Genomic DNA, 57,671 nt, shown 5'->3' with positions numbered 1-57,671 from the left:
ACGCCACTACGTTCGATCGCTCTGCCAACGGCTTCTTCATTTAAATAAGAGGCAGCGGTATCTATCAACCGATAGCCTGCCATAATAGCGTCATAAACACTTTGTTCACATTCATTTGCATCTTGGATCTGATAAACACCAAAACCGAGTATAGGCATCTCAATCCCATTGTTCAAAGTTACTTTTTGCATATAAAATCCTCCAGTATTTTTAATTATTATGTGTAAATCAACTACAATCCATATTCATAACAGACACCCACTTCACATCCTTATTATGCACCAGATGACAAAGCGATCGTTATCCCGTTCGTGCCAAATGTTTGCCTAATCCTCTCACTACCACCTATTTAACAGATAAATATGGACTATAATCGAACTATAAAGAATGAGGAAACGGAGAGGATCAAATGTCTGAAATAGTCACTAAGCAGCAAAATGAACGTGCCAAAATGATTAAATGTTATGCAGAAATCGATGGTGTTCACGCTACTGCCATTCCGTCATTAGTTTTCATACGCGACTCTAAAAGCGTCTAAAAGCATAAAAAGGTTCAAAATATAACGAAACCAGTTAAGGGAAGGGAAATACTTTTACGGAATGTAAGCAAAACTTAATTTAATTCGGGGTTCAACTAACGGGAAACGATAGTTGAATTTAGAACAGGAAGCATACCGCTGCGGCAAATGCTCCCTGTTTCATTGAAGTAACGGGCAGGATAGCCTAATATTTTGGTTGTCGTTATAATGTTTAATAGGGACATTTAATGGCTCCAATTCATCAGGAGTTGCCAATGACCAGTGTCGAAATATTCGAAAAGGGGCAAGTTGTGTGAAAAAGACTGGAAAAATTTACAACACTGCAGTTGAGGCAACTTTAGAGGTAATTGGTGGGAAATGGAAACCTGTTATTCTCTTTCATTTGACATTCGGTAAGAAACGTAATAATGAATTTAAGAGCTTAATTCCCGCAATTACTCAAAAGATGTTAACGCAGCACCTTCGGGAGCTTGAAGAAGAAGGCGTCATCTTACGTATTTCCTATAATCAGGTACCACCTAGAGTTGAGTATGAGTTGACAGACTACGGCTGGAGTCTAAAGGAACTCCTACATCTGATGTGCCGTTGGGGGGATTCGCATATAGAGAGAAAGTACGAGGGAAAGGCTACTGTTTTGGCTAATCCAATGCTTACAGACGTAAATAACAGTTAAGAAACCGACCCAATACAAGGTCGGCTTTCTTATTTTATAACGGTAGTTTACGGGATGACTTTACGCTTGCGGAAGTCGTTGAAGATGTTCATAAACATTGCTTCGGTATCGACGAATTCGTGAAAGCCTAAACGACGAGCCTTAGTTCCGTCTGCAAAAAAATCGTAATCCCATGCAAACACGAAATCGCCGAATAGCCAAGAGGATACGTCTTTATAGGAATTCCGAGCAAGCCCATGCTTCTCAACCATTTTGTTCCAAAGCTGCTCCTTGTCCTCCATGACAACGTCCAGAGACATCTGCAATGGAGGCGCTGTTTCCATACCAAAGTATTGAGCGATCTTCGGCCATAACTCATTCCAACGGAACAGATCGCCGTTCGTAATGTTGAATGCCTGATTCGCACAGCGCTCGTCGGTCGCCGCCCATACTGTTGCCTTTGCGAGAAGCCCAGCGTCTGTCATCTCCAAGAGGCTGTTGTAAGCTCCCGACTTACCTGGAAACCGCAAAGGTATTCCAAGTTCCTTCGAAATTGAAGCGTAAATCGCTATGACCATTGCGAGGTTCATCGGATTTCCAAGCGAGAAGCCACAGACTACAGAAGGACGGAGTGCAGACCAAGTCCAAGCCTTACCTATTTGCCGTTGTTCTAAGAAATCTTGTTGATCAATATTGAACTCAGGAGGCATGTGGTTAGCGTCTGTCTCACGAGCAGGAGTTTTGAACGGGCCGAGATGTGCGCCGTATACCTTATATCCCTGCATCAGACTGACATGTTTCAAGCCCGACGCGATTGGTTCGATCACTTCTACGATGTTCACTAACATGGCGAGGTTCGGTGGAACAAGTTCAGCCCAAGTTTGACGGTCTTGGTAAGCAGCATAAAAAATGTGTGTTACCCCAGTTAAATCACTTAACTTCCCGTGAAGATCGTCTATATTGAGTAGATCCGCAGCCACATATCGAACATGGTTGCTAGATTCTCCACCGCGACGCGATACGCCGATCACGTCCCAATCAGGAAGAGAGATGAGGTGATCAATGAGGTTGCGACCGATAACACCATTCGCACCTACGACCAAGGCGACTTTGCGTGTTGTTGTAGATTCATTATTCATAGTGTTTCAGCTCCTTCAGTACTATTCTTTGTACAACATTATTTTGTATCAACTAACCATACATAGGAAGTACACACTTTAAAGTAACATAAGCACTTTAAAGTAATCGAGGTATATTCAGACAAAAAGAAGCCAGTCAACTCTCTCTTTTCTTTCTTAATCATTATGGTAGATGGGTATACTCGGCGCTAGCTTTCAAAGGTAGTTTAAGTTAACGGGAGACGATAGTTCAAATAATATATAAGACTGCCGGCATGATTCGGCATTCTATTCAGCTAACGGGCGGGTTAGTTAGTTTCAATATGTTGTAGTATGCTGGTGTATGGCTACATCTATTGATTTTTTTATATTGATTTTTTTAGCTTAGGAGGTTATCAAGAATGCCTTATCCGATGGTCCATTTTGTGATAGCTTTAGAACTTTGCTCGCGTACTCCATCTTCTAGTTTCTTAATTGGGAGTATTGCTCCAGATGCTGTCCATGTAAGAGGGAATGTGACAAGAAGTGAAAAGGGTATTACACATTTTGTTTGTGAAGAAAGATTTCCTAGTATTGAAGTACTTAAGGAAAGATGCCAGTATTACTTAAACCTAAATGATGAGACTAACTGGAAATACTGGGGTATTTTGCTCATATCTATGCGGACATAAGATGGACGGAAACAGTTTATTCGAATTTTGAACGTGAGTACCGAGGAAAAAAAGATGAAATAAGAAAAGTTTATAATATTGAGTCAAATCAGGTGGAATTTAATTTAATTAGGAGAAAAGAATGGGCTGGAAGCCGTTCTAAACAAGCTCTATGTAGGAAATGCCTATAGTATTGAACCATTGTTAACTCAAATTGAAGTAAGCCAATACCGAGATATAAAACTACAGTGGCTACGCAATAAGGACAATGAACCCCAGATTACCCCAATTTATTTAAAAGAAGATTTGATTAAGAGTTTTGTTACAAAGACATCACATGAGCTTAACGACTTATATAAAGAATGGGGAATCGAGTCTCTCTAAGCAAGATATATGTGTTAATATTGATTATTTATGTAAGACCAATAAATTAATACGGGCTAATCCAGGTGATTTTGTATAAGTTTAACCCACCGAATTTTTCCTTCTAAGCAACGATTTTGATTTGAATTACAGATATGAGATTATAGGGGGTATAAAAAACGCCGGTGACCTTAAGCAGGTGACCGGCGTTTTCATATTAGCGTTTCGGCATTTTGTTCTCATCCATGTACAGCAGGTTCCAGCGGTGACCATCCAGGTCGGCAAATCCTGCGCCGTACATCCAGCCGTCAATTTCACTCGGCTTGCCAAAGATGTTTCCTCCGGCAAACTCTACTTTTTGAATAAAGGCATCTACTTCTTCTCTGCTTTCAGCGCCAATGGAAAATATTACTTCTGCGGTATGGGAAGTATCTGCGGTCTTTGAACCTGTAAATTTCTCAAACGCCGCATCCGGGAACAGCAGAATCTTTGTTTGGCCTATGGCAAGCTTGGATCTCTCGTTACCAACGCTCACCGCATGGAATCCAATCTCATTGAAAAAGGCAGTTGACCTCTCAACATCTTTGACCGGCAGGTTAATCCAGATCTCCTGTGACATGGCTGTAGCCTCCTGGAATATATTTTCAACTACTCCTACTATACTCTACTTCTGGAAACAGAAGCGAATCTTATAAAAGAAACCGCAAGGTATGACATTCCTGTCATGCATTCTACGGTTTCCTTAGTAAACTTATTTACTTGTCTGCTCCAGCATCGTCTCCGTCAAGGTATCGATCTAGCCAAGAATGGATTTTCGCATCAAAGTAGAAGTGCGTTTTGTAATCCAGTCTATGGAGAAGCACCCTCAGCACGAAACATATAATTACTGAAATTAAATTTTTGGGACTAAAGTAGAATTAAAATTGAACTAACGGGAAACGATAGTTCAATGATAAAGTGGTGGTCTGGAAATTTTCGAAGTTCAGTTACAGTTAATAGGGCTTTTTCATTGTCTACAAAATGGGGCTTGACCAATACAAAGCATACCATTGGAATCAGCCCAGTTGATAGATGCTCTCAGCAGATTTTTACTCATACTCTACCCCAAAGATTCTTTACATACACAGACTCCAAATTCTACCTTAGGAACGAATCTATTAAATAAATACCTTCGCATCTGGAAAACCAACGTAACGATTCCCCACTACAGCAACTCAAAATAAATTTCTCAGTTTCACGGTGTCCGTTTGTATAATCTGATCAAACCCCGATATATCTAAAAATGCCTCCCTTGCTCTCTATCTAAATTTCCTGTCTCTCCATCCTCTGTAATCTTAATTCAGATAAATCTGTCGTAGCTTGGTTGATTGCCGATCTAACGGTATCCCCCTATTAGGTTGAAATCCTATATAAATCGGTTGAAAATGTTGATTTTACCAATGGACAAGGATTTGTACAATAGAGTTGTAGCGCTTACATTTCCAAGGAGGTTACAGCGAAATGAAGAGACTTCAGGTGATTGGCAAGCAAATCAGGACCCCGAGATCCAAAAGGAGGCCGTGTTGATGAAATTTAAGGGAATATTGGCGGCATTTTTGTTTTTAACCACAGCGTCTGTGTTGTTTGGGACGCATACGGCAGAGGCCCATGAACTATCCAATGACAAGCTGACGATTCAGACAGGGGAGCATGGAGAAATTTCATCCATACGTATCAAGGGAGATGCTTTCCCGACAGAGTATGTCATGAACGCAACGGTAACACCTGAACAGAACACCGCAGATCATCAGTGGCTAGGGGAGTTGATGTTCACGTACCGATTGGATGGAGGCAGCTGGACGAAGGCATGGACGAACAAGTCGGCAGACGCACGTAAGATCACAACCAGTGGTAACCGTGTCACTGTCACGTACGAGAATTCTACTAATGCAGAAGGCATACGCAATTTTAAAGTCATCGAAACGTATTCGGCAGAGTCGAATGGTTCGGTGTTGTGGAATATACAGGTGCAGAATACAAGTGGAAAAAAACTGGAGATTGGCGATTTCGGTTTGCCTCTTCCTTTTAATGAGCAGTGGACCAACGGTGATGCGATCTACGAAACTAGAGTGGTGACGCATTCCTTTGTCGGCAATGACAGCTCCTATATTACAGCTGGGCGTCCCAGCGGCATTGGTTCTTCCCTGCTGCTGATTCCTGATTCCTCAACGGGTGCGGGCTTTGAGTATCAGGATCACTGGCGGGATGAGGAGCATCCGGGCAGCAAATGGGCCTGGAATCCGGCCAACGAAGGTAAATGGCTGGAAGGACTCAATGTATTTTATATTCATTCCAATGTCATCAAGTCCACCAATCGGGGGTATTTGCCCAATACAAGCCTGATCCTGAATCCCGGTCAAAGCAAAAACTATGGCTTCAAGTTTCTGGCGGTGAAGGACGAGCATGATGTAAAAGATACGTTGTACCAAGAAAACTTGGTGGATACAACAGTCGTACCCGGCATGATCGTGCCTACGAATCAAAAGGCGAAGGTGGACCTGCGCTCCAAGCAGGCGATCAGCAAAGTAACCTATCCAGACGGAACCGTTATTCCGCAGACAGATAGCAAGCCCGGAGGACATCACATTTATGAACTGAAATTTACTAAGCTGGGTCCAAACTTCATAACGGTAGAATACGGCAACGGTAATAAAACAGTGTTACAATTCTATGCCATCGAGCCGATTGATCTCGCGCTGCAACGGCATGCTACATTTATGGTCGACAAAACCCAATGGAATGTACCGGGTGATCTGCGCGACAAGGTATTTGACGATTGGATGATGCATACCAAATCCAAACGCAACATTTTTAACGGCTACTGGGGCTGGGGAGACGATTGGGGTCTGACCCACGGACAGTTCCTGGCTGAGAAAAACATACTGTCTCCAGTCGCCAAAGAGGTGCGGGCAGTAGACGATTATTTGGAGACGGCGATCTGGACGAATCTGATGAACGGACATCATGAGGATTATTTAATTCATGATTTCTTGATGCCAGAGCCTAACGATACACCGACCTATCGAGGGTATGCTTATCCGCACGTATACAACACGTATTTCAGCATGTACAAGATTGCCAAGGAATACCCGGATCTTGTCACTTACAAGCATCCAAAGGAAACCTATTTGCTGCGGGCGTATAACATTTTCAAAGCATTGTATGAAGGGCCAGTCGCGTACAACTGGGAAACAGGTTTGATGGGCGAACTGACCACACCGGATATTATTCAGGCACTTCATGATGAAGGCTATGATGATGAAGCGAATGATCTCAAGGAAAAAATGGATCGCAAATATAACAATTTTAAAAATACAAAGTATCCTTACGGTTCTGAATATAGCTATGACAATACAGGGGAAGAGGCTGTATATACGTTAGCCAAACAGAATATAGATACAGAGGGCGAGCAAAGCAAAGCCCTGGAAATGATGAGTAAAATTAATGCCAAAACCCGTGCGGCACGCGGTCACATGCCCGTATGGTACTACTACACCGATCCGGTGACGATTACCGGGGAAAACTGGTTTAACTTCCAGTACACGACTTCGCTTGCTGGATATGCGATGGATGACTGGATTCGCCATCATGAGGACAATCACCGTGAGGAACAACAACGGTTGTCCTATGCAGCTAAAATTGCCAATGTCGGAGCGATTAACTCCGGGCAAATCAGCTCGGACCCTGAAAACATCGGGGCGGTCGCATGGACGTATCAAGCGGAAAAAGGCAATAACGGCACGAACGGCACTGGCGGCGGTAAAAATGTTCCGCTTTTTAACGGCTGGCGCGGCATGAGCGGCGAGGCTGATCTCGGATTGTTTGGTGCGCTCAAAACGTTAAGTGCTGATATCGCAATTGATCCTATTTTCGGATTGACGGGCTACGGTGCAGAGGTGAGCAAAAGCGGCAACGTGTATACGATCAAGCCGCTGGACGGCCTGTTCAAGCGCATCAATCTGATCACGGAAAAGCTGTATATTGAGCTGGAAAAGGACCAATATACAGAAGCCAAGCTGGCAACATCCAAGGATTACGTATGGCTTCAACTGAAAAATCAAACGCCGGGCCAAGCCCATTCCACGTACGTTACATTTGACGGTTTGAAGAAAGGAACGTATTTGGTTAAAGTAGGCGGTCAATCACAAGGGAAGTTTAATGCGTATGCGCCTTCCAACAAGCTTAAATTGGAAATTGGTACAGCATCCTCCTACACGGTAGAGCTGACATCGACCACACCTGATCCGAACAAAGCACCTGTCGTGGATGCTGGCAAAGATTCGAAGGTAAAGCTGCCGGATCAGATCATTCTGAAAGGCACAGCTACGGATGATGGGCTTCCGCAAGGAAAGGTGACAAACGAGTGGAGTCTGGTTGAAGGACCACAGGACGCGAAGGTCACATTCAGTAACAAAACATCGCTGCGCACGAAGGTGGATGTTTCCGAGCCGGGAACGTATGTGTTCAAGCTGACAGCCAGTGATTCTCAGTTGTCAGCGGAGGCTAAAGTAACGGTGGTAGCTGAACCGGCGGCTCCGTTACTTGAACAGCTTGCAGTTTACAAGTTTGATGAAACAAGCGGTTCTGTAGTTGCGGATTCATCAGACAGCGGAAATGATGCTGCCGTGAAGGGGACGGCTGCATGGGCTGCGGGTAAAACAGGCAATGCTGTCAGTCTGAACGGCAAGGACAGCTATGTGCAGCTTCCGGCGGGTATTGTCAGTCGGGCACAGCAATTGACCGTATCCGGTTGGGTTAAAGCGAACACCCTGAGCGATTATGTGCGGATTTTTGACTTTGGCTCCGGGACGAATGAATATATGTTCTTGACGCCTAAAGCAGGAAATACCATGCTGTTTGCCATTACCAACCAAGGCAACGGGCAGGGACAGGAGCAGACGATTGAAGGCCCTGTACTGCCGACAGGCGTATGGAAACATGTTGCGGTCACGCTTTCGGGTTCCACAGGTATTTTGTACGTGGATGGAAAAGAAGTGGGACGCAATACCAACCTAACATTGAATCCTACCAGTCTGGGTCAGACCAAAAATAATTTTATCGGCAAATCTCAGTACCCTGATCCGTACTTCAATGGTCTAGTGGATGAATTCCGTATCTACAGCCGTGCTTTGAATGCAACCGAGGTGGCAGGTCTGGCCTCTGGTACAGCACAAAGCCTAACGGGAGCCGAGAAAATCACGGCTTTAAAAGAAGTAAACGTGACGACTCGTGCGGGTGAAAAACCGGAACTGCCAAGCGTCGTGGAAGCTACGTATGGAGAAGGCTCCACCAAATGGGTGGCTGTGGAATGGGAGGATATAGACCCTGCACAATATGCTGCTCCAGGTTCGTTTGAGTTGAAGGGCAAAGTAGTGGGGACAGAGTTAGAGGCAATTGCGAAGGTAGCCGTGATTGAGGCAGGGGCTGCGGCTCCATCGGTAACACCGGTTAGCCAGGAAACTTCAGTCACCCCGCCAACTACGACACCCTCGGTAACATCTGCCTTACCGCCTCGGACCGTCAGCTCCGTTAAATCAGCGGGGGTATCCTGAATGGGAGGCAACAACGCATAGTTATGAGTAACCTTTCCCATCGTCACTTTCCTCCTGTAAAGGGGAGAGTGGCGGTGGGTATCCTTGCATTTGAGGTGCAAAACCGCGAACAAAAAGGTGAATGGGGGAAAAAGTATGAGCAAGATTACATTTCTGGGTGCAGGCAGTACGGTATTTGCTAAAAATGTGCTTGGCGATTGTATGTTGACACCTGCTTTGCAGGGCTTTGAGTTGGCGTTGTTCGATATTGACCCCGTAAGGCTGAAAGATTCGGAAAATATTTTATCCAATTTGAAAAAAACAACAGGGAGCACCTGTGTGATTCGCTCCTACACTGACCGTAAGGAAGCGCTGCGCGGAGCGACCTATGTGGTAAACGCCATCCAGGTAGGCGGCTATGATCCGTGTACGATTACGGATTTTGAAATTCCCAAAAAATACGGCCTGCGCCAAACGATTGCCGATACGGTCGGTATTGGCGGTATTTTCCGCAATTTACGTACAATTCCGGTGATGCTCGATTTTGCGGCAGATGTGCGCGAGGTGTGCCCGGATGCATGGTTTCTCAACTACACGAATCCGATGGCTGTGCTGACGAATGTGATGAATGTTCATGGAGGTGTCCGTACGGTAGGGCTGTGTCATAGCGTGCAGGCGTGTATACCGGAGCTGTTTAAAAGCCTCGGGCTGGAGCAGAAAGGTGTAAAGGCAAAAATCGCAGGCATCAATCATATGGCGTGGCTGCTCGAAGTGAGCAAGGATGGTGTAGATTTGTATCCCGAGATTAAAAAACGAGCCGCCGCTAAGCAACAGGAAAAGCATCATGATATGGTGCGCTTTGAAATGATGCTAAAATTCGGCTATTACATTACGGAATCGTCCGAGCATAATGCGGAATATCATCCGTATTTTATCAAACGGGCATACCCTGAGCTGATCGAGCGCTTCAATATTCCTTTGGATGAATACCCGCGCCGCTGTGTGAGCCAGATTGCACGATGGGAAACGATGCGTGAAGAGCTTTTGGGTAATCAGGATCTGCGTCATGAACGGTCAAACGAATATGCCTCTTATATATTTGAGGCGATCGAAACGAATCAGCCTTTTGCCATTGGCGGCAATGTGATGAACACAGGCTTAATTACCAATCTGCCGAAGGAAGCCTGTGTGGAGGTACCTTGTCTGGTGAATCGTAACGGGGTTACGCCAACCTTTGTCGGGGATTTGCCACCCCAATGCGCTGCGCTGAACCGGACGAATATTAATACCCAGCTGTTAACGATTGAAGCTGCAATCACCGGGAAAAAGGAGCACATTTATCACGCTGCTATGTTGGACCCGCACACGTCCGCAGAGCTGTCCATGGATGATATTGTTTCCCTGTGTGATGACCTGATTGCAGCCCACGGGACATGGCTCCCAGCCTATGTGTAAGGACGGCAGATGAATGGGAGGCCGGGGTCGTCAAAAGTTCGCCGGGATTCCTACAATCCGTGGGAAATTCATTGTACTGACGCTGGTACTTACCGTCATTCCGATGGTGGTACTGACCTTTACCTTTTACCGGATCGCGGCCCATTCCCTTGGTGAGAAGTCGGAAGCACTGGCTATGCAGTCCCGGCAAATGAGTGAAAATTACGTCAATGCGACGCTCTCCGATTTGAATGATCTGACCAATTCCATTCTCAGCAATCCTGATGTGCAGTCTACGCTGGAGACCAAGCCGGAAGATGATTATGAATATTTACGGAACGATGAAACACTCAGTATGGTTGTCCGTACGCAAACCCAGACCAAGCCGTATATCACGTCCTCTCTCATATATGCCGCCAATGGCGGGCTCAAGCATTCTCTCTATCAGGGGAATGTTTCGGTCCGTTTTGGCGGCCTTCCTACATTAGAGGAAGCACGTGTGTACTATCGCCGCCTGCTGGCCGAGCGGCCCATGATGTGGATGGCTCATTCGCCGTTTGAATCCGGACGCGGGATGGCGGAGGATCGCATCTATGTGGGGAAGCTGCTTCGAAAAACGACTGGAGATTATGCGCCCCTCGGATTTTTGCTGCTGGAAATCGACAAGGCCAGTCTGTTTCGGGGGCTTGCTTTTCATGAAACAGACGGTAATACCCAGATGTGGGTGCTGGATCAGGAGGGCGAGCCTGTATACCGATTGCCGGAGCAGGGTGTTGCGGACCAGGCGCTATTGCGGCAGATTGCCAAATCGGCTGTGGATAGGCCTGTGCTTACGAAGGACTGGAGAACATGGAACGGCCGCCAGACGATGATCTCTTACGGCCCGTTAAATGAAGGACAATGGACGTTGCTGCAAAAAGTTGATCAGTCCGTGCTGTTCGAGGATGCGCGGAAAATTGGCGCCTGGACCATCTGGACTTTTTTTATTGCATTGATGCTGGGCTGGATGTTGTCTTATCGGCTAAGTGACACGATTCGTCGCCCCCTGCTTCAATTGAGCCGATTGATGGCGGTCGATGGGAGTGTGAGCGCTACAGGCTCAGCCCAAGCTTTCGAAGCTCCTACTTCCGTTGTTTTTAATCCTAAGGATGAGGTAGGGCAGATCGGGGAGCGTTTTCTTCATATGATGCAAAAAAATCATGAACTGTACGGTCAGGTCTACGAAGCATTGCTGTCGCGTAAGCAGGCTGAGTTTCGCGCGCTTCAGGCGCAGATTAATCCGCATTTTTTGTACAACACGCTAGAATCACTGAAGGGAATGGCATTGGCGAATGGGCAACGGGATATGGCAGAGGTAATCGGTGCCTTTGGTAAATGTTTTCGCATTTCGCTAAGTTATGGCCGAGAGCAAATCAGTTTGGGACAGGAAGTCGAGCATGTAAGCGCCTATGTGAAGGTGCAGCAGTTTAGGTTTAGGAATTCGTTCGAGTGGATTTGCGAGGTCGAGGAGGATATTTGCGGATTTTATGTACCCAAACTGATCCTCCAGCCACTCGTTGAAAATGCTATTTACCACGGCTTAAAAGGGCGCACCGACCGTGGCTATATCATGTTATCCGGTACAAGGGAAGGGGATATGTTGCGTTTGACGGTCAGTGATGATGGGGGCGGTATTGGAGCCGAGCGTCTGAACGATATCCGGAAGTCGCTGGATGCGGAACGAGGGAGTGCTATTGGCTTTGGGCTGCGGAATGTGCATGAACGTCTTCGGCATTATGGTCCGCAATATGGACTGTCCGTGACAAGCGAGCCGGATCAGTACACCTCGGTTACCTTACTGGCACCCATTCGAACCGAATAAGAAAGGGGAGGATGTCATGTACCGGCTGCTGATTGTGGACGACGAATATCATATTCGGGAAGGACTGAAGCTGATGGTGGCGGAAAGTGGCCTGTCAGTGGAAGTCAGTGATGTGGCGGAGGACGGCACAACGGCATTACGTTTGTATACGGAGCAGCGACCGGACATGATTTTACTGGATATTAATTTACCGGATATGAGTGGACTGGACGTAGCAAAAACCATTCGGGAAAAGGATCAGCGGACCCCGTTATTATTTCTAACAGGGTACGAATCTATGACGTATATTCGTCAGGCAGTTTCGCTTCAAGCGGTCGATTATTTGCTCAAGCCGGTGACCAGCGGAGATTTTGAAGCGGCATTGAGCCGGGCTGAGGATCGCATTGCACAATGGCGAAGAAGCGAGGAGGAAGCCATTCACCGCCATCGTTCATTGGAGCCATTGTACAGGGAGCATCTACTGCTGGATTTGCTCCAGCAGCGGCGTCCTGCAGCCGAGGTCATTCGAGAGATGGACGGGCTGGGATTTTTCGGCGAGACGAGTGGGCCGCCTTATACCGTGCTGTGCTGCGAGCTGGAGGAGTCGTCGCAGCAGGAGGCAACCGCCACTAGCAAGCCACACGGTTCCATGCATAAAAGCAGCCATATATTCGCCGGACTGACGGGGGAGGCTGCGGCAGCAGCCGGGGCGAAGGCGCATGGTGCGGCGGTTTCCCGCGATCGGCGTGTTGTGCTGCTGGCGACGGCATCTTGCAGGGCGGCGGAGCGGACGGCACAGCAGATTCGGCAGGCCGTGCAGGAACGATTGAGCCAGGGCGTGTCCATCGGGATTAGCCGTCCCGTTCAACGGATGGAGCAACTTCCCGAAGCGTATGAGGAAGCTGTGCAAGCGGCCGAGCATCGGGGGTGGGTGGGCTATAGCCAGATCATCCCCTATGAGAGCATTCAGACGGCCGAGCCGAACAGCAGTCAATTACTGGAGAAGGAACTACTGATGATTACGGAAATTCGAGCCGGCAATGATGCTGCCGTACATGCGATTTTACAGGAATGGTCAGGACAATTGGCGGGCTTGCCTGTCAAGCAGGTGAAAATGATCGTCACTCAGCTCGTCCTGTTCGTCATGCGGATCGTCCAGAGTGATGCATCTGTAGGACAAACGTCCATGCAGGAGCAGGACCCGTTGTTGGAGCTGTCCCGATTACGGCATGGGCCCGAGATGATTGATTATGTATCGCGCTATTTTGTTCGGGTGGGTCGTCATGTCCGAGAATCACGCGAGAAGGGCATTCCACGCAAATTCCAACGGGCCAAGGAATGGATTCGCGAGCATCTTCAGGAGGATGGCGGGCTGAACCGTCTGGCAGAGTACATGAATATGAGCCCCAAGTATTTGAGTGCCCGTTTCAAGCAAGTTACAGGTGAAAGCTTCGCAGACTACCAGACGCGTGTTCGCTTTGAGCGAGCCCGAGAACTGCTGCTGGACCCGAATCGCAAGGTGGCGGAGGTAGCGGAGGTTGTGGGATTCACAGATACCAACTATTTTAGCATTGCCTTTAAAAAGCATACCGGACTGACCCCGACGGAGTTTCGTAAAACATTTTTGTAAACGCGCTGTTAAAAAAATCATACCAAAACAAAGAGAGTCTGGAGTCGTTGGGTGGTCGGCTCTGGGCTCTCGGCGCATAATAGGCTTGTAAGGAGAAACCAGTTCAGGAAGGGGCCGGTTGATTTGCTGAAACGAAGGTTACGGACATGGATGGCTCTCGTGATGACGGCGATGTTGACAGGGCTGACGGCTTGCAGTGGTAACGCTGGCGAACCGGCTAATCCCAATGCGGTCGAACTCAAGTTCATGTACTGGGGAAGCAATGACGAGAAGCAGGCGATGGAAAAAATGATTCAAAGCTTTAATGCATCCCATCTGAACATTCGGGTGAAGGGCGAGCATGTCCCTGGTGACTACACGACGAAAATTAACACGTTAATGGCTGCCAATCAGCTTCCTGATATCGCCTACCTGGGCGATTCGCTCACGATGAAATGGGCAAGTGAAGGCAGACTCCTGGATTTATCCTCCTATTATGACGAATATCCCGAATTAAAAAACAAGCTCAAATCCTCCTATCTCTACAGCGAACCTGGCAAGTCTATCGGAAATTACACCGCATTGGAAGTGATGCAGTTATTTTACAACAAGGAGTTGTTTACAGAAGCAGGGGTACCCGTCCCTCCGGCTGATCCTCAAAAAGCGTGGACATGGGATGAATTTCTGGAAATTGCCAAAAAGCTGACCAAGGATCAGAACGGCAAGCATCCGGGAGACAGTGGATTTGATCCGAAAAATATTGTGCAATACGGCTTTGCCTTCGGCAATGACCGCAGCTCCTGGGGGCCGCTTTTAGCGAGCAACGGTGGAGGTTTGACTGACAAAACGGGCAAGAAGTACACCCTGAACAGTCCTGAGTCGGTGGAGGTCTTTCAGAAGTTGCAGGATCTGGTTTTCAAGGAGCATGTTTCTCCTGATTTGATCCAGCAGCAGGACATGCCGTCCAATACGATTCGGCTTCAGACAAGAAAGGTCGCCATGGTGGTAGACGGGACATGGTCCTTGCTCGATTTTTCGAACAACAAGCAGCTGCAATGGAGTATCGGCGTCCTACCGAAGCTAAAAGAGCCCAAAACGATGATCGTTGCGGGAGCCACGGTCATTTTCCGGAGCACCAAGCACCCGAAGGAAGCGCTCGAATTTTATTTGTACCATAACAATCCCGAAAAGGTGGATTTGTTCAAGTCCGGTCTTTGGATGCCTATCGAGGAAAAATATTATACCGATGAGCAGGCCATCCAGTCATGGACGAATAATGCCGCACATCCACCGGAATTTCAAAAGGCAGGCATTGAGTATGCCAGAGATTATGCGATCAAGCCGTCCACTTCGACCCTTCGCAACTGGCCTGATATCGGTTCCAAGCTGACCCCAGGGCTGGATCTGATCTGGACGAACAAGAAGACGCCGCAGCAGGCGCTGGATGAACTGGAGCCCATCATTCAGCCATTGCTTCAAGGGGTATACCCGGATGAATAATGCAGCGGGACAGCTGCGAAAGGAGAACGGCCCATGAAGCGACCAAAATCAGGAATGATGCGTATGGAGCGAAACTGGGGTCTGCTATTCGCGCTTCCTGCCATCCTCGGATTAATGATATTTACAATTGGACCAATCGCGGCCTCGTTCGTATTCAGCTTAACCGATTGGACGATTGGTGGACAGATGACCTTTATCGGATTGGACAATTACCGAACTATTTTGACCGAGGATGCTACCTTTTCCCAATCCATGTTCGTGACCACATATTATGCACTGGGCAGCGTACCTCTAGGCTTGGCGGCAGCTTTTATCATTGCGCTGTTATTAAATCAAAAGGTGAAGGGTTTGTCGGTGTTCCGCACGATTTATTATTTACCTACCATTGTACCGAGTATTGCCAACACGATGCTGTGGCTATGGATGTTCAACCCGGATTTTGGTCTGTTAAATTCGCTGTTGGAGAGCGTTGGACTGCCGGGGAGCAAATGGATTTATGACGAGAACACTGCAATACCCTCGCTGATCATGATGAGCACCTGGGGGATCGGGAACACAGTCATTATCTTTTTGGCGGGACTTCAGTCGGTTCCCACCCATCTGTATGAAGCAGCTGAGGTAGACGGCGGCAATAGGTGGCACAAATTTTTTCACATTACCATTCCTTCGATGACACCGACCATTTTCTTCAATCTGGTCATGTCTTTAATCAGCACCTTTCAGGCCTTCAATCAGGCGTATGTTATGACCAACGGGGGACCTAACAATTCAACCCTGTTCTATGTGTTCTACTTGTGGCGTACGGCCTTTACGGAGACTAAAATCGGCTACGCCTCAGCGCTGGCCTGGATCTTATTTTTCGTCATCATGGTGCTAACGGTTCTGATTTTCTCCACATCCAAAAAGTGGGTTCACTATGAAGGAGGGGAACGTTCATGAATCAGGTCACTTCTTCTGTCAATCCTTCAGAAACACCGCAACATCCGCTTCCACAGCCTGAACGCTCCCGAAGTCCTGCTACCGCCACCCGTTCCAAACCATTCCCAATCAGCCGTGTTGTACTGTATGTCGTTTTAATTATAGGCAGTGTTTTAATGCTGTTGCCATTTGCATGGCTCATTCGCAGTTCTCTGATGGGGACATCGCAAATTTTTGTGTTCCCGCCAGAGTGGATACCCTCTCCTTTTCAATGGAGAAATTACCCCGAAGCGCTGACTTCAGTACCGTTCGGCAGGTATTTTATGAATACGTTCATGATTGAGGTATGTGTGCTGGCAGGAGTGATGTTGACCTCGATTGTATCGGCGTTTACCTTTGCCCGCCTGCGCTGGCCTGGACGTAATCTGATTTTTTCCCTGCTGATCGGGTCGATGATGCTGCCTTACGCGGTGACGCTAATTCCCACTTTCGTGATGTGGCGTGAGCTGGGCGGTCTGAATACATTTCTGCCGCTGATTGTTCCTGCATGGTTCGGTGGAGGGGCGTTTAACATCTTTTTGATGCGACAATTCATGCTGACGATTCCACGCGATTTGGACGAAGCGGCTTATATGGACGGAGGTACGCCTCTGACTGTACTATGGCGCGTCATTATTCCTTTATCTTCGCCTGCATTGATCGTGATCGGAATATTTACATTTATTGATGTGTGGAATGATTTTTTGGGCCCGATTATTTACTTAAGTGACGAAAAGCATTTTACGCTAGCGCTGGGGCTAGCGACTTTTCGGGGATTGAACAATACCAACTGGCCTTACCTGATGGCGGCTTCCAGCACGATTTTGGCTCCCATCGTCCTGATATTTTTTATCGGTCAACGCTATTTTATCGAAGGCATCACATTGACGGGTATAAAAGGCTAAAAGGAAGCTGGGACGCGCTGATGTGCTTGAAAAAGAGACGGAGAATTGGGTGCAGGACTTACGGGAAAGCGGCAGCGAGAAGAGCATACATGTGTTCAAAAGCAAGTGGGAGAGTGTGTTCTAAGGCATATGCCCTGAAAAGAGATGTGGAATAAGGAGGCGTACGAGTGAAAGAGGAAGAGAGTAAAAAGACAAAACCGTTACAGGGTGTTCCTGGCAGACTGGCCCGGTTACGCTCGGAATTCCCGGCTCTAGGGATAGATGCACTGCTTATTACACATGGGCCTAATCGAAGATATATGACCGGATTTACAGGCTCCGCTGGAATTGCGCTTGTTACGCTGAAAGAGGCTTTTTTAGTGACGGATTTCCGCTATATGATGCAGGCAACAGATCAGGCAGTGGAATATTCAGTGATTCGGCATGAGGCGCAAATCTTCCAAACCGTGGCCGATCTCACAAGTAAATTGGGTGTCCACAGACTGGGTTTGGAGAGCAGGCATGTTTCACTTCAACAGTCGGGACAGCTACAAGCCGCGCTGGGCTCGTTGGAGTACGTACAAACGGAGGATGTCATTGAACGGCTGCGCGATGTGAAAGACGAAGAAGAGATTCGCACCATTAGCGAAGCTGCGCGTATTACCGATGCCGCCTTCACGGAGGTACTGAATTATATTCAGCCTGGGGTTACAGAGCGGCGGATTGCGGCAGAGCTGGAATACCAGCTCCGGCTCGCAGGCGCGGAATCGGGTGGTTTTGCGTTCATTGTCGCTTCAGGTGAGCGTTCGGCGTTGCCGCACGGGCTGGCCAGTGACAAGGAAATTGGTCAGAACGAGTTCGTCACAATGGATTTTGGCGCAAATGTGCGTGGTTATCTATCCGATATCACGCGTACCGTATTCGTAGGCCAGCCCTCAGAACGACATGAGATATTGTATGCCATTGTGCTGGAAGCAAATATGAAGACGATTGCAGGACTTCGCCCCGGCTTAAGCGGTCGGGAGGGAGACAGTCTGGGGCGGGATGTGATTGCCTCTTACGGCTATGGGGAGCAGTTTGGTCACGGGCTGGGCCACGGCTTTGGTCTCGAGATTCATGAGCAGGTACGGCTGTCCCGCGAAAGTAAGTCGGTGCTCGTACCGGGTCACGTCATTACCGTGGAACCGGGAATTTATATCCCAGGCTTCGGCGGGGTTCGGATTGAGGACGATGTGCTGATCACAGATGACGGTGTCAAGGTACTGACCTCCTCGCCCAAGGAGCTACTTTTATTATAAAACGTAGTGGCTCTATAGGTAACTATCCATAGTTTACAAGTCATCCCAAAACCGAGATGGAGGGATCGAATGAACACGCAAAAAAGAAATGCGAAAATATGGCTGACCGCGCTGGCGGCTTCTCTCATAGTGGCTTTGACACCCACTATTCCGGGTCAACAGGCTTATGCCGAGGCGGAGTCGGATGTAAAAGTCATCGACATCTTTAGTCGGACGGTGAACGATTATGGTATAGATCTGGTTGATTGGCAAGGATATCTGGCGAACCCGTATGTGAAGCTAAAAGTGAAGCCGCCAGCGGATGCTGCTTTTCCGTTAACGGTTACGTTAAATGCGCAGGGCACGTCCCGGCTGATGATGGATCTGCCAAGTACGTTGTCAGCGCAAGGTGCAAGCAAAACGCTGACTTTTGCCAATGCACAGGAGGAAAAAGATTTTCGGCTAGCCATCCATCCTGACCGGATTGGAGGAAACGGTGAAATAGAGAACTATACGCTGTCTATGTCCGTTGCTGGAAATGATGGTCACACGACTACTCAGTCCATTCCGATTCGGGTGCTGGATCAGGATGATAATAAAGAGCCCAAAGTCCCCATTCATTTTGACTACCGCTTCGATACGATTATGCCTTATTTCAAAGATGCTGCTACCAGAAAAGCGGCAGAGCTGGCGGTGAAGGACTGGTTCTATTTCTTTGATCTAAGTCCCTTCGATGAGGTTCCGGCCAGTGCGGAGGTAAACCATCTGCCGGGAGACGACTGGCAAAATGAAATACAGGTGACGAATGACAAGCCATATAAAGGCATGTGGGTGTTTTTGAGAGGATTGAACGGGCCTTATTCTACGGGCTTTCCAGCCAATAACGGCAATTATCATACACGTAACGGTGTGACCGTGCCGGGGAACCTGAACCGTTCCTATAGTCTGATTCTGGATTTCTATGATGATGCCATTCCATTCACATCGGTGGACGATGAAGAATGGTATCAATCCGATCTGTCCGAGGTGACGGATGTGCATGGACTGATCATGCATGAATTCGGTCATGCGATTGTGTTCAGCGACACATTCCCGGGTGTCAAAGCGTTGAAGGAAGCGGCGGGCAATGACTCGGATATTATGGCTTACCAGCACAGACCGGCTGCATTGGACGACAGCTATCATCTCTCCGGAGAGCTTGCAGAAGTCGACCGATTGAGCGGTCAAAATGGAGGCTGGCGCCATCTGTTTCCGACCCGGCGCTGGATGAACACGAAGCTTTCGCTGCTGGTAGCAGAAAAAGCAGGCTGGCCGCTACGTAAGGACCTGACTCCTTTCCTCGCGCCAGAAATATTAACCAAGGGACTGCCAGCACCCGTCAAAGGCAAAGCGTACACGGCCAAGCTGGAGGCCAAGGGAGGCGTTCCGTTTTACGATTGGACGGTGACAGGTGGTCAACTGCCCGCAGGGTTCACACTGGACCGTTTTACAGGAACGATTAGCGGAACAGCAGGCAGCGGAGCAGGCAACAAGACGTATACGTTCACCGTACAGCTGCGGGATTATGATGAGCTGAGCAAGCCTGTGACACAAAGCTTTACGATTAAGCTGTAAAGAATACCTCACAAACAGATTAAAACGGTCGGAGGGAGGGAAAGCGAATGAAACATGATGCCGCGGATCTGGTCATTGTAGGCGGCGGAATCATCGGTACAGCCATCGCTTATTATGCAGCTAAGTCCGGTATGAAGGTCGTGCTGGCTGAGCGAGGGGAGATTGCTGGAGGCACTTCGTCCCGTTGTGATGGCAATATATTGGCAATCGATAAAGAGCCCGGGTTTGACAGTCGAATGTCGTTGGTATCGCAGGAGCTGGTGGCAGAGCTGGCTAGGGAACTGGAGGATGAGTTTGAATATCGTGCGCCTGGCAGTATTCTGGTCTGTGAAAACGATCAGGAGATGCAAGCGGCTGAGCAGTGGGTAACCCGTCAGCAGCAGGAAGGACTTCCGTTTCGCATGCTGGATCAGCGGGATTTGCGAGAGGAATGGCCACATTTAGCGAAAGATTTGCCGGGCGGACTGGAGTGTGCGACAGATTCCACCGTAAATCCGGTGTTGATGACGTATGCACTAGCCGGGGCCGCGCGTCTTATGGGAGCGAGGCTAATGCCCCGCACACCGATACAATCTGTCCTTCAGGACGAAGGGGGAAACGTCCGCGGGGTAGAGACGCCCAATGGCGCTATCCATGCAGGTGCAGTGGTATTGGCGGCAGGTGTGTGGACACACAGCATCGGTCATTCACTCGGTTTGGACCTTCCGATCATGCCGCGCAAAGGACATATACTGGTGTCTGCCCGAATGCCTTCCATTGGGAACCGCAAGGTAATGGAGTTCGGCTATCTGATGAGCAAGTTTGGCGGTCAGCGGAGTGTGGATGAGCTTTATGAAAAATACGGTGTAGCGCTAGTATTCGAGCCAACTGCATCCCAAAATATTCTGATCGGCAGCAGCCGTCAGTTTGTCGGTATGGACACACATGTAGATCAGCAAGTGATTCGCTTAATCGCCCGCAGAGCCATTCGTTTTTTTCCTGCTTTAGCCCATGTACCACTGATGCGGGCGTATACCGGCTTGCGTCCATGGACACCTGATCATTTGCCAATTGTATCAGCGGTGGACGAAGTACCGGGGCTGTATATCGCTTCTGGTCATGAGGGGGATGGCATTAGTCTTGCGGCGGTTACGGGTAAGCTGGTGACCGAAATGGTACGCGGTGAATCCACTTGTATTCCGGTGGAGCCGCTGCGATATGACCGATTTGGCGAGACTTTTACCAGTCACGAGGTTCACGGGGAGGTAACCGGATGAGTACACCGGGCAGAATTACTACCATTGATACCCATACGGGAGGCAATCCGACGCGGACGATCATTCACGGCGCGCCTAAGCTGGTAGGTCATACGATGCTGGAAAAAATGACTTATATGGCAGCACATCATGATGATTTTCGCCGTTTGCTGATGTTCGAGCCGCGAGGGCATGAGGTGATGTCTGGCTGCATTTTAACAGAACCTTGTCATCCAGGTGCAGATATGGGGGTGGTCTTTATAGAGACTGGCGGCTATTTACCGATGTGCGGTCACGATACGATTGGAGTATGTACAGCGCTGATGGAAGGCGGGCTGATTGCCGCGGATAAAAAATCGGTATTGCTGGACACTCCGGCAGGCCCGGTTCAAGTGCGGCTAGAGGTGGATGTGGGCAAGGTGCGACAAGTAACGTTCACAAATATCCCTTCTTTTGTGTACCGCCGTGAGGTGGAGGTTCAGGTAGAGGGCATCGGTCAAGTCACGCTGGATATTGCGTATGGAGGCAACTTTTACGGCATTGTAGAGGCGGCTTCCATCGGTCTTGCACTGGAGCAGAGCAATGGGGCAAAAATTGTACAAACAGCGGTGCAGATTCGCGAGGCGGTTAATGCTGTTGTTGAGGTAGTACATCCTGAAAATCCGGTTATTCAAGGATTGACGCATATTGAATTTTACGGGGAGCCTGTGGCTCCACAGGCCGATTGCCGCAACGTCGTCGTCATCCCACCGGGAGGGATCGATCGTTCCCCTTGTGGTACAGGAACCTCGGCCAAGGTAGCGGTGCTGCACGCCAAGGGAAAACTGGGCTTAAATGAGCCGTTTGTACATGAAAGCATCACAGGCTCCATGTTCCGGGCTGAAATCGTGGGTGAAACGCAGATAGGTCCTTATTCGGCAGTCATTCCACAAATTACAGGCTCGGCTTGGGTGACGGGACATCATCAATTTGTGTTGGACCCCGAGGACCCGCTTAAAGAAGGTTTTTTGCTGATGTGAGCATTTTGCATTATTCCCGAATGCTGAATTTGAAAATAAAGATGGGAAAGGGTGGGTAAGCATATGGCACGTTTTGAAGGTGTATATGTGGCCTTGGTTACACCGTTCACGGCAGAGCTGGAGATAGACCATAAGCGTCTGACCGAGCTATGTGAGCATCTGATTGCAAACGGCATTAGCGGACTGGTTCCTACGGGATCGCTGGGAGAATATGCGGCTTTGTCCCCGGAGGAACGGTCGCAGGTTGTGCATACCGTAATTGACGCTGCGGCAGGGCGTGTCCCGGTTGTTGTCGGCTCGGCGGCTCCGTCCACCAAACAGGCGGTGCAATGGATTCAGCATGCGAAGGATGCCGGGGCAGCGGGTGTCATGGCACTGCCGCCCATTAATTACAATCCCCTGCCTCACGAGGTAACGGCCCATTATGAAGCATTATCGGAGGTGGGCCTGCCGATCATTGCGTATAACAACCCCCATGATTACAAGGTTGACTTGACTCCAGATATTCTTGCGGACTTGTCGCGTATTGAAAATATCGTAGCAGTCAAGGAATTTTCCGGTGATGTACGGCGTATTCACGCTATTTTGGCCCAGACAGAGCTGGAGGTTATGGTCGGAGTAGATAATCTGGCGATGGAGGGGGCGTTATTCGGCGCGACAGGCTGGATTTCGGGGGTGCCTAATGCGCTGCCCAAGGAAGGGGTAGAGCTGTTCCGTCTTGCGCAGGCGGGAAATATGGCAGAAGCGTCCGCGTTGTATCGCAGGCTGCTGCCGCTGTTCCACTATGATGCCAGCCCGCAATTGGTACAGTCCATCAAATATATGATGGAGCTGGCTGGATTTCCGGTCGGCCCGACACGTCCGCCCAGACTTGCGCTGCCGCAGGCGGATTATGACCGCATTCGCGAAGCATTTGAGGTGGCGGTTCGTCCAAGCGAAGTATCATCCTGAATGGAGGTGAAGACGATGGAGAGCCGAAATTGGATCGGCGGTGAGTGGCTGAGCCCTTCCGGCGAGGAAATGGTGGTTCACGATCCTTCGGCCTTGAAGGAGGAGGTGGGAGTCGTCCATTTTTCAGAGACGGGCGATATTACACAGGCCGGGGATGCGGCACGGTTGGCTCAGGTGGGTTGGGCCGCTATAAGTCCCGCAGCGCGGGGAGCTTATCTGTTCAAAGCAGCCGGGTTACTAGAGGCAGCATTACCTGAATTGGCTGAGCTGGCCAGCCGTGAGATGGGCAAGCCGATTACCGAGATGCGCGGAGAGGTCATGCGAGGTGTCCATCTGCTCCGGTACTATGCGGCAGAGGGCGTACGTTCCATCGGTACAGTCATTCCTTCGAATGAGCCGGGAGTGCTCCAATACACGAAGCGTATTCCGCTGGGGGTAACAGCTGTCATTACGCCGTGGAATTTTCCGGTAGCTATTCCGCTATGGAAAATCGCCCCTGCACTCTTGTGCGGAAACACGGTCATCTGGAAGCCAGCCGAACATGCTTCATTAACTGCAGTACGGGTCGCCGAGCTATTCGAGGCGGTGCAGCTTCCGCCCGGTGTACTGAACTTAGTCATTGGGCAAGGTAACCGCATTGGCGATGCCTTACTGGAGCATCCGGTACTGGATGCGGTCAGCTTCACGGGTTCTACTGCTACAGGTTTGGGCATTGCCGAGCGATGCGCGCGCCGTAACATGAAGTACCAGACCGAGATGGGCGGTAAAAATGCCGCCATTGTGCTGAAGGACGCGGATGTAGCACAGGCGGTGGCGATGATTGTCAGCGGAGCTTTCCGTTCAGCCGGGCAAAAATGCACGGCCACCAGTCGGGTGATTGTAGAACAGTCTGTCTATGAGACGTTCACGGAAGCCTTACGCCAAGCGGTGGAAAAAATTCAGATCGCTCCGGCGCTCGACCCTGGTGCGTATCTTGGACCTGTGGCATCCAAGGGCCAGTACGAGAAGGTTATGTCCTATGTATCGCTGGCCCGCCGGGAAGCGGACATTTTAGCCGAAGGCGGAGCCGCCGCCGGGACGGACAACGGATATTATGTGCGCCCGCTGGTGGTGACTGGACTTGATTCGTCCCATCCATTGATTCAAGAGGAGATTTTTGGACCTGTGATGGGTGTCGTGCAGGCAGACGACTTTGAGGATGCGATTCGACTGTGCAATGATTCTATTTATGGGTTAAGCGCTTCGCTGTTCACCCGCGATTTGCGGCTCGCTCATCGGTTTCTGGATGAAGCGAACGCCGGAATGGTACGGGTTAATCAGGAGACGGCTGGTGTTGAATACCAGGCTCCGTTCGGCGGTCTGAAGCAATCCAGTTCACATACCCGGGAACAGGGCCAGGCGGCGCTGGATTTTTATTCAGCGATTAAAACCTGCGCGATCAGCTATGAGTAAGCGGGCGACGGGACGAAGTGAGACGGTTGAGAGCGCGTCAGGCCATTTGCTCGTATGTCGCTGTGAAGAAGTGAGTATCGCACAGATGGAGCAGGCCTGCCGCATGGGCGTGGACACCGTGCGCCAGCTTAAAATGGCTACGCGGGTGACGATGGGGGCATGTCAGGGCAGGGTATGCCGACAATTGGTGGAGTCATGGTTTTACAATCAGGTTCCTGCTGCCCGCCGGGAGGCGGAGCTGTTATCGCAAAGGCCTCCCGTGCGTCCCATAACGTTCGGGCAGCTGGCAGAGGGAGGTCCTTTATGAGCCGCATGCGTATTGTAAATCATCCTATTTTGGGACCAAAGCCGGAACGGCGACAGGTATCTTTTATTTTTGACGGTCGTCCCATGCAGGGATTGGCTGGAGAACCATTGGCAGCAGCGCTGCTGGCCAGCGGTGTCCGTTTGCTGAGAAGGCATGAGGAATCCGGTACGGCCAGAGGTGTATACTGCGCCATTGGGCATTGCAACGAATGCCGCCTGACGGTTCATCCGTTCGGTACTGTCCGTTCCTGCCTGACCAAGCTGGAGGAAGGTATGGTGGTGGAAACTGGACGGCAGCTTTCGAATGAAATCACAGGGAGAATTGTGACATGAATGAAATGGAGCATCTCATCGTCATTGGGGCGGGTCCCGCTGGATTGTCCGCAGCGGTATCGGCTGCTGAGCAAGGATTGCCAGTCACGGTACTGGATGAGTTTACAGAGCCGGGTGGACGCATGCCCGGGCAGTATCATGAGGAAGGCAGTCAAGGCTGGTGGGTTGGAAAACACGTTTCGGATGAGCTGATTACCCGTTGCAGGGAGCTTGGGGTGGACATTCGCTGCGGTGTATCCGTGCATGGTATGGAATATACGACGACGTGGGAAATTTCCACTTCCTGTGGCTTGTTCACTGCGGATTACGTATTGCTGGCGACTGGAGCTGCCGAAGTTCCCGTTCCGCTGGATGGCTGGACGCTGCCGGGCGTCATGTCTATCGGGGCCGCGCAGGTGATGACCAACGTTCATTACGTCAAGCCGGGAGAACGCGGCATCATCGTAGGCATGAATGTATTGTCGATGGCGATTGCCCGGGAGCTGTCTGTCGCCGGAGTGAAGGTGGCGGCGATTACACTGCCGTGCGCTAATCCGCTGGCTGGTGCGGCGGCAGATCCGACAGCCTCCGCGAAGCTGCTGCTTCAGCTGTCGGGGCTGGCCCCTGCCGCCTGGATGCGTGCAGGCGGCAGGCTGGCAGCTGCGATGCGGATGGAGAAACTCATCGCGTGCTGCTATCCCCACAGAGGCTTCCGTCTGTGGGATATCCCGATCCGTTTGCGGACGGCGGTGCTGTCCGTCAACGGACAGGACCGGGTCGAATCCGTGACCCTGGTACACGTTAAACCGGACGGCTCGCCTATTCCCGGCAGCGAGCGCGTCGAACCCGCCGACTTCGTGGCGCTGAGCGGCGGCTTGTACCCGCTCGCCGAGCTGGCGGCGGTAGCCGGATGCAAATTCGTGTACAGCCCTGAGCTAGGCGGGCATGTTCCACTGCATGGTGAGCGAATGGAAACCTCGCTCAAAGGGCTGTACGTTGCCGGCAATATTACCGGCATCGAAAGCGGGCTGGTCGCGATGGCCCAAGGTCGATTAGCCGCCGCTTCCATGCTCCATGCCGCTGGACTCGGCGGAGCAGGCGGGGAACAGCGGGTACAGGAGGCGATCCGTGAGGTCCATTTTGCACGGAAGCATGCGCTGATTCAGTTTCATCCCGGCATTACAAAGGCGAGAACGCAGCTGTACCAGCAGTGGGGGCAAACCTCTGGCAGTGGCGCGTAACGGCTCGTTGTGTCTGATATGCGTTTTTATCCTAAATTCGCCTTAAAGGAGGAACGGAAAGTGACTCTTAAAGCAAAAGCCCATATGAAAGCAAGGCCGTTCGCACTGAACGAGGTGGTATTGGCTGAAGGTCCCTTCAAACAGGCGATGGAGCTGAACCGATCTTATCTGTTGGAGCTTCAACCAGACCGCCTGCTGGCGCGTTTTCGGGAATATGCCGGACTTACGCCCAAAGCGCCTCAATATGAAGGCTGGGAAGCGATGACTATTTCCGGTCATACACTGGGACATTATTTGTCCGCTTGCTCCATGATGTATGCTTCAACAGGCGATGAGCGTTTTAAAGAAATCGCACATTACATTACGGATGAACTGGACGTTTGTCAGGCGGCGCATGGTGACGGATATGTATCCGGTATTCCAGGGGGAAAGGAACTTTTTGAAGAGGTCTCTGCTGGAAATATTCGCTCGAAGGGCTTTGACCTGAACGGTGCATGGGCCCCCTTGTATACACTACACAAGTTATTCGCTGGCCTGCGGGATGCGTACCATTTGACAGGCTGTAATAAGGCATTAGATGTGGAGCGTAAGCTGGCAGACTGGCTCGAAGGAATTATGAAGCCGATGAGCGATGAGCAGATGCAGCAGATGATGTTTTGCGAATATGGAGGCATGAATGAGGTATTGGCCGATTTGTATGCGGATACCGGGGAAGAGCGCTACTTGTGGCTGGCTGAGTGCTTCTGGCACAAGCTGGTGCTGGACCCGCTTAGCTCCCAGGAAGACTGTTTGCAGGGCATTCATGCCAATACACAAATTCCGAAGCTGATCGGGCTTGCCAAGGAATATGAGCTGACCAATGATACGAAACGCCGGGCAACGGTGGAGTTTTTTTGGGAGCGGGTGGTGGATCATCATTCGTATGTCATTGGCGGGAATAGCTTTGGAGAATATTTTGGAGCGCCAGATGGCTTGAATGATCGCATCGGGCCTCATACGACGGAGACGTGCAATACCTATAACATGCTTAAGCTGACCAATCATCTGTTTCAATGGAATGCTTCCGCCAAGGAAGCGGACTTTTATGAGCGAGGTCTATTCAATCATATTTTGGCTTCGCAGGACCCGGTTCACGGGGGCGTAACGTATTTTCTGTCGCTGGCGATGGGCGGGCACAAGCATTTTGAAAGCCAATTTGATGATTTTACGTGCTGTGTCGGCACAGGGATGGAAAACCATGCGAGCTACGGCAGCGGTATTTATTTTCACGATTACGATAAGCTGTATGTCAATCAGTTTATTGCCTCCACGCTGGAATGGAAGGACAGAGGCGTTACGCTAAAACAAAACACTTCTTATCCAGATACGGATCATACGACGCTGGAGATTCAATGCGATCAACCAGCTCCATTTACGCTACTCATCCGCTATCCATATTGGGCTGAACAAGGAATTACCATTCGTGTAAATGGCAAGGAACAATCGGTTGTATCGGAACCGGGCAGCTTCATCTCTATCGCCAGAACGTGGATTGACGGTGACGTTGTAGAGGTGACGATTCCCATGTCGCTGAGGCTGGAGCAGATGCCAGATAATCCGGATCGGGCGGCTGTCATGTATGGACCGCTGGTGCTGGCAGGCGATCTGGGACCCTTAGAAGATCCTAAAGCCAAGGAGTTTCTGTACACCCCCGTATTCATCCCCCAAACAGAAAAGCTGGATGCCTGGATACAGCCCGTGGAGGGCAAGACCAATACGTTTCGTACCTTGAATGCAGGGCATCCCCGGGATGTGGAATTGTCTCCTCTGTATAAAATGTATGACCGTACGTATTCCGTATACTGGGACATTTTTACCAAGGAAGCGTGGCAGGAGGCGGAACAGGAATACACAGCGGCACGCGAAAAGCTGGCGATTCTGGAGCAGTGCACGATTGATTTTGCCCAACCCGGAGAAATGCAGCCGGAGCGAGATCATAACTTCCAGGGAGATGCTTCGACTCGCACCGGATATGTGAATAACCGACCTTACCGGAATGCGGGAATTGATGGCTGGTTTTCTTTTGATTTAAATACAGATCCATCTGCTCCGATGCTGTTGGTCATTACCTACACAGCTACGCTGGAAATGCCCAACTGCGGTTTTGATATTTTGATTAACGGTCATCTGCTTGAGCATTTTAGTGAAGGTTTTGATGAGGCTGATAAGTTTTACAACGTTAATGCCGCTATTCCGGCTGCATATCTGGAGGGGAAGGATCAAGCGACAGTGACCTTCAAGGCCAAGCCGGGACAGCGTATTCGCAGATTGTTTGGGCTGAGGATGGTCAACAAGGACGTGTATGAGCAACTCTATCAAGCTGGAAGTTCAGGTATACATGAATGATCTTTGAAATGTTTCGTGAGAGAAAAGTAACGTTTGATTTTTAGTCCGGTATGATTTATGATGTAAGAAATATTGGATGATGCTGGAATAATCCATATGGTGGTATGAGCTGATACATTCATAGTTTTGTTGCGCGTGAAGCACACGGGCTGTTTCTTCCTTCATAGGGGAGAGGCAGCCCTTTTTTGTTGATATTTTGCGAAATATAAACTTTTTTAAAGAGTCAGTTCTATGATTTAGGGGGAGGGCTTGCTCAATAGAGTCTATTTGTTTGGAATGCTTTGTATTAGAAGTTTTTCTTATAGATTTTGTAATAGGGAAACCCTATAATATATAAGTTGTATCCAGTATTTTCCGAAAGTGGGGATGCGATAAGTTTATGAGATTAGAGATGATATACATAGTTTAAAGTTTAAGCTGACAAAGGGGATAGAGAGATGAGTATGAAAAAATGGATGTTGAGTTTGACCGCAGTCACGTTGCTATGGGGGGCGACAAGTACGATTCCAACGACGGAGGCAGCAAGCAGCACCAAACCGATTGAAGTCTTGTTAAACGCGAAAAAAATACAGTTTCCAGATGCTAAACCTTTTCAGGATAGCAACGATTATGTGATGGTTCCCATTCGTTTTGTATCCGAAGCGCTAGGGGCTAAGGTAGGCTGGGAGAAAACAGGCGGTCAATTGGCTGTGTCGATTAAAAATGATGCACATGCCGTTAACATGACAGTGGGTCAAAATACCGCTACCGTGGATGGACAGACCAAAACGTATGAGACAAAGATTATTTTGAAGCAAAACCGTACTTTTGTGCCGCTGCGGTTGGTAAGTGAAGGCCTGGGACAGACGGTGGAGTGGGATAAGGTCAGCCGCTGGGTCTGGATTGGGAAGAAGGAAATTGCTGCGCTGGAGGATACGGGGCATCAGGCGGTGAGTATTGAGCCGTATAAGAAGGCGATTAGTACAACACCTGGGCTTTTAAAAAATGTTATTGGTCAGCCATACAATAAAGTGGTAATTTTTAAACAATATGATTTGCCTGTTAAGATGCTGCGTGATATTTATTCAATTGAGCCTTATACAACCTCTAAGGGTGTATCCTACCTACAGATGAGAGTGAAAACGAATTCTACTGCAGGAGGGATTTTTTACCTGACAAGGAATAAAGACGCACGTCTTCGTCCTGCACTAGAACAAATGACGCAAGACAACGGGGATGGTACGAAAATGGTTTATTATCCGATCTATTCATCTGCTGATGAGCTTTACTTAGGCACTAAAAACTATAAATCTTTTAAGTTGCAAGATATTGAGTACATTGGTTTTGACCTCGCATCAAGGGACTATATCCCGATGATGGTTAATCCGTGGAAAGGAAATTAACCATATGAGCAACACCAAACGCATTTTGGCCGTATTGCTGGTGGGGGTACTGCTATTGTTGCAGCTCCCACCTTTTTATTTCTCCACTGACAAGGCGGCAGCCGATACGGAAATCACACCTTTGTCTTATTATGCGGATAAAAATGATCGCTATTTTGTCGGCATGATGTATTTCGACATGTGGAAGAACACAGCGGGGGAATGGGTAACCCAAAAGAAGCAGCCTGGAAAAGGAATGCAGGGTGAAGCAACCTTCACTTACAAGTTTCAGTTTCCGGGCCGTAAAATCAAGAACGTTACCGCTCGCTTATATACGATAGCCGATTATATGAATCATGGTGATTATTTTATTAAATCACGGTCAGACAATTATGAGGAATATGCGAGGCATATGAGTAAGGGCACAAAAGATTTAGATATCCGTCCCTTCCAAAAACAAGGAATTGGTTCAGATACTACTATCATCCCAATCACCATAAACATGAAACTTGATCCAGTAGATCAGGCTCGAAACATCAAAGAAGAGAGTTGCCCTACCTGCGCAAAGGAAGTAGAAGCCTGGCGCATCTACCAGCCCATCCTGTTCAAGATCGAACTGGAGAGTGGTCTGATCGTCAAGCATTTTACCACTGATGGGAAATCACTTAACAACGTATTTTCGCCAATAGAAGATGAACTGAAAGCTGATCAACTGTATGATTTTACCCCGCCAACCAACCTGAAATATGAGTATGTGGGTTATAAGAAAAGCACGACAGGTAAACCGCCAAGCGGAGATATTTTGCCGGGAATTGTACCCGGATTTACCTATGACGGTTCTTTTGAACAGTTTACCGCTTATTTGTATTACAAAGAAGCTCAGGGCTGTCCTAAGCCTGGAGAAAGCCAAGAGGGAGCACCCTCATATTGCCAAGATGATGAACAGCCAACGAAAGGTGTTGTCTGCTCCCGCCCCGTTCCAGGTCTGCGCTTGGAAACTGCCGAATTGGACCCGACAGTATCTGCCGTTATTAAAGCCGATCAGCGAGGCGCGTCACGTTTTGATGTAGCCAAGGGTATTCCAACTTCTGAAAGCCTGTACGGAAACGTGCTGGCCCGGAATTACCTGTTTCAAAACACCTACCAACAGCTCAAAGGCGAGTGCACCTACAACGTCAAGCTGAAGCGCACGTATGATCTGGAATGGGAAGATATCAACGATACCCGGCACATGAAGGTTGTGGAGTATTACAAATACGAAATTGTGAAACCGTACTCCTACTGGGTGATCGACAACCTTGAGGTGTACGGTATCAAGAACGCGCAGCTACGCAACTATGCACTGCCGGGAGGTAGTATTACGATTCCACCACGGAATTACACGCCGCCGTCTGTAGAATCAGCGACCAACGGAAAATACTATCCGGCTCCTTCTCCGGGCATCGTCGATGGGGGTTCACTTTATATTTATGGCGGCAAGAGTATGCCGAAGGTGCCCAATGAACAAAGATCACTGGAGCCTGTGGCCCAGAAGGCTACACCAGACGTGGAAGTGGAAAACGATACTGTGAAATTCAACGGTCAAACGATCATGGACCACCAGCGTGTCAAGGAAAAGGGGCCGACTCCTGGCAAAATCCCTGAACCCGTAAAAATCGGGTCGGATATCCTTTACAGCCCGGGCCATATGATTGAAAAGCACAAGATCAATAAACCCAATACGCCCAGCAGCGGTGACATCACTTACGCTATTCTCAAGGGAAATATCAATGGAGGTGCGGATAAAACGTTCCCGATACAGGGAATCAATACAGTGACTGTCCACACTCCCGTAGTGAATCTGTCTAGTGTGTCGGACGATGCTGCTCATAATCAGAAAACCCAACCTACGAAGGGACGATCCGCGCTTATTTTGGAGCGCCCTTTCCGGGTGACGATCTCGACAGCAGGTCCGCATTTGGACATTCCTGGCTATAGTGATCGGGAGTATGCCAAATATGTACGATCCAAGCAGGTGCGATTTCCGTTCGATGTGTACGACAAAGGAAAGACACTATTTTATCCACGAGGTACCTGGATCGACATTCCGGTGCTGCAGCTCGACACAGACTTTTATTTGCCCGTATGGGTGGATGAAGGCAACTATACAGTAGAGTTCCGTACCATTGCCGAAAATGCACCGGACGGGTTCACCGAACAGCACCATGCCAACACGGATATCGCCCACCATGTTGCCAATGATGTGGTAAATATAGAGGTCATCGGACGGATGTACGATTTTCATATCACGGATATTGCCGATTACCATTGGGAGCGGGTATTTCGGCAGCGAAAAGGAAGTCCAACGCATAGCGGCCTGTCCTATTGGACGGGGCTTGGCAATATTGATGGGTTGCCTAGAGGGAACCCGGAGCCATTCACCTTGCCCGTTCGCCCCGGCAGTCACCCATATGAAGGTTATGCAAATGTGGCGGTCAAGACAGGTTATCATTTCAAGTTTGACCTCAAGACCAAAGGCAATATGTTTAGCGCCAAGGACGGTATTCGCATCACGCCATCGTTCTATTGGGTGAGCAAAGATGGGCTACAGCGGGAAGAGGTAGATCTGTATACACATTCCGGCAGTCGAAAATTTATCCGTTTGGGATCGGCGGAGGATCGGGAAAAGCGCTATGTTATTTTGAATGAACGGCTACGCAATGTGCCGATGGAGGAAATGCAGGACGCGGCAGCCTACCAATACAAGCATGAGCTGAGTGAAGCACAGCAAAGCCATTTGACACTGGAACGTTATGTTTCCCTGTATGCCCACCGTATTGCACGCAGCAAGACCTGGGTTGGACGCTACGACTGGCTGGTGCTGCCTGCGGCTGTGCGTACTTTAATCGGTCCAAAGACAGAACTGCCGGATGGGGTTAACGTAGATCGCGCTAATGCGTCGATTCAGCGCTGGTATGGTGAATATAGCCTGCCTGCTGATGTGTACGCAGTCACCAAAGGCACGGATTTGCGCGAGGTCAGTCGCCGTCAGGAGCTAAACGAGCATACAGATATATTCAAGAAAACGGGCTTTATCGTCGTCGGCTTTAATATAGAGTCACTGCGTCAGGGGGACGCTGAGCATCCGCATTTACAGTATATAAATAGCCCGCTACTGAACCAGTGGCAACTGGAGGGTTACCGCCGAGAGATAAAAGACCCGTACGGGCATACCTTTCATTTACAGGACGGGGATGTCGTGTTTTATCATACAGATCAGTCCAGCCGAGACGATTTGAGTTCATTTGTCCCTCACTAATTGGGATATATACAGATTAAGGAGAGCCTAAACCTTTCCTTAACGATATTGTACAAACTTACAAGCTACTGTAATAGTATTCATATATTTATATATTTTTCTATTTTTTAAGCTTGCTGGTGCGGGTGCAGTGGGAGCCAATAATTGAGACCACTCTGATACTTGTAGAACCAGTAGAACCAGTAGAACCAGTAGAACCAGTAAAGTAAACCCAGGAAGGAAAGGCTTAGTGTAAAGTAGACAAAGCGAGCAAGCCTGGATAATCATTCAGGCTTGCTCGCTTCTTGCATTGATGTTATTGGGCTGGCACGGGAATCTTCATTTCGAGTTCCTTAATGTATGTTTTATTGCCGTTTTTAAATTTCCCGTCAGCTCCCTTGCCTTGACCGACAATACTCCAATTTGAGGGATCGACTGTAAATGTATACGGTTTGATCGTCACATATTGGGGTTTGCTGCCTACAGTACTGTACAGCTCATCCATATGATACTTCGTTTTAGGCTTGCTATTTGAGAAGCCGACTCTCCGTTGCTGAAGCGTTTTCCCCTGATCATCTACAATGTCATAATACATCATGGATGGAGCGTATTTTCCTGTCTGCTTGGCAGACGCAGGCACTTGACCTTCGCTATCCAGCACCAGCCGGGTTGTACGGGAGGTAATATCGAGCTGTTTGACTGTGTAACTGAATTTCCCACTCTTTTGGGTTTTATTCGGCTTGATACTCACCATATTACCGTCCTTTTTAACAGGGACTTTAAACTCAAAAGGCTTGCTGATTCCGGTAACCCCTACCTGGATCGTCATTTCAAACTCGTCTGGAAGTGCACCCAACTGATTGTATTCAGCTTCTACGGCATTCTTTTGAGATACCTTGTCTCCAAACATGGAATGGATGCTTTTCAATTTGTTCCCGTCTACCAGAACCTCGGGGGTCTTGATATAGCCCTTCTTCTGATCTTTCTCAGGAACCATGCGCTTTTTGAATTTTTCATTGGTTTCTTTGGGGTTTATTGGCATATATGGGCTCATGACTCCCTCAGGCAAATTTTTGCCTTCCCGTTCGATGGAGAAGGACAAGCGTGTGCCATCATAGAACACATCGCCAAGCTTCAGTGTAACCCCGTCCTGCGTTAGGCTCAGATTGGAGGAAGCGGCTTGTGCAGATTTTGCATCAGTAGCTGCTGCTGCAATGGGGGAGATGAATTTTGGCATCGCTGCCCCTAATCCCAATATCGCGAAAGCCGACGTTGTAAGTAATACCCGTTTTAGAAATGTGGATTTTGAGTTTGTCTGTTGCACTTTAGAATATCTCCTCTCCGGAAGCCGTGATATCCAATCTATACATTGAATATCACGGCGACTTTGCCTTGTCTGATTCGTCTATATAACACTCATGGTGTTGTACAGGAGAGCCCTACTGCGTAAGCTCTCCCGTGACTGAATTCTTTTCATGTGGAGCATCACTGTACATGAATCACTGAAGGTCTGTCTGTTCCCGCTGATCAGCACTTCGGCATGATTCTCAGGAACCTTTGTTGACTTTTTTGACAGGGACTTTGAATTCAAAAGGTTTGCTGATTCCGGTAACGCCTACCTGGACGGTCATTTCAAAGCTGTCTGGAAGTGAATCCAGCTTACTGTATATAGCTTCTATCGTATTTTTTTGGATATTTTATCCCCAAACATGCCAAAACTTTTCAGTTTGTTCCCTTCTATCAGAACCCCAGGTATTTTGATATAGCCCTTTTTCTGGAACCATGCGCTTTTTGAGACTTTTATTAGTTATTTTGGCGTCCATTGGAATATACGGACTTAAGACCTCCTTAGGCAAATTTTTGCCTTCCCGTTCGATGGAGAAGGACAGGCTTTTGCCATCATAGGACACATCGCCGAGTTTCAGTGTAACCCCGTTTTGCGTCAGACTCATCTTGGAAGAAGCGGCTTGTACGGGTTTCGTATTACTAGCGGCTACTGCAATGGAGGACATAAATTTTGGTAATGCTGCTCCCGTTCCCAATATTGCGAAAGCCGATGCTGTAAGTAATACTTGTTTTAGAAATGTAAATTTTAAGTTTGTCTGTTGCATTGGATAATATGCTCCTTCCACGGAAGTTTGTGTTATGCGAAATTTCTGTATTTTTGAATCATTTCTAATTAGTTATTCAGGGGAATCTTCATTTCGAGTTCCTTGATGTACGTTTTATCTCCTCTTTTATGCTTGCCGTCAGATCCCATGCCTTCACCGACAATACTCCAATCAGCCGGCTTGACGGTCAAGGTGAAAGGCTTAATCGTCACGTATTTTGTATTTGGCTTAAGTGCATTATACAGCTCATCCACATGGTATTTTGTTCTAGGCTTACTGTAGAAATAACCGAATTGGCGTTGCTCAATAACGTTGCCCTGATCATCCACAATATCGTAATACATCATCGTTGGCGCATACTCTCCCGTTTGCTCCGGGGAAGCAGGCACTTCACCTGTACTGTCCAGCACTAGACGAGTCGTTGTTGAGGTGGAGTTCAGTTCCTTCACGGTATAACTGAAGCTGCCACTGGTCTTTGTCTCATTCGGCTGAACGGCAATCATGGTGTTGTCCACTTTTACCGGAACCTTAAATTCATACGACCCGTCAACACCTGTAACTGAAGTTCTGACCGTCAAATCAAACTCATCTGGCAGGGAGTCCAACTGCATGTATTCCCCTATAACTGAATTATTTTTGCGTGGATCATCCCCAAACATGAATCGCTGAGAGTCCACTTTTTTGTCATTTATCAGTACTTCTGGACGTTTAAGGTAGCCCTTAAGCTGATCCTTCTCAGGCACTTTATGTGCTTTTACCCATTCGTCATCGCTATTTTCAGTTTTGGCATCCATAGGTATATAAGGATTCATAAAGGTTTCCGGCATATTCTCGCCTTGACGCTCAATGGAGAAAGACAGGCGTGTACCGTCATACAGAACATCGCTTAATGTCAGCGTAATTCCGTCATGAGTCACACTTTCATTAGGATGACTGAGAATGCCCTTATCTACAGCAGTCTGAATTTCATCCGAGCTCAATCCATAAAAAATACTGCCAATTCCGGGAATTTGCTTGAGTGTGGCCGCCATCGTGGGTGATACAAATCCGGCGCCTACCACTCCTGTCCCTAATATGCCAACTACGGATGCCGCCAGAACAGCCTGTTTTGCAAATTTCGATTTCGTCGTCTTTCTTTGCATGGCTCTTTTTTCAATCTCCTTCATAATTTGATCACTCATACTGTCTCTGGGCATGACTGATTCATTGATCCAATTCTCCAACTGGTCCATTTCGCGCTCATAAGGTGGTGTTGGATGTTTGTCCATTAACAAGTCCTCCTTTGCTTCTCTGGTCCAGCAGCTTGCGCCGAAGCCGCTCGTATTTTTTACGGATGGTTGCTGACTTTAAACCCATAATGTTGCTAATCTCCTCAAAGCTGTATTGCTCAACAGCCTTCAGTAGCAGAATATGACGCTCTTCTGGTGTAAGATAAGTCAACAGTTCTTCAATAACACTTTTATGAGGGGATACCTGAGCGATTGACTTTTGTTCCTTGACCTGCTGAACCAGTTTGAGCCAGCGGCTGTGTTTCCTTTTGATGTTCATTAAGTGATGATAGGCCATCTTGTATAGCCATGCCGAGAAGCTGGTCTGTCTGCTGTATTGATGAAGATGCTCATAGGCTCTGATGAATATGTCCTGAACCGCGTCCTCTGTGGCTTCATGATTCTTCAAAATATAGAAGCAGTAGGTGTACATCTGCCGCTCGAATTGTCGAATAATGATTTCGTAAGCCTGCTGTTCACCAGCCTTGACGCGTTCTACGGCCAGCTCGATCTGGCTGTGTTTATCCTGTTGATCCCCGGGGATGGTTGCCTGCAAGAGCTCACCTCCTTGTATTTATGTCTATATAACAATCGCAACGGGCCGTTTTGTGACATCATTTTTGTGAAACCTTGATAGGTATGTATGTTTTGATCACAGCTCGTCCATTTTATCATCTTATGATATTCGGATATGTTCACTTCAACTAACATAGTCGGTTCAAAAATGGACCGTTAGTAGCGGGCTAATGGGGACATTTCAATTGAAACGGACAACAACACGGATTTGTGTAGAGAAATCCTCGGATATTTAAACGCGTTTGGGGGAACGGCAAAACTATAATAGTAAGGAAATTTAATTTATGTAAGCGCAATCATTTGAGGTATTAGCTTGTCATCACAATACAATTGAGGAGGACGACCTGAATGGCTCGAGGGAAAGGCGCATGGCGAAAGGGAAGCTTGACCGCCGCGTTGGCAGCGATGCTGGCGATGACGGGGACGACTGGAGGAGTGGCTGCGGAAGACTTATCCGAACCCACACTGCAGGCGGAATCAGCAATTGCAGTAGAACAGAACCGTAGCGGCAGCATTCAGCTGGAAAAGCTGGATCGCGGACTGGTAGCTGCGGTGACGCAGGAGGGGGTATTTTTAAGCTGGCGGTTATTGGCTCAAGAAGTGAACGGTTACGGCCCAACGGGGCTGACAGGAGCGGACTTTAACGTATACCGTGACGGTAAGAAGATCGCGACGGTGACCGACAGCACCAACTATGTGGATAAGGAAGGAACCGGAAATGCGGTGTACAGAGTAGCTTCAGTCGTAAAAGGCAAAGAAAAGGATCGTAGCGCCAAAGTGAAGCCATGGCAACAGGGTTACTATGAACTTCCTCTTCAAAAGCCTGCCGATGGTGTAACACCCGCAGGTGAATCCTATACTTATTCGGCCAACGATATGAGTGTGGGGGATGTGGATGGAGACGGGCAATATGAATTTTTTGTGAAATGGGACCCATCGAACTCCAAGGATGTATCTCAGAAGGGGTATACCGGAAATACGTATGTCGATGCGTATACGGCCGAAGGCAAGCTGTTGTATCGGATCGACTTGGGCGTGAATATTCGATCAGGTGCACATTATACACAGATGATGGTGTACGATTTTGACGGCGATGGTAAAGCCGAGCTGATGTTCAAAACGGCTCCAGGGACCAAAACGATTTCTTTTGATAAGAAGGGCAAGCCGAAAAAAGAAAAGTATATTACTCTGCCACGTGAGGATCGCAAAGCAGGGATTACACATGAGGACGATTACCGTTTGAGTCGCTCGGATTATTATGAGCATGTGGTGAACATGTTCATGAACTGGACGAAGCATGAAGAAGTGGTCAAGGGACAATGGCCTGCTACGCTGGAGGAATGCTTTGGCATCGCTCCGAAGTACAGTTATCCGTTATCCCGAAAGGATGCGGAAAGCCTGACAGACTACTTTATGGATGTATATGCACCATCACGGAGCGACAAAAACAAGCTGAGAGAGTTCGAGGGCTTTATTGTCGATGGACCGGAGTATTTGACGATTTTCAAGGGGAAAACGGGAGCTGAGCTGGATACCATCCGCTATGAGCCGGAGCGTCATGACGATGGACTCATGTGGGGCGACTACGCTATGGCCCGAATTGAACCCGCCAACCGCGTGGACCGCTTCCTAGCAGGGGTGGCTTACCTGGACGGGCGCAAGCCGTACGCCGTATTTGCACGCGGCTATTATACGCGTTCCACCTTGGCTACCTACACATGGGATGGTCGCCATCTCCAAAAACATTGGATGGTAGACAGTGGCTGGGCACCAATGACCAATCCATTTAACGATAGTCCGCATGGGCGTGATGGAACGGACCCGAAATTTGGCACCTTGACCACACAAGGAGCGCATTCTTTGAGCGTGGTGGATGTGGACGGTGACGGCAAGGACGAAATCGTATACGGTTCCGCCACGATTGACCATGATGGCAGCCTGTTGTACAGCTCATTTGATGTCATGCCTCCTGAAAGCGCAACTCCGGGTCAAACCGCCAGATTGGGACATGGCGATGCGCTGCATGTAACCGATATTGACCCGGATCGCCCCGGCAAAGAAATCTTTATGGTACATGAAGGTGGCACTTACGCTCCATATGGCTATTCTTTGCGGGATGCCAAAACAGGTGAAATCATTTACGGCGCATATTCTGGCAAGGATACAGGTCGGGGAATGGTCGGTGACATAGACCCGGATCAGCGAGGTCTGGAGACGTGGGCCATAGGCCTGTGGACCGCAGCGGGTAAACAGCTGGATACGAAGATGCCCGGTACCAATATGAGTATCAAATGGGCAGCTGATATGACCACACAAATCGTAAACGGCGCAATTGATGTAACCCCAACCATTGAGGATTGGAAACGAGGTACATTGTTGACCGCCACTGGAACCAAAACGAACAACTATACGAAAGGAACGCCATCGCTGGTAGCCGACATTTTCGGTGATTGGCGCGAGGAAATGCTCGTCCGTACAGCGGATAGCTCAGCAATCCGTATCTATCTGAGCACAGAACCTACGACGCATAAATTGTACACGTTGATGCATGATCCGCAGTATCGCACGGATGTGGCACGTCAAAATACCGGGTATAATCAACCTTCCTATACGAGCTTTTACTTTGCATCCGATATGGATTGGGCGAATGTGCCGATTCCCAAGCTCTACACGCCAAAAGCCTTAATAGAGGAAGAGAGCAGTGACGAAGCGGATGAAGTAGAGGCAGCAGAGGTGGATGAGGCAAAGGCAGCAGAGGTAGATGAAAAAGAAGTCGATGGAACGAAAGTCGATGGGACGGAAATAGATGTGAAGGAATGATAAGCGGAGACTATTTCCCAAAATATATAATGAAATTTCTTGTCTCAAAAGGAGAGCCGTATTTACGGACTCTCTTTTTTTACGTCTTGATGTTATTGAGAATATGAAATGTAACCGCACACATGTAAAGTGTACGATATATTACTTGACGTAAAATTTGACACATATGTGAATTAAGGATAAATGTCAGGGATTTCATGGAGAAGCGAATTGACTGTATTTGTCCCTGTCTCTAAGATGTAATTATATTCCAGACAAAAACAGAGAATTGTGTAAGGAAATATAACGTAGAGAGGAGGGAATGAATGGACTCTTTAGCTGATCTCTCGGAAACCCCCTTAGCATTGGACACCCTTAGACGACATCCCTGTTATAACGAAGAGGCACATCGCTATTTTGCGCGCATTCATCTTCCAGTAGCCCCGGCATGCAATATTCAGTGTCATTATTGCAACCGCAAATTCGATTGCGTCAATGAAAGCCGTCCCGGCGTTGTTAGTGAACTGCTCACGCCGGAGCAGGCGGCGAGCAAGACCTATGGCGTAGCGGCACAGCTGATGCAACTGTCCGTTGTCGGCATTGCGGGACCTGGAGATCCGCTGGCCAATGCGGAGGCAACCTTCGATACCTTCCGCCGGGTCCGTGAGACAGTTAAGGATGTCATATTCTGTCTCAGCACGAATGGCCTTACCTTGATCAGGCATATCGACAGGATTGTAGAGTTGGGTATTTCGCATGTCACGATCACGATCAATGCTGTAGATCCAGTGGTGGGGAGCCGCATTTATGGATGGGTCTACGATGAAGGAAAACGCTATGCAGGAGAGGAGGCCGCGCGGCTGTTGATTGACCGCCAGCTGGCAGGCTTGAAGATGCTGGCTTCGAGAGGCGTATTGTGCAAGGTAAACTCGGTGCTGATTCCCGAAGTCAATGATGCCCATCTGCCAGAGGTAGCCAGGGTGGTCAAGGAGCACGGCGCGGTACTGCACAACATTATGCCGCTCATCATCGCACCCGGCAGTCGGTATGAGCATGAAGGGATGCGGGCCCCCCGTCCCCGTCTGGTCCGGCAGCTGCAGGAGCAATGTGCTGAGGCGGGAGCTGTCATTATGCGCCATTGCCGTCAGTGCAGGGCGGATGCGATTGGACTGCTGGGCGAGGATCGCAATCAGGATTTTACATGGGAGAACATTGGGGCTGCTCCTCCCATGGATGAAGAGGCAAGGGCACAATTTCAGAAAGAACTGGATGAGAAGGTGAGAGTGAGAATGGAACGCAAGGAGGGACAATCGCACCACAAAAAAACGTCAACCGGGGTTGGATGTAGCTGCCCGTTATCGGAGGATAAGCCTGAAGCAAGCTTTACCTCAAAGCCAGTCCTAATCGCTGTGGCCAGTCGTGGCGGAGGGAAGGTGAATCAGCATTTCGGTCGTGCCAAGGAATTCATGATCTATGAAAGCGACGGGACTATCGTAAATTTCATAGGCATTCGTAAGGTGCAATCCTACTGCCATGGGAAAGCCGATTGCAATGGAGACAAGGTCGAGACGATGAAGGAGATCCTTTCCATGGTGCATGACTGTGCATTGCTGCTGTCGTCCGGCATAGGCGAAGCCCCCAAAGAGGCATTGCAGGATGCTGGCGTGCTGCCTATTGTATGCGGCGGGGATATTGAGGAATCCGTTCTGGAATATGTAAAATTTCTGCGTTATATGTATCCTGTGCAGAGCAATAAGGGAAGTAAGCGCAATAAGGGAGTTAAGGGCAATCATTCGGATTTACCCATTGAACATTTTGGAGGCTGAGAAAATATGAGACAAATTGCGTTTTACGGTAAAGGCGGTATCGGCAAATCGACAACCTCGCAGAATACACTGGCTCAGCTCGCGACCAAATTCAAACAAAAAATTATGATCGTAGGCTGTGATCCCAAGGCAGACTCCACCCGTCTTATTCTGAATACGAAGGCCCAACAGACAGTGCTACATCTGGCTGCTGAAAGGGGCACGGTAGAGGATTTGGAGCTGGAGGATGTTGTCCAAAAGGGCTTCGGTGACATTCTGAACGTGGAATGCGGCGGGCCAGAGCCTGGTGTCGGCTGTGCAGGACGCGGCATCATCACAGCCATTAATTTTCTGGAGGAAGAGGGGGCCTACGAAGGGCTGGATTTTGTTTCCTACGATGTACTGGGGGACGTTGTATGCGGGGGCTTCGCCATGCCGATCCGGGAGAAGAAGGCTCAGGAAATCTACATTGTATGCTCAGGCGAGATGATGGCTATGTACGCTGCCAACAATATTGCGCGCGGGATATTGAAGTATGCCAACAGCGGCGGGGTGCGTTTGGGCGGCTTAATCTGCAACAGCCGGAATACGGACCTGGAAGCGGAATTGATTACAGAGCTTGCAAGAAGACTGAACACGCAGATGATCCACTTTTTGCCGCGTGACAATGTCGTGCAGCACGCTGAGCTGCGCCGTATGACCGTTACCCAATATAACCCGGAACATAAGCAGGCTGCGGAGTATGAAGAGCTGGCAGGTAAGATTTTGAATAACGATATGCTAACGGTTCCGACTCCCATTTCCATGGAAGATCTGGAGGATCTGTTGATGGAATTCGGCATTATTGAGGATGAAGAAACCGCAATTAACAAAGCTGAGGCGTCCGGGCAGTAGGCTCCAGCTAGAAGGCTTAATGACGGAACCAACGTGTGATGATGGGGGGAGCTGAACGCGTAGCTCGCAGGAGGGAGGAATAGGCCAAATGAGCAGTATTGTGGATAAGGGAAAGCAGATCGTAGAGGAGATACTGGAGGTATATCCCAAGAAGGCCAAGAAGGACCGGACCAAGCATTTTGAGATCGCGGATGAGGAGCTTGTGAACTGCGGAACCTGTTCCATTAAGTCCAACATGAAATCACGGCCCGGCGTTATGACAGCAAGGGGCTGTGCTTATGCAGGCTCCAAGGGTGTGGTATGGGGCCCGATTAAAGACATGGTGCACATTAGCCATGGTCCCATCGGCTGCGGGCAATACAGTTGGGGTACCCGACGCAATTATGCGAATGGGGTATTGGGCATCGATAATTTTACCGCCATGCAGATTACAAGCAATTTTCAGGAAAAGGATATCGTGTTCGGCGGAGATAAGAAGTTGGAGGTGATCTGCCGGGAAATTAAGGAGATGTTCCCGCTGGCTAAGGGCATCTCCGTACAATCTGAATGTCCGGTCGGACTGATTGGTGATGATATCGGGGCCGTGGCTAAGAAGATGACAGAGGAGCTGGGCATTCCGGTCATTCCTGTACGCTGTGAAGGCTTTCGTGGGGTGAGTCAGTCTCTGGGCCATCACATTGCCAATGATGCTATCCGCGATTTTCTGATGGGGCGCCGCGAGCTGAAGGAGTCTGGGCCTTATGATGTCTCCATTATCGGGGACTACAATATCGGCGGTGATGCCTGGGCCTCACGCATTTTGCTGGAGGAAATGGGACTGCGGGTCATAGCGCAGTGGTCGGGTGATGGTACGATCAATGAGCTGGGGATTGCCCATAAATCCAAGCTCAATCTGATCCATTGTCATCGTTCCATGAATTATATGTGCACAACGATGGAGCAGGAATACGGAATTCCCTGGATGGAATATAACTTCTTTGGCCCGACGAAGACGATGGAGAGCCTCAGAGCGATTGCTGCCCGCTTTGACGAGACGATTCAGGAAAAATGTGAGCAGGTCATCGCCCAATATATGCCGCAGATGGAGGCGGTCATCCGTAAATACCGCCCACGTCTGGAAGGCAAAAAGGTGATGCTTCTGATTGGCGGACTGCGGGCAAGGCATACCATTGGTGCCTATGAGGATCTGGGTATGGAAATTGTGGCTACAGGCTATGAATTTGCCCATAAGGATGATTACGAAAAGACGTTTCCCGATGTAAAGGAAGGCACTGTTTTGTACGATGATCCAACGGCATATGAACTGGAAGAATTGGCCCAGCGGCTGAATATTGACTTAATGGGCGCCGGAGTCAAGGAGAAATACGTGTATCACAAAATGGGCATTCCCTTCCGTCAAATGCACTCTTGGGATTACAGCGGGCCTTATCATGGTTTTGACGGCTTTAAGATTTTTGCGCGTGATATGGATATGACCATAAACAGTCCAGTATGGAGCCTGCTGCCGTCCCGGCAGACTGCGGAGGTGCCGGTATGAGCGAGCGTCTGAACATTGTCGATCACAATCAGCTGTTTCGGCAGGATAAATATGTGCGCCAGCGTGAGGAGAAACGGGCCTTCGAGGCCCCTTGCTCGCCAGAGGAGGTTACCGCCACCCTAGAGTACACCAAGACCAAGGAATACAAGGATAAGAATTTCGCTCGTACATCTGTAGTCGTGAACCCGGCCAAGGCTTGTCAGCCGCTGGGAGCGGTTATGGCTGCGCTGGGCTTCGAAAAAACGCTCCCGTTCATTCATGGCTCACAGGGCTGTACGGCTTATTTCCGCAGCCATCTTGCCCGCCACTTCAAAGAGCCAGTTCCTGCCGTCTCCACCTCGATGACCGAGGATGCCGCCGTATTCGGCGGCATGCGCAACCTCATTGACGGTATAGAGAACTGCATTGCCTTGTATCAGCCGGAGATGATTGCGGTATGCACGACCTGTATGGCAGAGGTGATCGGGGATGATCTGTCTGCCTTCCTGGCCAATGCCCGTCAGGAGGGAGCCCTTCCCGAGGATGTGCCGGTTCCTTTTGCCAATACCCCCAGCTTCTCCGGTTCACATATTACAGGCTATGACGCCATGCTGCGCTCTGTGCTGGAGACGCTGTATAACAAGTCAGGCCGGACGCCGCAGTCTGGTCATGAATTGAAGCTGAATGTACTGCTCGGGTTTGACGGGTATACAGGCAATTTTGCGGAAATGCGGCGCATGCTGGGGATGTTCGGCGCTACGTATACCATTCTGGGTGACCACAGTAGTAATTTTGATTCAGGGGCTACTGGAGAGTACAGCTACTATTACGGGGGAACGCCGCTTGAGGATGTGCCCAAGGCCGCAGATGCTGCAGGCACGTTGGCGATCCAGCAGTACTCTCTTCGTAAAACATTAGGTTATATGAAGCAAACCTGGGGGCAGCAGGTGTCCTCCATCTCCACACCGCTGGGCATCCGGGCTACAGATCGGTTGCTTGAGGAGATTAGCCGCCTGTCTGGAAGAGAAATTCCCGAGGCATTGAAGCAGGAGCGCGCCCGAATTGTGGATGCCATGATGGATTCGCATGCTTATCTGCACGGCAAACGGGTGGCTATGGCGGGAGACCCGGATATGCTCATCGGCCTGATTGGCTTTTGTCTGGAGCTGGGCATGGAGCCGGTGCATATTGTTTGCTCCAATGGGGACCGGAAATTTGAGAAGGAAGCAGAGCTTCTGCTAAAGTCCAGCCCTTACGGTGCAGAAGCCACGGTTCATTCCGGTCAGGATTTGTGGCATATGCGTTCGCTGCTGTTCCAGGACCCAGTAGACCTGGCTATTGGCAGCTCCCATCTGAAGTTCGCGGCCAAAGAGGCGAAAATTCCTTTGCTCCGTGTGGGCTTTCCGATCTTCGACAGGCATCATCTGCATCGTTATCCGATTATCGGCTACCAGGGTGCGCTCAATCTGCTTACCCAATTCGTGAATACCGTACTGGATGTCATGGAGGAGCAGGCTCCGGATCATAGCTTTGATCTGGTGCGCTAATTGCTGTATCGCGTAGATGGAAGTTGACAGCTTGGCTTGTGATTTCAATGGATTCTATCTGAAATAAGGGGGTTGTGCGGATGGAGCCGGCTGTGTCTAACGGAAGGCTGGAGGTATCCTGCGGCAACAAAATTCCCAAAAGCACGCCCTGTCCCCGGCCTGTGCCGGGGGAGGCTTCGGGTGGCTGCTCCTTTGACGGGGCCCAGATTACACTGATCCCCATTGCAGATGCGGCTCATCTAGTGCACGGGCCGATTGCGTGTCTCGGCAATAGCTGGGAGAGCAGAGGCAGCCTGTCCAGCGGCCCGGAGCTGTCGGCGTATGGCTTCACTACTGATCTTGGAGAACAGGACATCATTTTTGGTAGTGAACAAAAGCTGCATGAATCGATCCGCTACATTGTCAGCCGCTTTGCTCCTCCCGCTGTATTTGTCTATACCACATGCGTCACAGCCCTCACCGGTGAAGATATCGAGGGAGTTTGCAAGGCTGAATCGGAGCAGCTGGGAACGCCGATCATTCCGGTGAACAGCCCGGGATTTGTGGGCAGCAAGAATCTCGGGACCCGGCTGGCCGGAGACGTGCTGTTCCAGCATATTATCGGCAGCACCGAGCCGGAACAGACAACCTCCCATGATATTAATCTTATTGGGGAATACAATATTGCCGGCGAGATGTGGCATATCGAGCGGCTGATGCAGCAGGCGGGAATGAGTATCCTGTCCCGAATTACCGGAGACGGTCGGTTCCGTGAGGTGGGATGGGCGCATCGTGCCAAGGCCAATATGGTCGTATGCAGCCGGGCTTTGCTGGGTCTGGCAGTCCAAATGGAGCGTAAATACGGCATTCCTTATTTTGAAGGTTCATTTTATGGAGCAAAGGAGACGAGTTATTCCTTGCGACAGATGGCTTACCTGACCGGAGATCGTGATGTGGAGCGACGGGTGGATAAGCTGGCTGCACGGGAGGAAATGAGGCTATCGCTGGAGCTGGAGCCCTACCGCAAGCAGCTGAAAGGAAAGCGGGCAGTGCTCTATACCGGGGGTGTAAAGAGCTGGTCTGTCATTACGGCTTTGCAGGAGCTGGGCATTAAGGTGGTTGGTGTAGGCACGAACAAAAGCACTGCCGAGGATGTATCCCGGATTGCTGACCGTATCGGAGATGATGCGGAATACATCCCGGAAGGCGGCGCCCGGCAGATTCTCAAGACCGTACGGAGCCGCAAGGCAGACATGGTCATTGCCGGGGGCCGGAACATGTATATGGCGCTTAAGGAACAAATTCCTTTTGTGGACATCAATCAAGAACGGCACAAAGCCTATGCGGGCTATGACGGGCTGTTATCTCTGGCGAAACAGCTTGTGCATACGCTACAGCATCCGGTATGGGAACTGACCGCCAAATTGGCTCCATGGGAGGAGGAGACGGAATTTGCCGATTAAATCCGCCACGAAGCCTGTCAGTGTCAACCCGCTCAAGGTAGGACAGCCTTTGGGCGGCGTGCTGGCTCTGCAGGGGATGTATCGCTCAATGCCTTTGCTGCACGGCGCTCAGGGCTGCTCGGCCTTCTCCAAGGCGCTGCTGACTCGCCATTTTCGAGAGCCGATTGCCGTTCAGACCTCTGCGCTGCAAGAGATGGACGTTATATTTGATGGAGACCGGAATCTGGAGGAGGCGCTGGATCATATCTGGTCCAAACACCATCCAGATGCCATCGGCGTTATCAGCACGGCCCTCACTGAGGTGGCAGGCGTTGATTTTCAGTCTAGAGTAAAGGCGTTCAAGCGAGAACGGGCCTTGAAGGACAGTCTGCTGTTTTCTGTATCGCTGCCTGATTTTCACGGCTCTCTGGAGACGGGCTACAGCAGTACAGTAGAGTCGCTAATGGATGCCGTACTCGGGTTAGCCGGAGGCAAGTCCCCCAAAAAACAGCGCCGGACGCAGGTCAATCTGCTGCCGGCTTCTTATCTGACTGCCGGAGATGTCATGGAAATCAAGGATATTATTGCTTCCTTCGGCCTAGAGGTTATTACACTCCCCGATATCTCCACTTCCTTGTCCGGTCACCTGCTGACAGGTTTTTCCCCTTTGACGAGAGGGGGGACTCCGCTGGATTCAGCCTGCCAGATGCTGGAGTCTTCCTGCACCATTGCCATTGGCGCGAGCATGGAGCGTCCGGCGCGCAGGCTGACTCATGCCGCAGGCATTCCCTACCACTTGTTCACGGGTCTGTCTGGCTTGGCCGCGAGCGATGCATTCATACATTTTCTGCAGAAAATCAGCCGCGAGCCAGCCCCTGTTCGCTTCCGCTGGCAGCGTGAAAATCTGTTGGACAGCATGCTGGATGCCCATTTCTATTATTCCGGCGCTTCCGCTGTAGTGGCGCTAGAACCGGATCATATGCTGTCGACCGCAGCCTGGCTGGAGGAGATGGGAGTGGAACTGAAACGGCTAATTACACCCTGCAGCACGCCTGCGCTGCAAAAGACAGAACGGGAAGTCTGGATCGGTGATCTGGATGATGCAGAGGAGAGCGCGCAGGGCGTTGATTTGTGGATCAGCAATTCGCATGGAAGAAAGGGAGCGGCACGGGCTGGCGCCTCATTCGTGCCGGCAGGCTTGCCGGTGTATGACGAGCTGGGCGCCCACACATCCGTAAGCGTCGGATACCGTGGAACCATGGAGTGGGTGAACAAAGTAGGCAATGTATTGCTTGCCGAGAGGGGGAGGGGAGGATGAAGGTTGCATTTGCGACAGAAGACGGTGTGCTTGTGAATGCTCATTTTGGGCAGAGTCCTATGTTCACTGTATTCGAAATCCGGCACTCAGGCGTCCAGTTCCTGGAGCATCGGCGGATAGCCCAGGGAAGCGATGAGAACGAAGCGGGTAAGATCGCCAGCCGAATTGGCCTGATTGAGGATTGTGCCTTGATCTTTCTGGTACAAATCGGCGCTTCGGCCGCCGCACAGGTTACCAAACGGACCATTATGCCTGTGAAGGTGGCCTTCGGCAGCACCATTGAGGAGCAGGTCCAGCGTCTCCAGAATATGCTGGCTCGCAATCCGCCCATGTGGCTTGCCAAAATCCTGCATGCTGAGGAGGGCAGCGGCAAAGCCGGACCATGAGTCTTCAGTAAGGAAGAATAACCGAAGAACAACCAGATATGGTGTCAAGATCCTGCGGACCGAATATCTTAAAGGCGGGAGCCGCACATGGAGGGGTGGACGAATGGTACAGCTGCTGGAAGACAGTAGATACGGACGCCAGTTGAAGCTGCTGGGAGTGGAAGGTCAGAACAAGCTAAAGCAAGCTACTGTTATGGTCGCAGGCATCGGAGGATTGGGAGGAACAGCGGCCATGTACCTAGCCGCTGCCGGAGTGGGGAAGCTGATATTGACCCATGAGGGCTTAATCCATCTACCTGATATGAACCGGCAGGTGCTGATGGACAGCGGACGAATCGGGGAGGAACGGATGGAGACGGCATTGCAGCATTTGCATCGTATTAACCCAGAGACCCAACTTGAGGGCCACGCCCACAGAATCACGGAAGAATCCTCTGGACCATGGGTAGAAGCGGCGGATATCGTGATTGATGCACGGTATGACTTTCCGGAAAGATATGCGCTGAACAGACTATGTGTTCGACATGGCAGACCGATGATAGAAGCGGCCATGTACGCCTATGAAGTATCATTGATGACCATTGATTCCGGTAGGACGGCATGCCTGGAATGTCTCTACCCGGAAGGCGGACAGCCTTGGGAGCCTCTGGGATTCCCGGTTCTGGGAGCCACCTCGGGTTTGATTGGCTGTATGGCTGCATTGGAAGCGGTCAAATGGATTACAGATGCGGGCAATTTGTTCACTGACCGTATGTACCGTATGAATGTGCTGGATATGAGTAGCTGCACTATAGCAGTCAAACGCAACCCGTGTTGCCCTTGCTGCGGAACGGGAGGGGATATAGATGAGTCAGTTGCATATTTGTGATACGACACTTCGTGACGGAGAACAGGCTCCGGGCGTTGCCTTTTCGGCCGAGGAGAAAACTGAAATTGCCATCATGCTGGACTCGGCGGGGGTGGAGCAGGCTGAGATCGGAATTCCGGCAATGGGAAAGGCGGAGTGCAGGTCTATTGCCAGGATTGCTGCTCTCGGACTTCAGATGAAGCTAATGACCTGGAATCGCGCGGTGTTCACGGATATTGATGCAGCTGAATCGACAGGCGTCGGCTGGGCCCATATTTCGGTTCCCGTGTCGACGGTGCAGATGAAGTCCAAGCTGGGTATGAATCCTGAGCAGGTGACAGAGCTGATCCGCAAGTCTGTCGATTACGGTCAGTGTAAAGGATTGACTGTTTCCGTAGGCTTTGAGGATGCTTCAAGGGCAGATGACCTGTTCCTTGAGCAGTTGGCGAATCAGCTCTACAGGGATGGCATCCGGCGCTTCAGATATGCCGATACGCTGTCTGTTCACCATCCCGCTGCGATAGCTGCCCGTATAGACAGGCTTATATCGCGCGTGCCGCAGGATGTGGAGCTTGAGATTCACTGTCATAATGATTATGGCCTAGCGCTTGCCAATACCCTGGCAGCTTTGCAGGCGGGAGCTGTCTGGGCCAGTACCACAGTGTCGGGCCTTGGGGAAAGGGCAGGTAATACGGCGCTGGAGGAGGTGGTGATGTCGTGGAGGGACCTATATCAAGGAACCTGCAGCGTCCGTCCCGAACTGCTGAACCCGCTGGCTGCACTGGTGTCTAAAGCCTCCAACCGAATCGTTCCCGAAGGCAAGCCAATTGTGGGAGACTTGGTATTCGCCCATGAATCCGGCATACATATCAACGGTCTGCTAAAGGAGCGCGCCGCCTATCAGGCCCTTGATCCAACCGAGCTGGGCACTGACCATTCGTTCGTACTCGGCAAGCATTCGGGCAGAAGTGCAGTTCAATATATGCTGGAGCAGGAAGGAATCGAGGCGGGCTCCGGTGAAATCAAGTTTGTGCTAGAGCGACTTCGCCTAGTCGGTGAAGATCCCAAGCGTGTCATCCATAGCGCGGATTTAAGGCGCTGGCTGCAGTATTATCCGGCAGAGCTGCCGAAATAACCGAAAAGGCGTTCCCGTCCGGTAAGTGTGACCGTGACTGGAACGCTTTCTTGTATATCTTTTAATTTCACAACCCGAGTCTCCAAATTTGCTGGTTAAACGAAGCCGTTCAGAAGGGTATAATAAAATATAGTGCTGTATAAAGTGCGTATATATGGTTTTACAGCAGACAGGTTCGAATCTTATAACCATTACACGCTGATCTGGAAGGACGGCTATGGGCAATTGGAGGAATGCTTGTGGGAATGATGTTTTCTTTTCTAAAAAAATATCGGGTTCCAGCCATCGCAGCGCTCGTGATGATGTTGCTGGAATTGACGGTAGAGCTATCGCAGCCATATTTGATCTCTAAAATCATTGACGAGGGCATCCGACAGCAGGATTTGTCCGTCGTCTGGTTATGGGGCAGTGTACTGGTGGGGAGTGCCGTTATCGCTTTTATGGCGGGCATATCCAGCTCTTTTTTTGCTTCACATGCAAGTCAGGGCTTCGGCTATGATTTGCGGGAAAAGTTGTACCGTAAAGTGCAATCTTTTTCGTATCCTGTGTTTAAACGTTTTGCCACTTCGTCGCTGATTACGCGTCTGACCGGGGATGTCACGCAAGTACAGGACACGGTGTTTATGAGCCTGCGGTTTATGACACGGGTTCCGCTTGTAGTCATCGGCAGTATTGTGATGGCACTGGTTGTACATTTCAGGCTTGGGCTGCTATTGGCGGTTATGGCCCCGGTGCTGTTCGCATTTGTGTTGGTGATGATGCGGCGAACGGTTACTTTGTTTAAAGGTGTCCAGCGACGCTTGGATGACGTTAACGGAGTGATTCAGGAGAACCTGACAGGCATTCGACTCATCCGGGTTTTTGTGCGGATGCGGCATGAAATCGAACGTTTTGCCCATTATGGAGGCGAATTGATGAAAGGGACGGTGTCCGCTCTGCGCTGGACAGAAACGACGATGCCGTTCATTTTGTTTACGATGAATGCAGGGATTATTGCAGTACTTTGGTTCGGACGCGGCCAAATTTCCACTGGGGATGCCAGTGTAGGACAGGTGGTTGCAGTCGTCAATTATTCACTGCGGACGATTGGAGCCTTGTCTGCCTTATCAGGTATCGTTGTTGTATTTTCCCGGGCAACTGCATCTACCGGGCGGATTCGAGAGGTATTGGAAACATCTAATGAAGATAGGCAAGCGCTGGAGCTTGTTTCAACGCATCATACACGGATTAAGGGACAGGTGGAAATGGACCGGGTGAGCTTTCATTATCCGGGCAGTGATTTAGCTGTACTAAAGGATATATCTTTTAAGGCGCGATCAGGCGAGCGGATAGCTATTATGGGGGCCACTGGCTCGGGCAAATCCTCACTTGTTCAGTTGATTACACGTCTGTATGAAGAAGATGAAGGTCATGTGCGCTTTGACGGAAAGGACGCTCGTGAACTGGACGCGTCCATATTACGAGAGGCGATTGGCTATGTCCCTCAGGAGGTACTGCTATTCACCGGCTCGATTCGGGATAATATTGCTTGGGGGCTGGAGAATGCCAGCCTGGAGCAAATTCAAGAAGCCGCACGCATGGCGCAAATTCATAATATGATTGAACGCTTGCCGCAAGGCTATGACACGATGCTCGGGCAACGTGGCGTCAATCTGTCTGGCGGACAGAAACAGCGGCTTTCGATTGCCCGCGCACTGGTGCGCCAGCCGGCAGTGCTGATTTTGGACGACAGCACAAGTGCGCTGGATGTAGGGACAGAAGCAGCACTACTGAATGCACTCGATGGTCTGTCCTGCACGACATTTCTCATTACGCAGAAGATCAGCTCGACCGCATCGGCAAATCAGATTTTACTGCTGGATGAGGGTCGCCTGATGGCAAGTGGAAGCCATGAGCATCTCATGGATAGTTCGGATCTGTATCGGCGTATCTATGAATCACAATATGGAAAGGAGGAGTCGCATGTTTAAGGAACTCATTGAACCGTTCCGTCAGCCTACACCGCCGTCCGGTGTGCTGCGAAATCCGGCGGGAGCTGAAGGACGCCGCAAGGCCAAAGCGAAGAATTGGTCTGGCACGTTAGGACGGATATGGGCTTATCTGGCCCGCCGTAAGGCCAAACTGATGCTGGTACTGTTCATGGTACTGCTCAGCTCCGGGCTGGCTCTGCTGGGTCCATATCTGGTCGGCGTAGCGGTAGATGATTTTCTCGAAGGTCCGGGTGGACGCACGTGGATTTATTTTCTCATCGGATTAGGAGCTGTATATCTGCTCAACTCGCTGACCTCCTGGCTGCAGAATATCTGGATGATCGAGATTGCCCAAGAGACGGTGTACCGCATGCGTTTCGATCTGTTTTCACATTTGCATCGACTACCGATTCCTTTCTACGGCAAACGTCAGCAGGGAGAGATTATGAGCCGTCTGACCAATGATATTGAAAATGTCAGTTCTACGCTGAACAGTTCCGCCATTCAGATTTTTTCGAGCATATTGACGCTAATCGGTACACTCACGGTGATGCTGTGGTTAAGCCCGCTGATGACCCTGCTGACCTTTATCGTGGTACCGTTAATGGCTGCCGGGATGCGCTGGATCACACGTCGTACCGGGCCCTTATATAAGGAACGCCAGAAGAATGTGGGCGAACTGAACGGATACATCGAAGAAACGCTGTCCGGGCAGCAGATTATTAAAGCATTTTCGCAGGAAAAGAGAGTCATCTATGGTTTTGGCGAGCGTAATGACCGTATTCGGCTGTCGGGTTTCTGGGCCCAAACGATTTCAGGCTTCATACCGAAGCTGATGAACGGACTGAATAATCTCAGCTTTGCTATTGTAGCGGGGATCGGTGGGATTTTGGCCATTCGCGGCTCCATCACTATAGGTACAATTATTGTATTCGTAGAATATGCCCGCCAGTTCACCAGACCGCTGAACGATTTGGCTAACCAGTGGAACACCCTGCTGTCCGCCATTGCCGGAGCTGAAAGAGTATTTGAAATATTGGATGAAGATGAAGAGTCCAAGGATGAACGCGGCGCAGTGGAGGTAGCGCATGTGGAGGGGGCGGTGCGGTTTACGGATGTTTCCTTCGGTTATGATGAGGGAAGCGCTACGCTGGAAGGTATCTCTTTTGAAGTCAAACCTGGTGAAATGATCGCACTAGTCGGCCCGACCGGGGCAGGAAAAACGACACTGATCCAGCTCCTCTCCAGATTTTATAGCCCCGACAAGGGAATGATTACGCTGGACGGGCGCGATATCACCACCATACAGCGTGAAAGCTTGCGTTCCCGCATGGCATTTGTGCTACAGGACTCCTTCCTGTTTCAGGGGACGATTCGTGAAAATATCCGCTTCGGCAGACTGGACGCTACCGATGAGGAGGTTGAACAAGCATCGAAATTGGCCAACGCCCATTCCTTTATCATGCATATGAAGGACGGATACGACAAGGTGCTGGAAGTGAATGGCAGCGGCATCAGTCAAGGGCAAAAACAGCTGCTGGCTATTGCCCGTGCTATTTTAGCCAACCCTTCTATCCTTGTACTTGACGAGGCAACCAGCAGCATTGACACCATTACAGAGATGAAGATACAAGAAGGACTGGAGCGGCTTATGCAGGGTCGAACAAGTTTTGTCATCGCGCATCGGCTGAATACCATTCGTCAGGCTGACCGGATTCTGGTCTTGAAGGATGGCCGTCTGGAGGAGCAGGGTTCTCATGATGAACTGCTGGCTCACAAAGGCTTTTACAGTGATTTATATTATGGTCAGTTGAGAAAGCAAAGCTCTTAAGCGGCTCGCGATTAACAGCTTTGCAGGTATACTTAAAAAGGGCTACCCCGGGGTGGTCCTTTTTAAGTATGCCTTTTTACAGGTACCTACTATTAAAGTTTTACATCATCAAATATACCCATACCCCGTATATGTATGTTAGTATGGGTATGCAAGAATAAAATCCCACTTCAAAGGAGAGAGCATCATGAAAATCGCAATCATGCTTTTCGATGGAATTACAGCGTTAGATGCAATAGGTCCATACGATGTATTTGCTGCTACACTGAAATGTGAAGTGAAGTTTGTCGCTAAGCAAAAAGGGTTAATCAAGCTGGACTCAAATATGGGTTATTTGCATGCCGATTACAGTTTTTCTGAAGTTAATTCAGCTGATATTCTTGTTGTTCCTGGATGCAGTCCGCCAAATTATAAAACCCCAATGAATGACGAAGAAACGTTAAATTGGATTCGCCAAATACATGAAACTACAAAATGGACCACGTCGGTTTGTAACGGCTCTTTGATTTTGAGCGCAGCAGGCTTGTTAAATGGAACCGTAGCCACCAGTCATTGGGGTTCCTTAGACCTGCTCCAATCTCTTGGAGCCATTCCAACAGATGAGAGAGTGGTTCGTCAGGGCAAAATGGTTACAGCAGCCGGTGTCTCCTCTGGTATTGATATGGCACTCCAGTTAATAGCTTGGGAATTGGGAGAAGACATGAGTAAAGGAGTCCAGCTGATTTTGGAATACGATCCTCAGCCTCCGTTTGACACGGGTTCACCCAAGAAAGCTCCTGCTAAATTGGTAGAACAAATAAGAGGCATGTTACAGGAGTTTGCAAAACAGGAGCCCAATAGCTAGGCTCAATAGGTCTGTATTTTTATTTACAATAGCCCCTATTTCAACTAGTGTAGTTTACACATAGTAAAGGGTTACATAGTGTAAATGGTTGAAGGGGGTTACAAACATGAGCAGCTTACCTAAGTCTGCTACATTTCCACTTTTCATTCTGATGTGAATTTGTTTATTGCATCATTACGTTTGGTGCAATTATAGGCATCGTTGTGCAGATATGGCTGCTCGATTATCTCATCAAGAGACTTGGAGAGATGAGGCTAATACGTCTCTCTTTGATCATGACAGCCATCGCTTTATTGTTAATGTTAAGGATGTATGCAACGTGGCTGGTGTAAGCCGGGTCACATTCTATAAGCACTTTCAGTCCATGAACGAACTGATCTTTGAGGTTCAGATGGAAATCCTGGAGAGCATGACCGTATTTGTGAGAAGGGCACCTTCAGCCGAAATGAGCGGGAAGGAGATGCTTACTTCGATGCTTGATGCGTGGATTGATTACGCTTGGCAACATCCGGAATACATCAAGTTTATTCTTCTATTCGATCTGCATTACGAAGCTTATGATTCAAATCAAGAACTCAAAGAACAGTACAAAAATTTTGTTAGCCGGGAAAAGGAACGACATTTCCTGATGGATGCTCTGGAAGTTGGATTCCAAGATGGATCATTAAAGTCCGACACAGAACCCTTGAAGACCGCTCATTTTATCTTCACGTCTATGATGGGTATACTCCAGAAAATGAGTCTGACGTCCAAGGACGATTGGAATAACGAACTTGATGATATAGATATTGCTAACCGATTTGCGGGAATGTTGATTCAGTATTTAAGTCCAGAAAGTGATAAATCCCCAACCTTTTAGGCAGGAGTCGTCTGCCGTATTCCAAAGGATTTCAGATCGTCCGATGGAGTGAAATAGAAGTACAGGACTCAGTCTGTTAAACTGTGAAAATAGAGCGGTTTCAGATACGTTGTCGTGTTAGCCTTATCTATTTTGTGGAGGTGCGGGGATGAACGGAAGTCTGTTTGAGCCACGGCTGCGTGACGGGGATTATATTCCCCGTTTTTTTGCTTACTATTACAAGCAATGGCATGACTATACCATGTCTTACCACGATCATCATTCTACCGAAATTATGTACATGATTTCCGGCTTTTGCAGGGTAGATGTACAAACGGGAGAGAATGTGGAAGAAAGCATCACGCTGCGTAAAGGCGAGTTTATTATGCTAGACGCAGGTGTACCGCATCGACTGGTGGTGGAAGGAGAACAACCGTGCCGGATGCTAAATGTAGAGTTTGGTTTTTCGGAGGGAGTGAGGGTAGGGCCGTCTATCCGACAAATGGCAGCAGAGGAGCAGGAGGTCACGACTCTCATGTCACGTCCGTTCCCGTATCTGGTACTATCGGACCCGGAAGAGGTATATTATGCGTTGAAAAGTCTCGTGCTGGAGCTAGACCAACGAAAAGAACAGCCGGGTGCAATGGCAGAGATGCTTTTTATGCAATTGCTAGTACGAATTGCACGTCTACGGGAAGAGGCAGAGCGCAGCAACACGCAGCAAACGGATATGTACATCAAACGATGCATTGAATTTCTCCATCTGAACTATGACCGAGATATTGTGGTTAAGGACATGGCGGCAGCCGTGAATCTGCACCCAGGTTATTTGCACCGTATTTTCAAAAAACATACTGGGCTAACCCTCACCGCGTATTTAACGATGCTGCGAATGGACAAGGCTCGTATGCTTCTTCAGCAAACGGACATTCCCATTCAAGAAATTGCCGATTATGTAGGCGTGGCCAGCAGGCAGTATTTTCATATGTTGTTCAAAAAGCACACAGGCAAGACGCCTGT

Annotated in this window: 42 protein-coding genes and 1 pseudogene (2 of these 43 only partly in view); 36 read left to right on the top strand and 7 right to left on the bottom strand. The window is 49.5% G+C overall.

The features are described from left to right. Window positions 1-191 (bottom strand): annotated as a pseudogene (locus MHB46_RS09145) (aldo/keto reductase) (its annotated part extends 79 nt beyond the left edge of the window); the annotation flags it as partial. Between the two features lie 639 nt (window positions 192-830). Between MHB46_RS09145 and MHB46_RS09140 the strand changes: the two are divergent. After that, window positions 831-1,211, top strand: coding sequence for a winged helix-turn-helix transcriptional regulator (locus tag MHB46_RS09140; protein ID WP_341162152.1), 381 nt, complete (start codon window positions 831-833; stop codon window positions 1,209-1,211). A gap of 47 nt (window positions 1,212-1,258) precedes the next feature. Here the strand turns inward: MHB46_RS09140 and MHB46_RS09135 are convergent, their stop codons facing one another. Beyond that, window positions 1,259-2,329: an SDR family oxidoreductase gene (locus tag MHB46_RS09135; protein WP_341162151.1), complete on the bottom strand. Its 1,071-nt coding sequence runs from the start codon at window positions 2,327-2,329 to the stop codon at window positions 1,259-1,261. 380 nt (window positions 2,330-2,709) lie between these two features. Between MHB46_RS09135 and MHB46_RS09130 the strand changes: the two genes are divergently transcribed. Beyond that, window positions 2,710-2,979: a hypothetical protein gene (locus MHB46_RS09130; RefSeq protein ID WP_341162150.1), complete on the top strand. Its 270-nt coding sequence runs from the start codon at window positions 2,710-2,712 to the stop codon at window positions 2,977-2,979. A gap of 559 nt (window positions 2,980-3,538) precedes the next feature. Here MHB46_RS09130 and MHB46_RS09125 read toward each other — a convergent pair. Further along, window positions 3,539-3,940: a VOC family protein gene (locus tag MHB46_RS09125; RefSeq protein ID WP_341162149.1), complete on the bottom strand. Its 402-nt coding sequence runs from the start codon at window positions 3,938-3,940 to the stop codon at window positions 3,539-3,541. A gap of 946 nt (window positions 3,941-4,886) precedes the next feature. Here MHB46_RS09125 and MHB46_RS09120 point away from each other — a divergent pair. From MHB46_RS09120 to MHB46_RS09030, 19 genes are all read left to right on the top strand, one after another. Further along, window positions 4,887-8,912, top strand: coding sequence for a DUF5695 domain-containing protein (locus MHB46_RS09120; protein WP_341162148.1), 4,026 nt, complete (start codon window positions 4,887-4,889; stop codon window positions 8,910-8,912). A 135-nt stretch (window positions 8,913-9,047) separates the two neighbouring features. Further along, window positions 9,048-10,346: an alpha-glucosidase/alpha-galactosidase gene (locus tag MHB46_RS09115; protein WP_341162147.1), complete on the top strand. Its 1,299-nt coding sequence runs from the start codon at window positions 9,048-9,050 to the stop codon at window positions 10,344-10,346. A 13-nt stretch (window positions 10,347-10,359) separates the two neighbouring features. Next, window positions 10,360-12,186 (top strand): cache domain-containing sensor histidine kinase, encoded by a 1,827-nt coding sequence (locus tag MHB46_RS09110; protein ID WP_341162146.1) that lies wholly within the window; start codon window positions 10,360-10,362, stop codon window positions 12,184-12,186. 16 nt (window positions 12,187-12,202) lie between these two features. After that, entirely contained in the window at window positions 12,203-13,795 is a 1,593-nt protein-coding gene (locus MHB46_RS09105; protein WP_341162145.1) for a response regulator, read from the top strand. A 123-nt stretch (window positions 13,796-13,918) separates the two neighbouring features. Continuing rightward, entirely contained in the window at window positions 13,919-15,274 is a 1,356-nt protein-coding gene (locus tag MHB46_RS09100; protein WP_341162144.1) for an ABC transporter substrate-binding protein, read from the top strand. A gap of 33 nt (window positions 15,275-15,307) precedes the next feature. Further along, window positions 15,308-16,213, top strand: coding sequence for a carbohydrate ABC transporter permease (locus MHB46_RS09095; protein WP_061832109.1), 906 nt, complete (start codon window positions 15,308-15,310; stop codon window positions 16,211-16,213). Then, window positions 16,210-17,136, top strand: coding sequence for a carbohydrate ABC transporter permease (locus MHB46_RS09090; RefSeq protein ID WP_341162143.1), 927 nt, complete (start codon window positions 16,210-16,212; stop codon window positions 17,134-17,136). The genes MHB46_RS09095 and MHB46_RS09090 overlap by 4 nt, the downstream gene beginning before the upstream one ends. Before the next feature lie 167 nt (window positions 17,137-17,303). After that, window positions 17,304-18,413, top strand: coding sequence for a M24 family metallopeptidase (locus MHB46_RS09085; RefSeq protein ID WP_445667587.1), 1,110 nt, complete (start codon window positions 17,304-17,306; stop codon window positions 18,411-18,413). 69 nt (window positions 18,414-18,482) lie between these two features. Further along, window positions 18,483-20,006 carry an Ig domain-containing protein gene (locus MHB46_RS09080; RefSeq protein WP_341162142.1) on the top strand — a complete coding sequence of 508 codons (1,524 nt, stop codon included), beginning with the start codon at window positions 18,483-18,485 and terminating at the stop codon, window positions 20,004-20,006. A gap of 47 nt (window positions 20,007-20,053) precedes the next feature. After that, window positions 20,054-21,262, top strand: coding sequence for an NAD(P)/FAD-dependent oxidoreductase (locus MHB46_RS09075; RefSeq protein ID WP_341162141.1), 1,209 nt, complete (start codon window positions 20,054-20,056; stop codon window positions 21,260-21,262). Continuing rightward, the gene (locus tag MHB46_RS09070; RefSeq protein ID WP_341162140.1) at window positions 21,259-22,260 is read left to right on the top strand and encodes a proline racemase family protein; all 1,002 of its coding nucleotides are present in this window, start codon (window positions 21,259-21,261) and stop codon (window positions 22,258-22,260) included. The genes MHB46_RS09075 and MHB46_RS09070 overlap by 4 nt, the downstream gene beginning before the upstream one ends. A gap of 63 nt (window positions 22,261-22,323) precedes the next feature. Next, entirely contained in the window at window positions 22,324-23,211 is an 888-nt protein-coding gene (locus MHB46_RS09065; protein WP_341162139.1) for a dihydrodipicolinate synthase family protein, read from the top strand. A gap of 15 nt (window positions 23,212-23,226) precedes the next feature. Continuing rightward, entirely contained in the window at window positions 23,227-24,663 is a 1,437-nt protein-coding gene (locus MHB46_RS09060; RefSeq protein ID WP_341162138.1) for an aldehyde dehydrogenase family protein, read from the top strand. Then, window positions 24,656-24,970 (top strand): (2Fe-2S)-binding protein, encoded by a 315-nt coding sequence (locus tag MHB46_RS09055; protein WP_341162137.1) that lies wholly within the window; start codon window positions 24,656-24,658, stop codon window positions 24,968-24,970. Before MHB46_RS09060 ends, MHB46_RS09055 begins: the two co-directional genes overlap by 8 nt. Then, the gene (locus MHB46_RS09050) at window positions 24,967-25,302 is read left to right on the top strand and encodes a (2Fe-2S)-binding protein (RefSeq protein ID WP_023987257.1); all 336 of its coding nucleotides are present in this window, start codon (window positions 24,967-24,969) and stop codon (window positions 25,300-25,302) included. Before MHB46_RS09055 ends, MHB46_RS09050 begins: the two co-directional genes overlap by 4 nt. Then, on the top strand, window positions 25,299-26,522 hold the full coding sequence (locus tag MHB46_RS09045; protein ID WP_341162136.1) for an NAD(P)/FAD-dependent oxidoreductase: 1,224 nt from the start codon (window positions 25,299-25,301) through the stop codon (window positions 26,520-26,522). The genes MHB46_RS09050 and MHB46_RS09045 overlap by 4 nt, the downstream gene beginning before the upstream one ends. Before the next feature lie 84 nt (window positions 26,523-26,606). Next, entirely contained in the window at window positions 26,607-28,907 is a 2,301-nt protein-coding gene (locus tag MHB46_RS09040; protein WP_341163711.1) for a glycoside hydrolase family 127 protein, read from the top strand. Between the two features lie 437 nt (window positions 28,908-29,344). Next, window positions 29,345-30,289 (top strand): copper amine oxidase N-terminal domain-containing protein, encoded by a 945-nt coding sequence (locus MHB46_RS09035; protein ID WP_341162135.1) that lies wholly within the window; start codon window positions 29,345-29,347, stop codon window positions 30,287-30,289. A gap of 4 nt (window positions 30,290-30,293) precedes the next feature. Further along, on the top strand, window positions 30,294-33,566 hold the full coding sequence (locus MHB46_RS09030) for a DUF5704 domain-containing protein (RefSeq protein ID WP_341162134.1): 3,273 nt from the start codon (window positions 30,294-30,296) through the stop codon (window positions 33,564-33,566). A gap of 295 nt (window positions 33,567-33,861) precedes the next feature. On the opposite strand, the gene MHB46_RS09025 is transcribed toward MHB46_RS09030, so the two are convergent. From MHB46_RS09025 to MHB46_RS09010, 4 genes are all read right to left on the bottom strand, one after another. Continuing rightward, window positions 33,862-34,869 (bottom strand): DUF5643 domain-containing protein, encoded by a 1,008-nt coding sequence (locus MHB46_RS09025; RefSeq protein WP_341162133.1) that lies wholly within the window; start codon window positions 34,867-34,869, stop codon window positions 33,862-33,864. Between the two features lie 373 nt (window positions 34,870-35,242). Next, a complete protein-coding gene (locus MHB46_RS09020; RefSeq protein WP_341162132.1) occupies window positions 35,243-35,656 on the bottom strand; it encodes a hypothetical protein in 414 nt (137 codons plus the stop codon). 68 nt (window positions 35,657-35,724) lie between these two features. Next, complete coding sequence (locus MHB46_RS09015) at window positions 35,725-36,924, bottom strand: DUF4179 domain-containing protein (RefSeq protein WP_341162131.1); 1,200 nt, start codon at window positions 36,922-36,924, stop codon at window positions 35,725-35,727. Continuing rightward, complete coding sequence (locus tag MHB46_RS09010; protein ID WP_322159394.1) at window positions 36,896-37,480, bottom strand: RNA polymerase sigma factor; 585 nt, start codon at window positions 37,478-37,480, stop codon at window positions 36,896-36,898. Before MHB46_RS09010 ends, MHB46_RS09015 begins: the two co-directional genes overlap by 29 nt. A 368-nt stretch (window positions 37,481-37,848) precedes the next feature. Here MHB46_RS09010 and MHB46_RS09005 point away from each other — a divergent pair, with 368 nt between their 5' ends. From MHB46_RS09005 to MHB46_RS08935, 15 genes are all read left to right on the top strand, one after another. Further along, window positions 37,849-40,320, top strand: coding sequence for a rhamnogalacturonan lyase (locus tag MHB46_RS09005; RefSeq protein ID WP_341162130.1), 2,472 nt, complete (start codon window positions 37,849-37,851; stop codon window positions 40,318-40,320). 305 nt (window positions 40,321-40,625) lie between these two features. Then, on the top strand, window positions 40,626-42,125 hold the full coding sequence (gene nifB, locus MHB46_RS09000; RefSeq protein ID WP_341162129.1) for a nitrogenase cofactor biosynthesis protein NifB: 1,500 nt from the start codon (window positions 40,626-40,628) through the stop codon (window positions 42,123-42,125). A 6-nt stretch (window positions 42,126-42,131) separates the two neighbouring features. Further along, the gene (gene nifH / locus MHB46_RS08995) at window positions 42,132-42,998 is read left to right on the top strand and encodes a nitrogenase iron protein (protein WP_023987270.1); all 867 of its coding nucleotides are present in this window, start codon (window positions 42,132-42,134) and stop codon (window positions 42,996-42,998) included. Between the two features lie 88 nt (window positions 42,999-43,086). Then, window positions 43,087-44,535 carry a nitrogenase molybdenum-iron protein alpha chain gene (nifD, locus tag MHB46_RS08990; protein ID WP_165176636.1) on the top strand — a complete coding sequence of 483 codons (1,449 nt, stop codon included), beginning with the start codon at window positions 43,087-43,089 and terminating at the stop codon, window positions 44,533-44,535. Beyond that, the gene (nifK, locus tag MHB46_RS08985; protein ID WP_341162128.1) at window positions 44,532-46,061 is read left to right on the top strand and encodes a nitrogenase molybdenum-iron protein subunit beta; all 1,530 of its coding nucleotides are present in this window, start codon (window positions 44,532-44,534) and stop codon (window positions 46,059-46,061) included. Before nifD ends, nifK begins: the two co-directional genes overlap by 4 nt. Before the next feature lie 80 nt (window positions 46,062-46,141). Next, window positions 46,142-47,503, top strand: coding sequence for a nitrogenase iron-molybdenum cofactor biosynthesis protein NifE (gene nifE, locus MHB46_RS08980; RefSeq protein ID WP_165176633.1), 1,362 nt, complete (start codon window positions 46,142-46,144; stop codon window positions 47,501-47,503). Next, window positions 47,493-48,800, top strand: coding sequence for a nitrogenase iron-molybdenum cofactor biosynthesis protein NifN (gene nifN, locus MHB46_RS08975; protein ID WP_341162127.1), 1,308 nt, complete (start codon window positions 47,493-47,495; stop codon window positions 48,798-48,800). Before nifE ends, nifN begins: the two co-directional genes overlap by 11 nt. Next, window positions 48,797-49,186 carry a NifB/NifX family molybdenum-iron cluster-binding protein gene (locus tag MHB46_RS08970; RefSeq protein ID WP_341162126.1) on the top strand — a complete coding sequence of 130 codons (390 nt, stop codon included), beginning with the start codon at window positions 48,797-48,799 and terminating at the stop codon, window positions 49,184-49,186. The genes nifN and MHB46_RS08970 overlap by 4 nt, the downstream gene beginning before the upstream one ends. A 103-nt stretch (window positions 49,187-49,289) precedes the next feature. Beyond that, complete coding sequence (locus MHB46_RS08965; RefSeq protein WP_341162125.1) at window positions 49,290-50,054, top strand: HesA/MoeB/ThiF family protein; 765 nt, start codon at window positions 49,290-49,292, stop codon at window positions 50,052-50,054. After that, window positions 50,032-51,168: a homocitrate synthase/isopropylmalate synthase family protein gene (locus MHB46_RS08960; protein WP_341162124.1), complete on the top strand. Its 1,137-nt coding sequence runs from the start codon at window positions 50,032-50,034 to the stop codon at window positions 51,166-51,168. The genes MHB46_RS08965 and MHB46_RS08960 overlap by 23 nt, the downstream gene beginning before the upstream one ends. Before the next feature lie 245 nt (window positions 51,169-51,413). Then, window positions 51,414-53,138 carry an ABC transporter ATP-binding protein gene (locus tag MHB46_RS08955; protein WP_341163710.1) on the top strand — a complete coding sequence of 575 codons (1,725 nt, stop codon included), beginning with the start codon at window positions 51,414-51,416 and terminating at the stop codon, window positions 53,136-53,138. Continuing rightward, window positions 53,131-54,969 (top strand): ABC transporter ATP-binding protein, encoded by a 1,839-nt coding sequence (locus MHB46_RS08950; protein ID WP_341162123.1) that lies wholly within the window; start codon window positions 53,131-53,133, stop codon window positions 54,967-54,969. The genes MHB46_RS08955 and MHB46_RS08950 overlap by 8 nt, the downstream gene beginning before the upstream one ends. A 187-nt stretch (window positions 54,970-55,156) precedes the next feature. Continuing rightward, window positions 55,157-55,813 carry a DJ-1/PfpI family protein gene (locus MHB46_RS08945; protein WP_250259225.1) on the top strand — a complete coding sequence of 219 codons (657 nt, stop codon included), beginning with the start codon at window positions 55,157-55,159 and terminating at the stop codon, window positions 55,811-55,813. Window positions 55,814-56,132: 319 nt separating this feature from the next. Then, window positions 56,133-56,672 carry a TetR/AcrR family transcriptional regulator gene (locus MHB46_RS08940; RefSeq protein ID WP_341162122.1) on the top strand — a complete coding sequence of 180 codons (540 nt, stop codon included), beginning with the start codon at window positions 56,133-56,135 and terminating at the stop codon, window positions 56,670-56,672. 148 nt (window positions 56,673-56,820) lie between these two features. After that, a protein-coding gene (locus MHB46_RS08935; RefSeq protein WP_341162121.1) for an AraC family transcriptional regulator crosses the window boundary here: on the top strand, window positions 56,821-57,671 show its 5' portion. The gene runs 61 nt beyond the window's last position; only the first 851 of its 912 coding nucleotides appear in the window; its start codon is at window positions 56,821-56,823; the stop codon falls past the right edge of the window.

Origin of the sequence: Paenibacillus sp. FSL H7-0703 (assembly GCF_038003485.1) — a bacterium.
Classification (GTDB): domain Bacteria; phylum Bacillota; class Bacilli; order Paenibacillales; family Paenibacillaceae; genus Paenibacillus; species Paenibacillus polymyxa_B.
The sequence above is the reverse complement of the archived record's forward strand: the minus strand, read 5'-3'. Positions and strand labels throughout refer to the sequence as shown.

Coding starts and splice junctions, on each gene's coding strand:
- MHB46_RS09135 (WP_341162151.1), bottom strand. CDS start 2,329: ATGAATAATGAATCTACAACAACACGCAAAGTCGCCTTGGTCGTAGGT.
- MHB46_RS09130 (WP_341162150.1), top strand. CDS start 2,710: ATGCCTTATCCGATGGTCCATTTTGTGATAGCTTTAGAACTTTGCTCG.
- MHB46_RS09125 (WP_341162149.1), bottom strand. CDS start 3,940: ATGTCACAGGAGATCTGGATTAACCTGCCGGTCAAAGATGTTGAGAGG.
- MHB46_RS09120 (WP_341162148.1), top strand. CDS start 4,887: ATGAAATTTAAGGGAATATTGGCGGCATTTTTGTTTTTAACCACAGCG.
- MHB46_RS09115 (WP_341162147.1), top strand. CDS start 9,048: ATGAGCAAGATTACATTTCTGGGTGCAGGCAGTACGGTATTTGCTAAA.
- MHB46_RS09110 (WP_341162146.1), top strand. CDS start 10,360: ATGGGAGGCCGGGGTCGTCAAAAGTTCGCCGGGATTCCTACAATCCGT.
- MHB46_RS09105 (WP_341162145.1), top strand. CDS start 12,203: ATGTACCGGCTGCTGATTGTGGACGACGAATATCATATTCGGGAAGGA.
- MHB46_RS09095 (WP_061832109.1), top strand. CDS start 15,308: ATGAAGCGACCAAAATCAGGAATGATGCGTATGGAGCGAAACTGGGGT.
- MHB46_RS09090 (WP_341162143.1), top strand. CDS start 16,210: ATGAATCAGGTCACTTCTTCTGTCAATCCTTCAGAAACACCGCAACAT.
- MHB46_RS09080 (WP_341162142.1), top strand. CDS start 18,483: ATGAACACGCAAAAAAGAAATGCGAAAATATGGCTGACCGCGCTGGCG.
- MHB46_RS09075 (WP_341162141.1), top strand. CDS start 20,054: ATGAAACATGATGCCGCGGATCTGGTCATTGTAGGCGGCGGAATCATC.
- MHB46_RS09070 (WP_341162140.1), top strand. CDS start 21,259: ATGAGTACACCGGGCAGAATTACTACCATTGATACCCATACGGGAGGC.
- MHB46_RS09065 (WP_341162139.1), top strand. CDS start 22,324: ATGGCACGTTTTGAAGGTGTATATGTGGCCTTGGTTACACCGTTCACG.
- MHB46_RS09060 (WP_341162138.1), top strand. CDS start 23,227: ATGGAGAGCCGAAATTGGATCGGCGGTGAGTGGCTGAGCCCTTCCGGC.
- MHB46_RS09055 (WP_341162137.1), top strand. CDS start 24,656: ATGAGTAAGCGGGCGACGGGACGAAGTGAGACGGTTGAGAGCGCGTCA.
- MHB46_RS09050 (WP_023987257.1), top strand. CDS start 24,967: ATGAGCCGCATGCGTATTGTAAATCATCCTATTTTGGGACCAAAGCCG.
- MHB46_RS09045 (WP_341162136.1), top strand. CDS start 25,299: ATGAATGAAATGGAGCATCTCATCGTCATTGGGGCGGGTCCCGCTGGA.
- MHB46_RS09040 (WP_341163711.1), top strand. CDS start 26,607: ATGAAAGCAAGGCCGTTCGCACTGAACGAGGTGGTATTGGCTGAAGGT.
- MHB46_RS09035 (WP_341162135.1), top strand. CDS start 29,345: ATGAGTATGAAAAAATGGATGTTGAGTTTGACCGCAGTCACGTTGCTA.
- MHB46_RS09030 (WP_341162134.1), top strand. CDS start 30,294: ATGAGCAACACCAAACGCATTTTGGCCGTATTGCTGGTGGGGGTACTG.
- MHB46_RS09020 (WP_341162132.1), bottom strand. CDS start 35,656: ATGCAACAGACAAACTTAAAATTTACATTTCTAAAACAAGTATTACTT.
- MHB46_RS09015 (WP_341162131.1), bottom strand. CDS start 36,924: ATGGACAAACATCCAACACCACCTTATGAGCGCGAAATGGACCAGTTG.
- MHB46_RS09005 (WP_341162130.1), top strand. CDS start 37,849: ATGGCTCGAGGGAAAGGCGCATGGCGAAAGGGAAGCTTGACCGCCGCG.
- nifB (WP_341162129.1), top strand. CDS start 40,626: ATGGACTCTTTAGCTGATCTCTCGGAAACCCCCTTAGCATTGGACACC.
- nifH (WP_023987270.1), top strand. CDS start 42,132: ATGAGACAAATTGCGTTTTACGGTAAAGGCGGTATCGGCAAATCGACA.
- nifD (WP_165176636.1), top strand. CDS start 43,087: ATGAGCAGTATTGTGGATAAGGGAAAGCAGATCGTAGAGGAGATACTG.
- nifK (WP_341162128.1), top strand. CDS start 44,532: ATGAGCGAGCGTCTGAACATTGTCGATCACAATCAGCTGTTTCGGCAG.
- nifE (WP_165176633.1), top strand. CDS start 46,142: ATGGAGCCGGCTGTGTCTAACGGAAGGCTGGAGGTATCCTGCGGCAAC.
- MHB46_RS08970 (WP_341162126.1), top strand. CDS start 48,797: ATGAAGGTTGCATTTGCGACAGAAGACGGTGTGCTTGTGAATGCTCAT.
- MHB46_RS08965 (WP_341162125.1), top strand. CDS start 49,290: ATGGTACAGCTGCTGGAAGACAGTAGATACGGACGCCAGTTGAAGCTG.
- MHB46_RS08960 (WP_341162124.1), top strand. CDS start 50,032: ATGAGTCAGTTGCATATTTGTGATACGACACTTCGTGACGGAGAACAG.
- MHB46_RS08955 (WP_341163710.1), top strand. CDS start 51,414: ATGATGTTTTCTTTTCTAAAAAAATATCGGGTTCCAGCCATCGCAGCG.
- MHB46_RS08950 (WP_341162123.1), top strand. CDS start 53,131: ATGTTTAAGGAACTCATTGAACCGTTCCGTCAGCCTACACCGCCGTCC.
- MHB46_RS08945 (WP_250259225.1), top strand. CDS start 55,157: ATGAAAATCGCAATCATGCTTTTCGATGGAATTACAGCGTTAGATGCA.